Source organism: Metabacillus idriensis, assembly GCF_050483325.1.
Classification (GTDB): Bacteria; Bacillota; Bacilli; order Bacillales; family Bacillaceae; genus Bacillus_P; species Bacillus_P idriensis_A.
The window spans coordinates 1-55470 of the sequence record NZ_JBCMYF010000028.1 but is presented as its reverse complement, the minus strand read 5'-3'; the positions used below and the strand labels follow the sequence as shown (position 1 = coordinate 55470).

68 protein-coding genes and 1 riboswitch are annotated in these 55470 nt (G+C 40.3%); of the genes, 18 read left to right on the top strand and 50 right to left on the bottom strand.

Translation table 11 applies throughout. The annotated features are described in order from the left end of the window. Positions 1-107: 107 nt before the first annotated feature. From ABEQ24_RS15950 to ABEQ24_RS15940, 3 genes are all read right to left on the bottom strand, one after another. The gene (locus ABEQ24_RS15950; protein WP_430007704.1) at positions 108-770 is read right to left on the bottom strand and encodes a C40 family peptidase; all 663 of its coding nucleotides are present in this window, start codon (positions 768-770) and stop codon (positions 108-110) included. A 423-nt stretch (positions 771-1193) separates the two neighbouring features. Then, entirely contained in the window at positions 1194-2393 is a 1200-nt protein-coding gene (locus ABEQ24_RS15945; protein WP_430007703.1) for a phosphoglycerate dehydrogenase, read from the bottom strand. A 65-nt stretch (positions 2394-2458) separates the two neighbouring features. Continuing rightward, a riboswitch (ZMP/ZTP riboswitch) is annotated at positions 2459-2537 on the bottom strand. A gap of 159 nt (positions 2538-2696) precedes the next feature. Then, on the bottom strand, positions 2697-3191 hold the full coding sequence (locus tag ABEQ24_RS15940) for a lactoylglutathione lyase family protein (RefSeq protein WP_430007702.1): 495 nt from the start codon (positions 3189-3191) through the stop codon (positions 2697-2699). Positions 3192-3310: 119 nt separating this feature from the next. Here ABEQ24_RS15940 and ABEQ24_RS15935 point away from each other — a divergent pair, with 119 nt between their 5' ends. Next, entirely contained in the window at positions 3311-3676 is a 366-nt protein-coding gene (locus ABEQ24_RS15935; protein ID WP_430007701.1) for a winged helix-turn-helix transcriptional regulator, read from the top strand. 2 nt (positions 3677-3678) lie between these two features. After that, positions 3679-3840 carry a hypothetical protein gene (locus ABEQ24_RS15930; RefSeq protein ID WP_430007700.1) on the top strand — a complete coding sequence of 54 codons (162 nt, stop codon included), beginning with the start codon at positions 3679-3681 and terminating at the stop codon, positions 3838-3840. 114 nt (positions 3841-3954) lie between these two features. Here ABEQ24_RS15930 and ABEQ24_RS15925 read toward each other — a convergent pair whose 3' ends face one another. Continuing rightward, on the bottom strand, positions 3955-4506 hold the full coding sequence (locus ABEQ24_RS15925; protein ID WP_430007699.1) for a DNA topology modulation protein FlaR: 552 nt from the start codon (positions 4504-4506) through the stop codon (positions 3955-3957). 234 nt (positions 4507-4740) lie between these two features. Between ABEQ24_RS15925 and ABEQ24_RS15920 the strand changes: the two genes are divergently transcribed. Both ABEQ24_RS15920 and ABEQ24_RS15915 read left to right on the top strand, forming a co-directional pair. Continuing rightward, positions 4741-5661, top strand: a complete 921-nt coding sequence (locus tag ABEQ24_RS15920; protein ID WP_430007698.1) for a S66 peptidase family protein — start codon at positions 4741-4743, stop codon at positions 5659-5661. Positions 5662-5703: 42 nt separating this feature from the next. Then, the gene (locus tag ABEQ24_RS15915) at positions 5704-6420 is read left to right on the top strand and encodes a vanadium-dependent haloperoxidase (protein ID WP_430007697.1); all 717 of its coding nucleotides are present in this window, start codon (positions 5704-5706) and stop codon (positions 6418-6420) included. 307 nt (positions 6421-6727) lie between these two features. Here the strand turns inward: ABEQ24_RS15915 and ABEQ24_RS15910 are convergent, their stop codons facing one another. The 6 genes from ABEQ24_RS15910 to ABEQ24_RS15885 all read right to left on the bottom strand — a co-directional run bounded on the left by ABEQ24_RS15910 (position 6728) and on the right by ABEQ24_RS15885 (position 11723). After that, on the bottom strand, positions 6728-7063 hold the full coding sequence (locus ABEQ24_RS15910; RefSeq protein WP_430007696.1) for a hypothetical protein: 336 nt from the start codon (positions 7061-7063) through the stop codon (positions 6728-6730). A gap of 200 nt (positions 7064-7263) precedes the next feature. Then, positions 7264-8253, bottom strand: coding sequence for an ornithine cyclodeaminase family protein (locus tag ABEQ24_RS15905; protein WP_430007695.1), 990 nt, complete (start codon positions 8251-8253; stop codon positions 7264-7266). 29 nt (positions 8254-8282) lie between these two features. Beyond that, positions 8283-9596 (bottom strand): MFS transporter, encoded by a 1314-nt coding sequence (locus tag ABEQ24_RS15900; RefSeq protein WP_430007694.1) that lies wholly within the window; start codon positions 9594-9596, stop codon positions 8283-8285. 33 nt (positions 9597-9629) lie between these two features. Continuing rightward, entirely contained in the window at positions 9630-10310 is a 681-nt protein-coding gene (locus tag ABEQ24_RS15895; RefSeq protein WP_430007693.1) for a FadR/GntR family transcriptional regulator, read from the bottom strand. A gap of 202 nt (positions 10311-10512) precedes the next feature. Then, positions 10513-10998 carry a hypothetical protein gene (locus ABEQ24_RS15890; protein ID WP_430007692.1) on the bottom strand — a complete coding sequence of 162 codons (486 nt, stop codon included), beginning with the start codon at positions 10996-10998 and terminating at the stop codon, positions 10513-10515. Between the two features lie 278 nt (positions 10999-11276). Beyond that, entirely contained in the window at positions 11277-11723 is a 447-nt protein-coding gene (locus ABEQ24_RS15885; RefSeq protein ID WP_430007691.1) for an NUDIX hydrolase, read from the bottom strand. A 248-nt stretch (positions 11724-11971) separates the two neighbouring features. Between ABEQ24_RS15885 and ABEQ24_RS15880 the strand changes: the two genes are divergently transcribed. Both ABEQ24_RS15880 and ABEQ24_RS15875 read left to right on the top strand, forming a co-directional pair. After that, the gene (locus ABEQ24_RS15880) at positions 11972-12736 is read left to right on the top strand and encodes a hypothetical protein (RefSeq protein WP_430007690.1); all 765 of its coding nucleotides are present in this window, start codon (positions 11972-11974) and stop codon (positions 12734-12736) included. Positions 12737-12982: 246 nt separating this feature from the next. Further along, the gene (locus tag ABEQ24_RS15875; RefSeq protein ID WP_430007689.1) at positions 12983-13459 is read left to right on the top strand and encodes a divergent PAP2 family protein; all 477 of its coding nucleotides are present in this window, start codon (positions 12983-12985) and stop codon (positions 13457-13459) included. Positions 13460-13528: 69 nt separating this feature from the next. Here the strand turns inward: ABEQ24_RS15875 and ABEQ24_RS15870 are convergent, their stop codons facing one another. The 9 genes from ABEQ24_RS15870 to ABEQ24_RS15830 all read right to left on the bottom strand — a co-directional run bounded on the left by ABEQ24_RS15870 (position 13529) and on the right by ABEQ24_RS15830 (position 20901). Continuing rightward, positions 13529-13699 (bottom strand): hypothetical protein, encoded by a 171-nt coding sequence (locus tag ABEQ24_RS15870; RefSeq protein WP_430007688.1) that lies wholly within the window; start codon positions 13697-13699, stop codon positions 13529-13531. Beyond that, positions 13683-14309, bottom strand: coding sequence for a superoxide dismutase family protein (locus tag ABEQ24_RS15865; protein ID WP_430007687.1), 627 nt, complete (start codon positions 14307-14309; stop codon positions 13683-13685). The genes ABEQ24_RS15870 and ABEQ24_RS15865 overlap by 17 nt, the downstream gene beginning before the upstream one ends. A gap of 131 nt (positions 14310-14440) precedes the next feature. Further along, on the bottom strand, positions 14441-15361 hold the full coding sequence (gene thrS, locus ABEQ24_RS15860; RefSeq protein WP_430007686.1) for a threonine--tRNA ligase: 921 nt from the start codon (positions 15359-15361) through the stop codon (positions 14441-14443). Between the two features lie 6 nt (positions 15362-15367). Further along, a complete protein-coding gene (locus tag ABEQ24_RS15855; RefSeq protein ID WP_430007685.1) occupies positions 15368-16294 on the bottom strand; it encodes a hypothetical protein in 927 nt (308 codons plus the stop codon). A gap of 801 nt (positions 16295-17095) precedes the next feature. Further along, positions 17096-17716, bottom strand: a complete 621-nt coding sequence (locus ABEQ24_RS15850; protein ID WP_430007684.1) for a hypothetical protein — start codon at positions 17714-17716, stop codon at positions 17096-17098. 79 nt (positions 17717-17795) lie between these two features. Further along, positions 17796-18605: an alpha/beta fold hydrolase gene (locus ABEQ24_RS15845; protein ID WP_430007683.1), complete on the bottom strand. Its 810-nt coding sequence runs from the start codon at positions 18603-18605 to the stop codon at positions 17796-17798. Positions 18606-18648: 43 nt separating this feature from the next. Next, positions 18649-19335, bottom strand: a complete 687-nt coding sequence (locus tag ABEQ24_RS15840; RefSeq protein WP_430007682.1) for a hypothetical protein — start codon at positions 19333-19335, stop codon at positions 18649-18651. A 28-nt stretch (positions 19336-19363) separates the two neighbouring features. Beyond that, positions 19364-20161: a toll/interleukin-1 receptor domain-containing protein gene (locus tag ABEQ24_RS15835; protein ID WP_430007681.1), complete on the bottom strand. Its 798-nt coding sequence runs from the start codon at positions 20159-20161 to the stop codon at positions 19364-19366. A gap of 209 nt (positions 20162-20370) precedes the next feature. Continuing rightward, on the bottom strand, positions 20371-20901 hold the full coding sequence (locus tag ABEQ24_RS15830; RefSeq protein ID WP_430007680.1) for a small multi-drug export protein: 531 nt from the start codon (positions 20899-20901) through the stop codon (positions 20371-20373). Between the two features lie 163 nt (positions 20902-21064). Between ABEQ24_RS15830 and ABEQ24_RS15825 the strand changes: the two genes are divergently transcribed. Next, entirely contained in the window at positions 21065-21625 is a 561-nt protein-coding gene (locus ABEQ24_RS15825; RefSeq protein WP_430007679.1) for a peptidoglycan-binding domain-containing protein, read from the top strand. A gap of 128 nt (positions 21626-21753) precedes the next feature. On the opposite strand, the gene ABEQ24_RS15820 is transcribed toward ABEQ24_RS15825, so the two are convergent. The 4 genes from ABEQ24_RS15820 to ABEQ24_RS15805 form a co-directional block, all read right to left on the bottom strand. Further along, complete coding sequence (locus ABEQ24_RS15820; protein WP_070877768.1) at positions 21754-21954, bottom strand: cold-shock protein; 201 nt, start codon at positions 21952-21954, stop codon at positions 21754-21756. 306 nt (positions 21955-22260) lie between these two features. Continuing rightward, positions 22261-22392, bottom strand: a complete 132-nt coding sequence (locus tag ABEQ24_RS15815) for a YjcZ family sporulation protein (protein ID WP_083328294.1) — start codon at positions 22390-22392, stop codon at positions 22261-22263. A 106-nt stretch (positions 22393-22498) separates the two neighbouring features. Further along, positions 22499-23272, bottom strand: a complete 774-nt coding sequence (locus ABEQ24_RS15810; protein WP_430007678.1) for a GNAT family N-acetyltransferase — start codon at positions 23270-23272, stop codon at positions 22499-22501. Between the two features lies 1 nt (position 23273). Then, positions 23274-23660 (bottom strand): VOC family protein, encoded by a 387-nt coding sequence (locus ABEQ24_RS15805; RefSeq protein WP_430007677.1) that lies wholly within the window; start codon positions 23658-23660, stop codon positions 23274-23276. A gap of 192 nt (positions 23661-23852) precedes the next feature. Between ABEQ24_RS15805 and ABEQ24_RS15800 the strand changes: the two genes are divergently transcribed. After that, complete coding sequence (locus ABEQ24_RS15800) at positions 23853-24662, top strand: DUF4397 domain-containing protein (RefSeq protein ID WP_430007676.1); 810 nt, start codon at positions 23853-23855, stop codon at positions 24660-24662. Beyond that, positions 24631-25248, top strand: coding sequence for a class F sortase (locus ABEQ24_RS15795; RefSeq protein WP_430007675.1), 618 nt, complete (start codon positions 24631-24633; stop codon positions 25246-25248). The genes ABEQ24_RS15800 and ABEQ24_RS15795 overlap by 32 nt, the downstream gene beginning before the upstream one ends. Positions 25249-25363: 115 nt before the next feature. Here the strand turns inward: ABEQ24_RS15795 and msrA are convergent, their stop codons facing one another. Beyond that, positions 25364-26311: a peptide-methionine (S)-S-oxide reductase MsrA gene (msrA, locus tag ABEQ24_RS15790; RefSeq protein WP_430007674.1), complete on the bottom strand. Its 948-nt coding sequence runs from the start codon at positions 26309-26311 to the stop codon at positions 25364-25366. 179 nt (positions 26312-26490) lie between these two features. Here msrA and ABEQ24_RS15785 point away from each other — a divergent pair, with 179 nt between their 5' ends. Both ABEQ24_RS15785 and ABEQ24_RS15780 read left to right on the top strand, forming a co-directional pair. Beyond that, positions 26491-26916 (top strand): MarR family winged helix-turn-helix transcriptional regulator, encoded by a 426-nt coding sequence (locus ABEQ24_RS15785; protein ID WP_430007673.1) that lies wholly within the window; start codon positions 26491-26493, stop codon positions 26914-26916. 69 nt (positions 26917-26985) lie between these two features. After that, on the top strand, positions 26986-27234 hold the full coding sequence (locus tag ABEQ24_RS15780) for a DNA alkylation repair protein (protein ID WP_430007672.1): 249 nt from the start codon (positions 26986-26988) through the stop codon (positions 27232-27234). 189 nt (positions 27235-27423) lie between these two features. On the opposite strand, the gene ABEQ24_RS15775 is transcribed toward ABEQ24_RS15780, so the two are convergent. Further along, a complete protein-coding gene (locus ABEQ24_RS15775; protein WP_430007671.1) occupies positions 27424-28224 on the bottom strand; it encodes an alpha/beta fold hydrolase in 801 nt (266 codons plus the stop codon). 148 nt (positions 28225-28372) lie between these two features. On the opposite strand from ABEQ24_RS15775, the gene ABEQ24_RS15770 reads away from it, so the two are divergent. Together ABEQ24_RS15770 and ABEQ24_RS15765 are read left to right on the top strand one after the other, a co-directional pair. Then, entirely contained in the window at positions 28373-29134 is a 762-nt protein-coding gene (locus tag ABEQ24_RS15770) for a DUF4397 domain-containing protein (protein ID WP_430007670.1), read from the top strand. 170 nt (positions 29135-29304) lie between these two features. Further along, positions 29305-29523 (top strand): hypothetical protein, encoded by a 219-nt coding sequence (locus ABEQ24_RS15765; protein WP_430007669.1) that lies wholly within the window; start codon positions 29305-29307, stop codon positions 29521-29523. Positions 29524-29572: 49 nt separating this feature from the next. On the opposite strand, the gene ypmT is transcribed toward ABEQ24_RS15765, so the two are convergent. The 7 genes from ypmT to ABEQ24_RS15730 all read right to left on the bottom strand — a co-directional run bounded on the left by ypmT (position 29573) and on the right by ABEQ24_RS15730 (position 35569). Next, entirely contained in the window at positions 29573-29770 is a 198-nt protein-coding gene (gene ypmT, locus ABEQ24_RS15760; protein WP_430007668.1) for a protein YpmT, read from the bottom strand. 14 nt (positions 29771-29784) lie between these two features. Further along, positions 29785-30900, bottom strand: coding sequence for a S1C family serine protease (locus tag ABEQ24_RS15755; protein WP_430007667.1), 1116 nt, complete (start codon positions 30898-30900; stop codon positions 29785-29787). Positions 30901-30946: 46 nt separating this feature from the next. After that, complete coding sequence (locus ABEQ24_RS15750) at positions 30947-32095, bottom strand: FxLYD domain-containing protein (protein ID WP_430007666.1); 1149 nt, start codon at positions 32093-32095, stop codon at positions 30947-30949. 297 nt (positions 32096-32392) lie between these two features. Beyond that, positions 32393-32977 (bottom strand): YpmS family protein, encoded by a 585-nt coding sequence (locus ABEQ24_RS15745; protein ID WP_430007665.1) that lies wholly within the window; start codon positions 32975-32977, stop codon positions 32393-32395. 26 nt (positions 32978-33003) lie between these two features. Next, positions 33004-33798, bottom strand: coding sequence for an SGNH/GDSL hydrolase family protein (locus ABEQ24_RS15740; RefSeq protein WP_430007664.1), 795 nt, complete (start codon positions 33796-33798; stop codon positions 33004-33006). A gap of 132 nt (positions 33799-33930) precedes the next feature. Then, the gene (locus tag ABEQ24_RS15735; protein ID WP_430007663.1) at positions 33931-34503 is read right to left on the bottom strand and encodes an SCO family protein; all 573 of its coding nucleotides are present in this window, start codon (positions 34501-34503) and stop codon (positions 33931-33933) included. Positions 34504-34612: 109 nt separating this feature from the next. Then, positions 34613-35569 (bottom strand): nucleoside hydrolase, encoded by a 957-nt coding sequence (locus ABEQ24_RS15730; protein ID WP_430007662.1) that lies wholly within the window; start codon positions 35567-35569, stop codon positions 34613-34615. Positions 35570-35704: 135 nt separating this feature from the next. On the opposite strand from ABEQ24_RS15730, the gene ABEQ24_RS15725 reads away from it, so the two are divergent. Then, positions 35705-36193 carry a PCYCGC motif-containing (lipo)protein gene (locus tag ABEQ24_RS15725; protein ID WP_430007722.1) on the top strand — a complete coding sequence of 163 codons (489 nt, stop codon included), beginning with the start codon at positions 35705-35707 and terminating at the stop codon, positions 36191-36193. Between the two features lie 40 nt (positions 36194-36233). On the opposite strand, the gene ABEQ24_RS15720 is transcribed toward ABEQ24_RS15725, so the two are convergent. The 3 genes from ABEQ24_RS15720 to ilvA all read right to left on the bottom strand — a co-directional run bounded on the left by ABEQ24_RS15720 (position 36234) and on the right by ilvA (position 38874). Then, a complete protein-coding gene (locus tag ABEQ24_RS15720; RefSeq protein WP_430007661.1) occupies positions 36234-37076 on the bottom strand; it encodes a DegV family protein in 843 nt (280 codons plus the stop codon). Between the two features lie 177 nt (positions 37077-37253). Further along, the gene (locus ABEQ24_RS15715) at positions 37254-37505 is read right to left on the bottom strand and encodes a DUF2535 family protein (protein WP_070877898.1); all 252 of its coding nucleotides are present in this window, start codon (positions 37503-37505) and stop codon (positions 37254-37256) included. 100 nt (positions 37506-37605) lie between these two features. Beyond that, entirely contained in the window at positions 37606-38874 is a 1269-nt protein-coding gene (gene ilvA, locus ABEQ24_RS15710) for a threonine ammonia-lyase IlvA (protein WP_430007660.1), read from the bottom strand. A 479-nt stretch (positions 38875-39353) separates the two neighbouring features. Here ilvA and ABEQ24_RS15705 point away from each other — a divergent pair, with 479 nt between their 5' ends. Further along, positions 39354-40496: a sigma 54-interacting transcriptional regulator gene (locus tag ABEQ24_RS15705; RefSeq protein ID WP_430007659.1), complete on the top strand. Its 1143-nt coding sequence runs from the start codon at positions 39354-39356 to the stop codon at positions 40494-40496. Next, positions 40480-41121: a PAQR family membrane homeostasis protein TrhA gene (trhA, locus tag ABEQ24_RS15700; RefSeq protein WP_430007658.1), complete on the top strand. Its 642-nt coding sequence runs from the start codon at positions 40480-40482 to the stop codon at positions 41119-41121. Before ABEQ24_RS15705 ends, trhA begins: the two co-directional genes overlap by 17 nt. A gap of 163 nt (positions 41122-41284) precedes the next feature. Here the strand turns inward: trhA and ABEQ24_RS15695 are convergent, their stop codons facing one another. The 3 genes from ABEQ24_RS15695 to ABEQ24_RS15685 are packed head-to-tail and all read right to left on the bottom strand — an operon-like array spanning position 41285 to position 43325. Further along, positions 41285-41767 carry a dihydrofolate reductase gene (locus ABEQ24_RS15695; RefSeq protein WP_430007657.1) on the bottom strand — a complete coding sequence of 161 codons (483 nt, stop codon included), beginning with the start codon at positions 41765-41767 and terminating at the stop codon, positions 41285-41287. Further along, positions 41764-42558 (bottom strand): thymidylate synthase, encoded by a 795-nt coding sequence (locus ABEQ24_RS15690; protein ID WP_430007656.1) that lies wholly within the window; start codon positions 42556-42558, stop codon positions 41764-41766. Before ABEQ24_RS15690 ends, ABEQ24_RS15695 begins: the two co-directional genes overlap by 4 nt. A gap of 50 nt (positions 42559-42608) precedes the next feature. Beyond that, positions 42609-43325, bottom strand: a complete 717-nt coding sequence (locus tag ABEQ24_RS15685) for an anthrax toxin lethal factor-related metalloendopeptidase (RefSeq protein ID WP_430007655.1) — start codon at positions 43323-43325, stop codon at positions 42609-42611. A 158-nt stretch (positions 43326-43483) separates the two neighbouring features. Between ABEQ24_RS15685 and ABEQ24_RS15680 the strand changes: the two genes are divergently transcribed. Then, positions 43484-43645, top strand: coding sequence for a hypothetical protein (locus ABEQ24_RS15680; RefSeq protein WP_154319186.1), 162 nt, complete (start codon positions 43484-43486; stop codon positions 43643-43645). A gap of 53 nt (positions 43646-43698) precedes the next feature. Here ABEQ24_RS15680 and ABEQ24_RS15675 read toward each other — a convergent pair whose 3' ends face one another. From ABEQ24_RS15675 to ilvD, 7 genes are all read right to left on the bottom strand, one after another. Then, positions 43699-44475, bottom strand: coding sequence for a TerC family protein (locus tag ABEQ24_RS15675; RefSeq protein WP_430007654.1), 777 nt, complete (start codon positions 44473-44475; stop codon positions 43699-43701). A gap of 195 nt (positions 44476-44670) precedes the next feature. Next, positions 44671-45195, bottom strand: coding sequence for a phosphatidylglycerophosphatase A family protein (locus ABEQ24_RS15670; RefSeq protein WP_070877888.1), 525 nt, complete (start codon positions 45193-45195; stop codon positions 44671-44673). A 16-nt stretch (positions 45196-45211) separates the two neighbouring features. Then, positions 45212-45796 carry a YpjP family protein gene (locus tag ABEQ24_RS15665; protein ID WP_430007721.1) on the bottom strand — a complete coding sequence of 195 codons (585 nt, stop codon included), beginning with the start codon at positions 45794-45796 and terminating at the stop codon, positions 45212-45214. 303 nt (positions 45797-46099) lie between these two features. After that, positions 46100-46225, bottom strand: coding sequence for a YuzL family protein (locus ABEQ24_RS15660; protein ID WP_430007653.1), 126 nt, complete (start codon positions 46223-46225; stop codon positions 46100-46102). 27 nt (positions 46226-46252) lie between these two features. Further along, positions 46253-47035: a class I SAM-dependent methyltransferase gene (locus tag ABEQ24_RS15655; RefSeq protein WP_430007652.1), complete on the bottom strand. Its 783-nt coding sequence runs from the start codon at positions 47033-47035 to the stop codon at positions 46253-46255. 212 nt (positions 47036-47247) lie between these two features. Next, positions 47248-47682, bottom strand: coding sequence for a BrxA/BrxB family bacilliredoxin (locus ABEQ24_RS15650; protein WP_430007651.1), 435 nt, complete (start codon positions 47680-47682; stop codon positions 47248-47250). A gap of 72 nt (positions 47683-47754) precedes the next feature. Beyond that, positions 47755-49467, bottom strand: a complete 1713-nt coding sequence (gene ilvD, locus ABEQ24_RS15645) for a dihydroxy-acid dehydratase (RefSeq protein ID WP_430007650.1) — start codon at positions 49465-49467, stop codon at positions 47755-47757. 163 nt (positions 49468-49630) lie between these two features. Here ilvD and ABEQ24_RS15640 point away from each other — a divergent pair, with 163 nt between their 5' ends. Continuing rightward, entirely contained in the window at positions 49631-50332 is a 702-nt protein-coding gene (locus ABEQ24_RS15640; protein ID WP_430007649.1) for a DUF421 domain-containing protein, read from the top strand. A 53-nt stretch (positions 50333-50385) separates the two neighbouring features. Here the strand turns inward: ABEQ24_RS15640 and map are convergent, their stop codons facing one another. From map to ABEQ24_RS15615, 5 genes are all read right to left on the bottom strand, one after another. Continuing rightward, on the bottom strand, positions 50386-51132 hold the full coding sequence (map, locus tag ABEQ24_RS15635; RefSeq protein WP_430007648.1) for a type I methionyl aminopeptidase: 747 nt from the start codon (positions 51130-51132) through the stop codon (positions 50386-50388). 641 nt (positions 51133-51773) lie between these two features. After that, a complete protein-coding gene (locus tag ABEQ24_RS15630; RefSeq protein WP_430007647.1) occupies positions 51774-52895 on the bottom strand; it encodes a conserved virulence factor C family protein in 1122 nt (373 codons plus the stop codon). Positions 52896-52973: 78 nt separating this feature from the next. After that, positions 52974-53624 carry an HD domain-containing protein gene (locus ABEQ24_RS15625; protein ID WP_430007646.1) on the bottom strand — a complete coding sequence of 217 codons (651 nt, stop codon included), beginning with the start codon at positions 53622-53624 and terminating at the stop codon, positions 52974-52976. A gap of 11 nt (positions 53625-53635) precedes the next feature. Next, positions 53636-54481, bottom strand: a complete 846-nt coding sequence (locus tag ABEQ24_RS15620) for a DegV family protein (protein WP_430007645.1) — start codon at positions 54479-54481, stop codon at positions 53636-53638. 63 nt (positions 54482-54544) lie between these two features. Further along, a complete protein-coding gene (locus ABEQ24_RS15615) occupies positions 54545-55408 on the bottom strand; it encodes an amidohydrolase family protein (protein ID WP_430007644.1) in 864 nt (287 codons plus the stop codon). Between the last annotated feature and the right edge of the window lie 62 nt (positions 55409-55470).

Here is a 55470-nt window from a genome sequence, read left to right as displayed (position 1 = left end):
AAAAAGAAAGAAACACATATTTTTTGAGATAGACAAAAAATGCTAACCATCAAATTGATGATTAGCATTTTTGTGGATCTATATATAATTCAATTGCGATAATACTTTTAATATTTTTTAGCCCCTAAGTATCTCTCAGACCAATACGAGTTGTTCATTGAAGTAATCGTGACACCTTTAGAAGAAGAACTATGAATGAATTGATTATTCCCTAAATAGATGCCTGCGTGAGACGCTCCTGTCTTATATGTCTCAAAGAATACTAAATCTCCTGCTTTAGGTGTTGAAACTTTAACTCCCTGCTTGTAAATATCCGCTACTGTTCTAGGAAGCTTTTTACCTGTGCTTTCTTTTACAACATAATTTAAGTATCCGCTGCAGTCAAACCCTTTTGGAGACATTCCGCCCCATTTGTAGGGTACGTTTAGATATTTTTTTGCAGTAGTTCCGATATTGGACTTATTCTGTACAGCTGGCTTGCTTGATTGATTCCCTAGAGCTTTAAATGTATTTTTGCCTGCAATTCCATCTGCTTTTAATCCTTTAGCTTTTTGAAACTTTATAACTGCGTTCTTTGTGATAGGACCATAATATGTAGTTGTTGATTTATAAGTAAAGTATCCCTTGTTTTTCAATGATTGTTGCAATTGTTTTACATCAGAATGCGACATCCCGCTTTTTAACGTCTGATCTCCCAGTGCAGCACTGCCAACTATTGGACTGCTTAATAACGCGCCTGTTAAGACAAACGATGCAATTAATTTTTTCATTCTTTACCCCCGTATTACTAAATTACTATTTTCTTAATACTATCATTGTTATGTAACAACAATATTCGTTTTATATTACAGTTATTTTACAAAATAGTACAAAATATGTTCAGATTATACATTATTCGCTATTCTTGGAACCTAAATCAATCGTAAAAAGGACTCTCCAGATATCCGGAGAGTTCTTTTTAAATCTTGTCTTTCGTACATGCTGTTTTCAATTAAATTGTTGTTATTAATTATTAATATTGTCCGTTGCTTTCCACTCTAGGCATTTACTTTCCACGTGGAGGGTGTGAGCATCCTCGGCATGCCTGCGGGGTCTCCCTTTTCCCTCTATTTCCCACAGGAGTTAAAAGCCTTCCGTAAACATGTAGTCTAGAAGCAACAAAGTTTTTGAAAAGAGCTTTCGTAATACAGCCTTTAAATAAAACGTGCTGTAATCATGCCTTCAATCTTGCTGATGTTTTCCTCCAAAAGAGGAACGATATTGTTCGTTACATTCGTATCAATGTCTATCATTGTATAAGCATATTCTCCGCGGCTTCTGTTTACCATATCTGCGATGTTTAACTCATAGCTTGAGATGGCAGAAGTAAGCTTTCCAACCATGCCGGGAACATTTTGATGGAAAGCTGCCACACGCTGCTTACCTGTATATGGAAGGTAAGCATTTGGAAAATTGACAGAGTTTTTAATGTTTCCTGTCTGCAGGAATTCTCTTATCTGACGCCCAGCCATAATCGCACAATTTTCCTCTGATTCTTTTGTTGAGGCACCTATATGCGGTGTAGACACAGTATTTTTCATTTTCAATACATTTTCATTTGGAAAGTCTGTCATATATTGACCTACTATGCCGCTTTCAAGTGCAGCTTCCATATCCGATTCATTCACAAGTTCCCCCCTTGAGAAATTCAGGATATGAACACCTGGCTTCATCATGCTGAATGTTGCTTGGTTAAACATTCCTCTTGTATCATCCGTTAGCGGTGTATGTACTGTAATATAATCAGCACTTGCAAACAGCTCCTCAATCGTTAGAGCACGCTGAACATTACGCGATAAATTCCATGCGGTATCAACCGAGATAAATGGGTCAAATCCAATCACATCCATGTCTAAAGCAATCGCATCATTCGCTACAAGTGCACCAATTGCACCTAATCCAATGACACCAAGAGTCTTACCCTTGATTTCTTTACCTGCAAATTGCTTTTTTCCTGCTTCCACAAGCTGTGGAACTTGTTCCCCTTTGCCTTCTAAGGTTTTTGTCCATGAAACACCGGCAAACAGGTTTCGGGAAGAAGCCATTAATGAGGCTAAAACCATTTCTTTTACCGCATTAGCATTAGCACCAGGAGTATTAAAAACCACTATTCCACGCTCTGTACATTTATCGACAGGAATATTATTGACACCTGCCCCGGCACGGGCGATTGCTTTTAAATGATTCCCGAATTCCATTGAATGCATATTATAGCTGCGAACCATTATGGCATCAGGATTTTCACAGTCATTATCAACCTTAAAAGTATCCTTATGAAATACATTTAACCCCCCTTCTGCTATGTGATTTAATGTTTTAATTTTTTTCACTTTGTCTAATGTTATTGTGCTCATGTTTATCTCCTTTTTTTCTTATATTTTTTTAAAAAAATACGAAAAGAGGCAAGGGATAAATCCCTTACCTCTGCCCAGGCGAACGGCTGCGACACCATGTGCTCCCCCGCGGTTGTCCGCGTTTCGCCAGTTACACATAGTCTTTTGATTTCTTCCATTCTATCAATTTCTTAAGCGGCCTTCAAGCCAAATATGAAATTATTTATAATTTTCTAAAAAACCAGATTTGCTTATGTTATGGTTCTCCATTCCTTTACCATTTAACATCTTGATGCTGCAAGGTTTAAAGCTCAGGTCTACCTATTAATATGCCCCTTCAGAATACGTCAGCTCATAGCTGTGTGTATAAATCTCAAAAATGTTTCCGAATGGATCTTCCACATAGACCATTTTAAATGGCTTTTCATCTGGATAATACTCTCTGATCGGCATCCGCTGTTTGCCGCCATGTTCTTTGATTTTTTCAACCATGCCTTCAATATCAGGATCCTGGATACAGAAATGAAAGATTCCTGTTTTCCAGTACTCAAAGTTATTCTCGGGTTTCTCGTTATGAGAAAACTCAAACAGTTCAATGCCGATTTTGTCACCAGTCGAAAGATGGGCAATCCGGAATGTGTCCCACTCGTCTCCAAACACATCGCGGCACATTTGGCCAATGGCAGAATCATCGTTTTCTACTTTTGACGGCTCCATTAAGACATACCAGCCAAACACATCTGTATAAAATTTAACTGCCTTGTCCAGGTCCGGAACGGAAAGGCCTATATGAGAAAATGATCTAGGATACGTTAACATTGATAAAACTCCTCCTCGGCTGTAGTATTTAATCACCAGCACATATATTGTAACGAATGATTTTCTATGATGTAAGTATGCACTTTTGTGTCAGATACTATCATAGAGGTAAGAAAGGAATGAAGGTTTCGGTGACAACACCTGTAAATAAAGAAGGTAAACTTAAGTGCTCGATCGAATATACATTAAGCAAAATCGGCGGCAAATGGAAAACCGTTATTCTGTGGCATTTAGGAAAAGATGGCACGCTGCGTTACAATGAGCTCCGCCGATTACTGACCGGTGTCTCTCACAAAGTGATGAGCAGGCAATTAAAAGAACTTGAAGATGATGGATTTATCGAGCGGAAGCAATATAACACGATGCCTCCAAAAGTGGAATATTCGATGAGCAAAAAAGGAAAAACACTCATGCCGGTTCTTGAGCAAATGCATTTGTGGGGAGCAGCAAATTGGGACGAATCTGAAAAATCCGGGGAGGAATGATGATGGCCTGGCTGATCGGTTTATTGGTTGGAGCATTAGGTTTAGCATTTGCAGTTGATGTTAGAAGGAAGAATACGTTCAACAGAAAAACTGTGAGTCACCGTCCAGGAGAAGACAAGAATGTGACCATGGGAGATAACCATTATTCGAGCGGCGGGGAATAAAATTGGAAACCTCATGAATTAATTTCAAAACCACTCCAATTAATTTGGAAACCCCGTGAATTATTTCATAATGCCAATAAACAAATGGAGACCATTTGTTTCCCGGCATTGAAATCATCGGTTCATCTCCTGTCTTTCCAAATTCCGTCGGACTCTGTCCAAGTAATCAGCTGCTTCACGATCAGTAGATATGACTAATAGTTTGTTTTTGTAGTTTCCGTATGATTGAAGGAAATTAGGTTTTCCCACTTCTTCAAAGTACCGGTTCCATTTAAACATGTTTAAAAATATTTTTACCGTTGGTTCATAGTTTGAATTTTCCACTCGAATTTTTTGCAGGAAAAACCGTTTGATAATCCGGTATGTTCTCACAGAATAACGAGGATCTAGTAAGATGATCCAATCTGCTTGATGAAAACTGGCAGAGACCCATTTTTCGCTGTGAACCCCTTCAAGTATCCAATTGCCAGAGGAGATTATAGAATGTAAATAATGATCTCTTTCTGCATCTGTTCTTTTGATATCTCCTGCATGATCCCTCATCCAGACAACGTTATCTAATTGATAATAAGGAATATTTAATATAGTGGATAACTCTCTGGCAAGCGTAGTTTTACCGCTGCCGACGGAGCCTATTAACCGTATTTTAATTGGTTTAGAGTTCAACTTTTTTGTCACCTCGCGTCTAATCTATTTCGCTTTTTGTAAGGAGGTTTCCTTCTATTCATCAGATAACGGTCTACAGCAAGATCTGTTTTTATCAATTAATCGGAGGAATCTTAAAGAAAATCAAGAATTGCCCAATCAGTAGTTTTCTCGAATATGACATATATCCGAGCACCTTTTAATACCTTTTATTATCGTAAATTATAATTGAACCGAAATCAGGGGGAGGAAAAGATGGCAATAAGACCTCCGTTGCTGCAAAGAGGGGATACGATTGGGCTAGTGACGCCTGGCAGCCCCCTTAATACACAACTTATTAATGAAAGAGTTCAATATTTGGAAGATTTAGGATATAATGTTGTTTTCGGCAAACACGTATATTCTTATGAGGGCATCACGGCTGCACCTGCCGAGCAAAGAGCAGCAGATGTCATGGATATGTTCAAAGATCCGAGTGTCAACATGATCCTATCCACACGAGGTGGAACAGGTGTTCAGACCATTCTTCCTTTTCTGGATTTTGATGTCATAAAACAAAACCCAAAAATTATCTCCGGATATAGTGACATAACCGTATTATTAAATAGTTTGTATCTATCAAGTGATTTAATTACGTTCCATAGCCTAATGCTGATTGATTTTAGAATAGAGACACCCGTATATAATTTCAATCAATTCTTTGAGGCAGTTTCCACACTGAATTCTCCAAGAATGATAGAGAACCCGCCAGATCTTCTCCTGAAGAGTTTAGTTCCGGGAAATGTAACGGGTCCAATCGTTGGTGGAAATATGACTTCTTTAGTCAATACCCTTGGTACTCCCTTTGAAATTAATACTCAAGGTAAAATCCTTTTTTTAGAAGACACCCATGCACCTACTACAATGATTTTCCGCTACCTTACTCAATTAATGATGTCAGGTAAATTTCAGGATTGTCTTGGCATTGTTATGGGAGAATGTACAAATTGCCCTGTATCTTATGATACTGATTATGAAGATTTAATTAATTCCCTGTTAGTCCCAATTGGAAAACCGCTGATCACCAACCTGGCTACAGGACATGGGTTTTATAAAGCTGCTATTCCAATAGGTGCAAATGTAAATCTTAACTCCACAGATAATACACTGACTGTGATTGAACCAAGTGTTTCTTAGTAATAGATGCATTACTCTTAAAAACTGGGGGGTGCCAGATAAATGAGAACAACCTACAGAAGATGGTCAGAATATCCTTATCAGGGAGAGCAAACCCCACCTAAAGGTTATCCGGCACCAGCATCATATCCCATGTTTTTTATTATTAGACAAAACAGCAGCGAATTCCTGGATCCCTTTCAGCAGCGTATTACCTGGCAGATTAAAAATCCTATCGGGGTTGATTGGGGAAAAGAACTTTTATTTGTTGAACAAACATTATCTTCCCTGACATCAGAGCAAATACGCATCGCAAATTACTGGGGAACGGTCGAAGCAACTCAGAATATGACTCCTATGATTTTCAATTCAGCCAAAAAATACGGACTCGGATCACCGCAAATTGCCAGAGCACTCGCTTTTTTTCATGCTGCTGTTAATGATGCCTTTGTAATGTCGTGGTATTTTAAATATGCATGGGATGTGGCACGTCCAAATCAATATGGCAGACACCTGCCTGCTGTACTCACTACCCCGCGTTTTCCAGCCTATCCATCTGCTCACGCCGCTGTTGCAGGCTGTGCAGAATCGGTCTTACACTATTTCTTTCCGGGAGAAGCATCAGGAATAACTCGCATAATGGAAGAATGCGCATTATCACGTTTGTATGCCGGTGTACATTTTAAAGCTGATAATGATGAAGGACTTAGATTAGGCAGGCAAATCGGGGATATCGCTGTTAAGGTCATGAAAGCACAGAATCTCGGTGATGTCAGGTAGAAACCTGCTTGAAAGACTCTATATTTTTTATATCTTGAAATTTAAGGCATTGAACTTGTAATGAGTTCAATCAAAATAGTTAAACCAAGTAAAAAAGTTATAAAACAAGCAGAAACTAAAATGAGTCTGTTTCTTTTCTTTCGGTAAACAAATCCCCCTATAAGTAACGCAAGAATCCAAACAGCTATTCCGCCTTCAGAAAATAAGAAACTGGAATTCGCCATCCATAAAACAGTAATGATTAGATAAATAAAGACAATACAAACGGAAATAAGATTCACACAAACCTCCATCATTTCGAATTTTATTACTCGTTATACAGCCATGGAATCGGCGGAGGTGTCCCTGCTTCGGGTAAAAGATAGACAAAAATGAAATAGAAACAGATAAGCACGCCAAACGCAGCAACAAATACAGATACTGCTGGCATATTTCTTTTTGACAATCCATATATGCCGCAAATCAAACTAACAGCGCCAAGAAAAAGTTCAAACAGGGCCACGGGATATACCGAGCACACTTCCATCACTGCAATTCTCAGTGGATTGAAGATTGTGATTAAAAGGATGAATACACTTTGTAAGGCCAATCCCCAAATTGTCATTTTCCCCTTTAAATCAATTTTTCTATTAATAGCGTTCACCTTCCCTAAGACAACCGATCAGCCTATAAAACAATGCAATCTTTTCCTTTATCATAATTAATATTTTATTGTTTTTCAATAAATATTTATTGATAAATACAAAAAGAACGCTTTACTTGAATCATAAGCGTTCAACCTCAAGCAGTGATTATGAACAAAACTCCAGTTTAACTGGAGTTTTTGTTCTGCTTATCTAGTGATTACATTGAAAACTCTTCACCCGCACCCGCTTCAATCGCTTTTTTATACACTTGAACTGCTACCATTGTATCCAGGTAGCCAATGCCGACGGATTTATAAAATGTAATCTCTTCCTCGTTCGTCCGTGCAGCTTTATCTGAACAAATGATTTCTCCTATTTCTCCATAAATCGATGAAGGATTCCAGGATCCATCTCCCATTGGTACAAGAAAATCACCTGTTTCATGAAGGGCTCCTTCAATGGTGTCGACAACGATTTTGCTGCTTTTATTGAGTGTTTGAACATCTACTTCCTGCATGTGCGGCTGATACGAGCCAATCGCATTAATGTGAGTACCCGGTTTTATGTGACTGCCATCAAACAGCGGGGTTTCAGATTTACTGCTGCAGATGATGATGTCCGCTTTTTCTGCAGCTTTGTTTGCATCACTTTGGAACTTGATGTTTCCATTCCAATCAGGATACAGCGCACGAAGTTGTTCAGCTAATTGTTCTGCTTTTTTAATTGTGCGATTATACAGGATGATTTCGTCCAAATTTCTAACAGCCATCATCGCCTGTATTTGTCCCAGTGATTGCGCACCGCACCCCAGAACTGCACAGATTTTGGAGTTTTCACGTGCTAAATACTTTGTGGCCACACCGCTTGATGCTCCTGTCCTGAGTACAGTCAAATAGCTCGCATCCATCATCGCTGCATGTTCTCCATTTTTCGCATCTGTTAATAAGATGATGCTTTGCAGCACTTTTTTTCCTTCTTCGGCATTATTCGGGAAAATACTGACGATCTTAACGGCGGTGTAATCTTCTGCCTCAATATAAGATGGCATATATAGCGTTTCTGCCGACATTTTTTTATGCGGGAGAGACATTCTGATTGGAGCAATTGTTTTACCTTCCCTGCCATAACGAAATGCTTTTTCTACATCATCTATGCAATCTCCCATGGAGTAAAGCTCTTTGATCTTCTGTTCATTTAATAACAGCAATTTTTCCACTCCCTGGTCTGGTAGTTTTCTTACATGGCTTTGCTTTGCGGCCTGCCGTCTTTATCAATCGGTCTAGTTTCCTTAGTAAACGAAACCGCAATCAATGAGATGATGGCCGCACCAATGATATAAAGGGCAACCGGGACAAATGAATTATTATAAGCACTCAGCAATGCAGTGGCAATAAGAGGAGCAGTCCCGCCGGCAATAGCAGCACCTAGCTGATAACCAACTGTTACACCTGTATATCTGACGCTGGTTGAAAAAATTTCTGAAAACATTGTTCCTAATACCGCCGTGATTGGTGCCCAAATAATTCCAAGGCCAATCACAGTTGCGACAGTTAACCAAAGGACAGAATCTAAAGAGAGTAAGTAGAAGTACGGGAATGCGAAAAGGATCATGGCAATTGTTCCGCCTATATAGAGCGGCTTGCGGCCAACCTTATCTGATAATTTCCCCATAAAAGGAATCATGATTGTTGTCACTAAAGTTGCGATTGTTACTGCATTCAATGTAGAGCTTCTTTCAAAACCGAGCGTGCCTGTAGCATATGAAATAATAAATGTTCCAAATATGTAAAATGGAGCTGTTTCAACCACTTTGGCCCCTACTGCTACAAGAACTTCTTTCCAATGATATTTAAATGTGTCAATAAGAGGCACATTAGAAATCTCCCCTGATTCCTTTGCTTCCTTGAATGCCGGAGTTTCATCGATTCCGTTGCGGATCCATAATCCGATGAAGACGAGCAGAGCACTTAGAATAAACGGCACTCTCCAGCCCCAGGCTTCAAATTGTGCATTAGGCAACAGGGTCATGAGTGAAATTGATAAGGTTCCAAGCAGCAGTCCGATTGTTACACCCATTTGCGGGATACTGCCGAAAAATCCGCGTTTTTTAGGCGGAGCATATTCTGTTGCCAGTAATAATGCACCTCCCCACTCTCCGCCTATTCCAAGACCCTGGACTAATCGCAAAGCAATTAAGAGAATCGGAGCCCATATACCGATCATTTCATATGTAGGCAGCAGTCCAATCAGTACAGTAGCGCCTCCCATCAGCGATAGCGTCATGACAAGCGTTTTTTTCCGTCCAATTTTATCGCCGATATGGCTGAAAATGATTCCGCCTAACGGGCGAATGAAGAATGGCAGAGCGAAAGAGGTATAGGCAAGCATTAATCCAACCACAGGATCCTCTGAAGGGAAATACAGTTTACTGAAAATAAGTGCGGCAATTGTTCCATATAAAAAATAATCATACCATTCAATCGAACTTCCTATTAAACTGGCAATCAATGCTTTTGCTGCTATCTTGTTATCCCCTTTATTTTGAGCCATTTTGACACCTCTCCAATTTAAATTAGGTCCCCTTTAAAACAAATCTTTTACTCTTGATTCGACAATATCAATCATTTGGTTTAATGCTGCTCTGGCAAGTTCCGGCTGCTTATTTTTCACATAATAAAAGATATCTTCATGAAATTGATAAGTATCTGCAAAAATGGAATCTGAGTTCTGATTTTTTTTCCAAAACTCATTAAACGATTCATAAACCGTGTCTATCATCTTGTATAAGACAGGATTATGCGATGCTTCATAAAGAGTCTGGTGAAAATCAAAATCTGCCTGAACAGATTCTTCGTTTAAGGTTTTGACATTTTTAAAGATTCTCAGATTTGTCTCCATCCTGATCAGCTGTTCCTCTGTTGCTCTCCTTGCGGCAAGTTCAATTGCCTGTCCTTCAAGCCCCCTCCTTACTTCACATAACTGAAGCAGAAAAGTCAGCTCACTTTCAATAAAAATACGCGTTTGCAGCTGATGGGCATTCGCATCCTTAACAAGGATCCCTTTCCCATTCACAATTTCAACGAATTGATGAGCCTCAAGCTGCCTAAGTGCTTCTCTTATACTTGTCCGGCTAACGCCAAATGTCTCTGCAAGTTCGGCCATTGAGGGCAGTTTATCTCCCTTTTGTAATTTGCTGCTTTGAATCAATCGTTTAATCTCTTCTGCTGCTAATTCATGAACCAATTGTTTCTTAACTAGAGGCATCTTCCTCCTCCCTCTCACATGCTGTATACCTATCATATAGGTATTATACATTTTATTTCAAATTCTCAAAATAGTAAATGTATTTTTAAACTGTTTTTTGAACATAAAATTCATTTTGCATACTGATATGGGAACATAAAACTAAAAAAAGCCGCCTTTCCGGCAGCAGTTAATAATGTATTTAGCGCTTAAACATGATAACTCACCAGCTGCTGTTTTTTAATTTCGAGGTAAAAACCTCATCCTGCCATTTCTGATACCCATAAAGAACAATTGAAAATAAGACAAATAAGAAAAAACGTTCCCAGGGAGTTATATTAACCAGCTTATAGATTCCAAATACTTCTTGAAATATATAATGGATCGGAAAAACAGAAAACATAAAATCTATGACAATGTTAACAGTAAGATACACCAAAAATTTTCCGTATGTAAAATAAAAAACCCATAAAGTGATTACTGGAAAAGCTCCAAATACACCAGAAACAAATAAAGGTTCAAGCCAATGTATTAGTGGATCATTAAGTATCCAATGGTTTTGATTATTTGCTATTACGTTATAGATGATCATTAAATATGAGGCAAAAATGGCTGCGGGCATAAATCTTTTTATCTTTTCCTTCTTTATTAAAAATAAAGTCAGCCACGGAGCAATTAGTACAGTCCATAATATAAAATTGTTTATCAAAGTTTCACCCCCTGATACTCCAGCCTATTCTTGGTATTATTTTCTCGATTCCTTCAATTATTATTCTTCGCTATAACGATATTTCCATTTTTGAAGAATAAGAAAAACGTCCCCTCCTATTGAAGGAACGCAAACATACTTGTCACAATATCGTCTTCTCTATTTAAGATCTTCATACACATCGCTTTTTGGTCATCAACGTTTTAAGCTTGCGGTCTGCCCTCTTTTAACCCGGCAATCAAGAAACCTGCATTCTGCTGAACCTATGTACTCCATATCTAGTTCCCGCCATTCCTTTTTAGGAGTTCCAGTAAATTCTCAGGTACTAAACGCAGGTTACCATCTTCAAACTCACTTAAAGACTTCCAATAAAGCTTAAAAACTGTCCCATTGTCTTCTATGCCTTCAAACGATTCCAGTTCATAGAAAGACGGATCCGTAAATTCTGCATGACAGACCTGCACGATTTCATGTCCCTGTTCTCCGTTATATATAAAAATATTCTCAATGGTTCCAAGATAAGAAACATTAGAAATAGCTGCATGAATTTCTTCTTCAACTTCCCTTGAAAGAGCAGCAGCACTGCTTTCTCCAAATTCTATTCCCCCGCCGATTGGACGATAGTAATTCTCCCCTTTGCTTTCATCAAACCCTTCTGCCACTAAAATCCGGTTATCCTTTTGAAAAGGGCAAATAACTAATGGGCGGATGATTCCCTTTCTCATGCTGTCTCCTCCACATCCAAATTAAATTTTATACGTACTGATCACGACTCTTACTACCAGGGGCAATTCCCTAAGAACTGCCTTGCTTTTCGCTAATAGTGTACTGTCAATGATACACCAAAACACCGATTATTTGTGAATATTATCCAAATCTATTTTCTCTTATCCATTAAATTTCAGCTAATGATGCCATTCACTTTTTTTCCATCAAGAGAGCCTGTAGAATAGAGATGAAAGGACGTGAGAGCATGGCAGTCATTTTGCCTCATATTGAAGATGCCAACTTAACGAATTATATTCCTCCAGCAGGGGAATACGAATTATTTGACGATGACGGCCATTATGAAGAAAAAGTGAAAGAATGGGGCCTCAGAGTAAAAAAAGAGTACTGGTATAAGGACAGAACCCACCAGAGACTTGTCACTATAAAAGGCTACCAAACATTTGGAGACTCTAATTACACAATCATCATTGAGTTCCAGGATGGCAATCTTTCTTGTATTCATCCTGCATACCTAAAAGAAATGCAGTCCTCAAACTTCGGAAAAGAATTGAAGCCTGAGCCTGAAGCTGAAAAGTCTGCGCCAAAACCTGAAGCACCTGCTAAACTGGCGGAACCTGCACCAGAAATAAAAGCTCCTTCTAAACCTGCAAAAGAGAAAAAAGAAAAAACGGCCAAACTTGCACTGCCAGATGACAAAGTTCATTTTACAGGGAAAGTGAAGCAGTTTGCCCTGAGCTGGAATCATTTTAATGAAGAAAACGATGAAGTGGTTGTTCTCGAAGATGTGCGAATTGATGGCGATGAGCCGCTTGAAGTTGGCCTTGCCTGGTGTTCACACAGCAAAACCTTGAAAAAGTTTGAACTGGCTCCAGGAGATGACCTTGATTTTAACGGCAAAATCGTGAAGAAAAGCCTCCCCAAAGGAAAAGATGTCGAAGACGAGGCACTCCTATTAGAGATTTCTGTGCCTTATAAAATCAACAACCCTTCAAAAATTGTGAAAAAGTAGAAGCACACCATTTTCCGGTGTGCTTTTTACCCTGTTCATTGGTTTACTGCTTATTCTTCATTCAGCCGTTTTTCCTCTTTTATACACTGTGTGTTTGATAATTTTTTACTGAGCTCAGCTTAAATAATAATCACGATTTAGAAAATAATAACGTTTAGAATGAGCCGCGAGGGGTATTTATGCTACATCAGAGTTTCCGCAAATACATAGTGCGCACTTACTACTTTTAAGAGGTGAAACAGAGCAATGAAAAAGAAAAAGAAGATGAACAGAGGAATCATTACAGCTATAAGTGCAATTGCAATTGCGCAGGGTCTTAAAATCTTTACATATAAGAGGCTGTCTGGAAAATGGGATATCAAACAGGCAGTGACAACAGGAGGAATGCCAAGCTCGCATTCAGCAGGCGTTGCAGCCCTATCCTCGTATGTAGCAGCGAAAAATGGAACATCTTCCATTGAAACAGCGATTGCCGTAATCTTCGGCATCATCGTGATGTATGATGCACAGGGAATCAGACGCCACACCGGTGAAATTGCCAAACTGATCAACGATATTGACGGCGAAATGGCGGTTATTTCAGAGCACCTCCCAGGTCTCGGTCATATAAAACGGGCAGAAGAATTAAAAGAAGTTCTTGGACATCAGCCTTTAGAAGTAGTCGGCGGAGCCGTATTAGGGGTGTTACTTGGACTGGCAAGCGCTAAGCTTGAAGATGCTTAATCGAAAAGGAACACACCAATTGGAAATATAAATTGGTGTGTTTTTTGAATTAGATAGAAAGCACTAAGTTTATTCACCTGCATATGCGATGTTGTAATCCCTCATCTTCTGAGTAAACAAATGCCAGTTAGCTGTGAAGTGATCATTTTTTACAAACATCATCTGCCTTCCATCTTTAAATCTGATTACAATAGTGGATGGCTTCCCTTCTGAATTCATCTCTTCAGCTTTCTTCCTCACTTTTTATCACACCGCAAGCCTGCCTGTCTCCTGCATCACCCGTTTTCATCGTTTCTTCATCAGGTCCCGCTTTCCCTTCTGATTGATAACGGTCGGGAATATTTGCAGCATTATCCGGATCTGCATGAACAATAATCGCTTTTTCCTGTTCTAATAACTGCTCCATGGTTACCCGGTCAAATGCGGCTGAAAATTCAGCTTTTCCATCCTCATTTACAAATAAGGAAGGCATATCCCCTGCATGTTCTGAGTGGCTGCTTTTTCCAGGGTTATAGTGACCTTTCGCTGTTGTAAATGGACCTCCTTCTGCATCAGGTTCACATACACCCTTTTCATGAATGTGAAAACCGTGATAACCAGGTTCAAGCCCTTTCATTTTCGCTTCTATCATCATGTGATTGTCATGCTCTGTAAACGTTACCGTTCCTACATTTTTATTTTCCGTATCCACCATTTCAGCCATTGCGCCAGATTTCAATTCTTCATTAGCTGTTTCAGCAGCGTCTTGCATATTTGTTTTTTCTGTATCTTCGGCAGTCCCGCCTGAACATCCGATTGTCATTCCTATCACAAAAAGCGGCAGCATCCATTTCCACAATGTGTTTGACATCTGCTCATCCCTCCTTACTTTCTTTGTTCCACTTATTAGGAATGATAAACTTGGTTAAGGAGAAGATGAGAGAATAGTCTGAAAATCATCTGATTTTATCGTTCTTCTTCCGTCTATTGATATAGATCTCTTTACCCGAGCTCCCGCTTAGCAATTTTTTCTAAAATCATGCTCTTAAACTGGTCTATTGCCATAGCTTCTGAACTCTTCCCGCTATGCACTCTTACATTCACTTCATTTTTTTCGATCTCCTGATCACCTATCACAAGAGTATAGGGAACCCTGCTTTTTTGTGCCATTCGGATTTTATTATTCAGTTTCTCGCTGCTTCTGTCTATGTTTACACGAATTCCGCAGTTCTCAAGCTGCTTTTTTAACTTTTCAGCATAATGAAGATGAACTCCTGCCACAGGGACAATCACTGCTTGTATGGGTGCAAGCCATAAGGGAAAGCTTCCGGCAAAATGCTCGATCAAAATTCCGAGAAACCTGTCAAGCGACCCAGAAATGGCCCTGTGAATAACAACAGGTCTTTGCTTGTCATTCTTTTCATCCATGTAGCTTAAATTGAATTTTTCTGGCATTTGAAAATCTAGCTGAACTGTTGCACACTGATGGCTTCTTTTCATGGCATCCTTTATGTGAAAATCTATTTTCGGTCCGTAAAACGCTCCGTCGCCTTCATTTACTTGATAAGGAACATGAAGATCTACAAGCACTTGTTTCAGTGATTGTTCCGCCTTTTCCCAAAGACGGTCTGACCCCATTGAGTTCTGTGGCCTTGTAGATAGTTCAACAGAATAATCAAACCCGAAAGTACGATAAACTTTGTCGATCTGAAAAAGAACGTTTTTCATCTCATCTTCAATCTGATCTGGTCTGACAAACAAGTGCGCATCGTCCTGGCAGAAAGTGCGGACTCTTAAAAGCCCATTTAGAGCACCGCTGTATTCATGCCGGTGAACCTGGCCAAATTCTGCGAGTCTGATTGGAAGGTCCCTGTACGAATACAGCTGGTTTTTATATATCATCATGTGTCCCGGGCAATTCATTGGCTTTTATGCAAACTTCGCTTCATCCACATCAGAAAAATACATATTTTCATGATAGTGATCCCAGTGCCCTGACTGCCTCCACAAGTTTTCATTCATCATCAATGGAGTTTGCACCTCACGATAGCCGGCTTCCACTTGAATCTCGCGGAGAAAATTCTGCAGCTCATTTCTCATCAGCTGTCCGTTTGGCAAAAAAAACGGCATGCCAGGCGCTTCCTCTGAAAACATGAACAGCTTCATTTCTTTTCCAATCTTGCGGTGATCCCGCTTTTTCAGCTCTTCCATCTCTTTAACATGCAGAGCTAATTCTTTTTTACTTGCAAAGGCAATCCCTGAAATCCTCTGCAGGACCTGATTATTCTTATCACCCTTCCAGTAGGAGCCTGAAACAGCAGATAACTTAAAGGCTTTAATGAATTCTGCAGAAGGCAGCTGCGGTCCGCTGTATAAATCAATAAATTCTCCTTGCTTATATATGGAAATCTGGTTATTTTCCCTTTGTTCATGAAGAAGCTCAAGTTTCAGTTCTTCTCCTTTTTCAGATAAAAGTGCAGCTGCATTTTCATATGACAGATTCAGACGTTCGATCTCCAGCTTTTCGGCCAGTATGTTCTCCATTTCCTGCTCAATCCTTGGGAGTTCCTCAGCCCGAATGCTTTCTGGCAGTTGAAATTCATAGGAGAACCCGCTTTTCTGATAAGAGCCATTTCCCAAAATCGCCCCTTTATACAATCTCTTAACCGCATGTGCAAGAACTTGTGCGCAAGTGTGATTCATGAAATCCTGCCGTTCATCCGATTCCATTGTAATAAGCTGCACTTCTTCGATCACATCCACGATATCATTCAAACTTACGACCTTGCCGTTTACCTTTCCTCCTATCACATTTTTACTTTCTAGATTGCTGCTGGCCAAAAATTTGTTTTTCATCTTAAAACACTCCTCATTATAAGAAAATATAAAAAACGCGCTCATCCCTAAAATAGGGACGAGCGCGTTTACCCGTGGTTCCACCCAGCTTTCCATCCTTTTTAAAAAAAAGAAATGGCTCCAGCGCTTTAACGCAGCGTCTGCGGCACGGCATTTCCTCCGTGCAGTTCCAAGGCGGTAAGTTCATTTTCCTGCATCAGGAAGTTCTCAGCAATCCTTCCCTCTCTGTAAACCGGCTAAATGACCCGTGTCCTTATCTGTACTTTTTTATGGAATTAAAAAAACGCGCTCATCCCTAAAATAGGGACGAGCGCGTTTACCCGTGGTTCCACCCAGCTTTCCATCCTTTTAAAAAAGAAATGGCTCCAGCGCTTTAACGCAGCGTCTGCGGCACGGCATTTCCTCCGTGCAGTATCAAGGCGGTAAGTTCATTTTCTGCGTTAGGAAGATCCCAGCAGTCCTTCCCTCTCTGAAAACCGTTTAAAATGACTCATGTCCTTTTCATCACTTTTCAAATAATTATTTCTGAGTTTACAATACATTCCAGCTAATTTCAACTGTTCCTTTTAATTTATTCATAAAAATCTATTTTGTTCCATTTACTAGCATTAAATGGAGGCAATTGGAAAAAAGATAGAATTCATATATTCTGGAAAGTATTTTATCAATTCCGGCTAGTAAAAGAGGCATTCTGGCAAGTAGTTTACCCGGATTGGCAAGTAAATCAAATTTCATTTTATGATCATTCCTAGCGATTCGTATTTTTTTGCACAAAAAAACACCAATCTCAAGATTGATGCTCTAAGAAGCAAAATAAGTTTCGTTATTTTTATAGATTAAGTATCTCTGCAAGCCCCTTGTCTGTTCATAGGCACTTTCTGTATGCAGTTTAGCAGCAGCTCTGTTTCCTTGCTTTTCTGAAACTTCAGCAAGCACGCTTTCTTTCATCCAGCCTTTTGGGAGCTGTTCGGCAAGTCTTTTCGCCACGTCATATTGTCTGGACTCTGCTGCGATTAAAGCTTCATAATAAGTACGGTAAACTGGAGGTTTGATCGAAACGACATGTTTTCTAGCTTCTGAAACATCTTTTCGATAAAGCGCAAAAGTTGTATTCATTAAGGCCTGCCGGTGAGAGTTTTTGTATTTGGCATTAAATTTCGCCAATGCTTCTTCCGCTTCACCTTCCAGGTTATTGGCAATGGCATAATAAAACTGATACAGCGGGTTTTTCTGATGCTTCAGGATGAATTTTTCAGATTTATGAACATCCTTTGAAAAAAGAATCGGACTGATTTGGATATACATATACCAGCTCATTGAAAGGATCAGCAGCAATGCAATCAAATAAAACGGAGCTTGTATAAATCCGAGCAGAAAGCATAACAGAAAAACAAATGAGTAAAAAAGAACGTGCTGTTTCAAAAAATGGTGCCTCCTCTTTATGTACGCTATCCTTATGATACTTACAAAAGAGACATGAATCAACGTGAAAATTCAGAGCCTATTCCAAAAACCTTGCCAGTTCCCGGTTGAATTTTTCAAGTTCATCATAAAACAGGCCGTGTCCGCTGTATTTAAAGGGAATGATTTCTGAGTCTTTTATTCCCTCATTCATAAGCTTCGCAAAAATAAACGGACATACCTGGTCTTTCATTCCGTGGAAAATAGCAGTTGGCACAGAAATTTTTCCTAAATCCGTCCGGAGATCTTCATCCCGAAGAGATAAAGCAGTCAGGGCTGTACCATGGCCCGACCCTTCCAGGCCAAGATCCTGGAACCAATTTTTAAAGCTTTCAGTAATATATTTTGAGAAGAAAATCTGCCCAAAGCCAGATAGCATTTCCGGACGGTCCTTATAGGTTTGATCTATTAATTTATTCACCTCTGATTTGGACATGCCGTACGGATAATCAGGGCGCTTAGTGAACGAAGGCGCCGCAGCTGCAAAAAGCGCAAGTTTCGCTGCTTGGTGTCCTGCATGACGGGCCATGTAACGGATTGCAATTGCTCCACCCATAGAAAATCCCGCAAGTGTGAATTCTTTTAGCTGAAGAGAATCGATCACGATCCGAACATCATCCGCGAGTCTATCATAGGAATAGCCTGTCCACGGCCTGTCTGATTTGCCGAAGCCTCGAATGTCCATGGCGATGCACCTGAATCCAAGGCGGGGCAGCTGGTTGAACTGATACTCAAACATTTTATGATTAACTGGCCAGCCATGAATGAAAAAGATGACACGGCCATCTTTTGGGCCAATGTCCTCCACAAATAAATTTACATCGTCTTCTGCTTTTAAATAATACCCCACGTTTCACTCCCCCTAAAAACTTCCCTGCTTGAAAGCCTGCTTTCTAAGAGTAAAAGCCCTTTTGCTTCTTTTTATTCAGGGCTATATGGCTTGGATAATTTTGCTCTGTCATTGAAATCCAATCTGACACTTCCTTAAGCATGGCCTGCACTTCATCACGGGATAAACCTTCATCCGCTGCCCTGTACCAAATATCTTCCATAATCGAGCTTAAATTCCGGGGATAAGAAACATGATCATGGCGGAGAACATAGCTTAAGATTGGTTCAGCATCCCGCCCTCCCTGCTCGTTTTGAGACATGTGCTTAATAAGCCATCCTTCTTCGTTGCGAAGCAAAGTATACCTGTCAAGATGCCCCCATTTCCGTGTAAAAACATCCAGATAAAAGGTTTCGCCAAGTGTTTGATCCACAGGCTCATCATTTGCATGTGTATCATCCAAATAGTTCAAGAGCTCTTCTACTGGCCGAATATGGTGATAGAATTCCGGATGTTCAGGCTTCAATCCACGAAGCCTGACTGTTTCGCGCTGCAGCTTCGGTTTTGGATCGAGAGTCATATGCAATTTATGGGCTGCTGTCCCCATTTCCGCATATACTTTTTCAATGTTCTCGTATGATTGTTTTTGCCGTTCTTCTCTTGCTAAATTAAGAAAATGCACAATGACATCCAGTTTCTCTTCAATTTGCTTTCTTATTTTTTTCTGCTCTGCACTCAGTTCAACTTTCATCACACTACCTCCAATCAAATCGAAATCCTTACCAGACATCCCTGCTGAATTTCAAATCTATTTTTTCACTTTGATGCAAATAAGGTTCATACTTGGAATCTCCGATTTTTACTGATAGGAAAACGATTTTATTTTCCAGGCTGTACAATTTTATATCTGCCGGCTGAAGCGTATAGGTAAAAGAAGCGCCATTTTCATCTGACAGCCCTATTTTCACCACATCCAGCTGTATATCATGCTCTGCAGGATTCTTTAAGCGCAGTCTGATTTGGAGGCAAAAACTTTCTTTAGGATCAATCCGGATTCCTTCTAAATGGCAGGTAATCAGCTTTCTGTCTCTTTTTTCGTCATCTGCAAGCTGATTGACATTTCGAACAGCCTGCTCGCATATTTTCACCAAAAATGTCCCTGGAGGTTTCTCAAGCTTAAAAACCTCTCGCGCATTCTCTAAAAACTCATACAGACGGTCAAGGTCATTCAGCTTAAACGAAATCTGATTCGGATTGATGGCTCCCTTCATTTCCTTATAATCAAAAGAGGGTGTTAAGATAGATGTGTATTTTTTATTCAAAATCCAGCAGGCGCCCATTTCGTTCAGGCATGCTGGGCTTTTATAATAATGTTCAGACAGCACATAAATGACCCATGAATTGCCGCTTAGTTTTTTGTGAAGATATTCGTATATGTCCTCATCATTTGGTATGTGATAGCCAGGGTATGAACTGCAGACGATATTGGGCACTTTCATCATCGTCAGCAAATTAACCAATTCCCGCACATATGCTTCATCACGGTGGGCATGACTGATAAATATAGTATCGATCAAGAGCAGGGTCTCCTCCCCTCCTAAAAAATCCTTTGTGCAGTCTCCCGAAATTATATTCAAGCCAGCAGATAGATATGAGGGATAATAGGAGATTTTACATGAAAATAGCGTTCTTCTATGAGAAGAACGCTAAGGGACAGGTTTAATTGATCTGATCGATTTCTACAAAAACCGACTGATGGTTTGTTTTATAGACATCAGCCTGCAGCTTATTTTTCAAGGAAATCTTTTAAAAATCCTTCATATTGACCTTCTGCTGTCAGAAAGTCTGCACCAAGCCATGTCCCGATTCCGGCAGCTGCAGACCAGATGACTAAACTGACAAGCATCCACCCGGTAACAACCGTCCGTTTTGAGCCAAAGCTCATGCTTAAAAACGCAGCTAAATGAGAGCCTACCAAAAGCGGTCCTATAATCGTCAGTCCAGGAAGACCGGCACGGCGCCAGATTTTTTTTGCCCGTTTTGACCGCTTTGAATCTTCTGCTTCGAGTGACGCAGCTTCCTCATTCATCACAGTCATTCCTTGCTTTTTCATTTTTCTCTTTTGAAGGAAGTTTTTCACTTTGTCAACGAGCAGAATAAGCAAGATGACAGTAAACGCATTTCCAAGGAAGGCAACGACAGAAACTGCGAGAGGCGAAAGGCCTGCAAGGATACCGATCGGAATCACTCCATAAACTTCGAACAGCGGAATGGCTGCCATAATAAACACAGCTGTATAAGCAATTAATAATTCCATTGATTTCTCCTTTAATCTTTTTTTAAAAGTCATCCCTCTTAATACGATTCAACATGGAAAAAGTTTCAACTATAAAATAGAATGAAAATTTCGACTAAATATGAAACTATTCTCTTCTCCCTTCCGTCACATGCATGTAAACCAAAAGAAAGGGAGAGAAAATATGAAAAAATGGAAAATGGTTTCAGCAGCTGTCTTTACGGCATCCGCATTAATGATGACGGCACCTCAGGCAAGCAGCGCCCATGAACATATCCCTTATATCTTTACTCTGCCTGAGTCCGGTATTGTAAAAGAAGGCACACGTGGTGAAAACGTTAAAATCATTCAGCGCTCCTTAAATGAAGCAGCAGAAGCAGCGTTAACAGTCGATGGTATTTTTGGCCCGAAAACAACGAAAGCCGTCTATTATTATCAGACAGCTAAAAAAGAATTAAAAGCAGACGGAATTTACGGACCGAAAACACATGAGGTTCTATCAGTAGAAATCAACACATTCGGTCTTCCGAATACGATTCTTAAGCCCGGCAGCAGAGGCAGCGACGTTTTAAAACTTCAGCAAGGCTTAAATGACATTGGCTCAGGGCTTGTGGAGGATGGGGTTTATGGACCAAAAACAGAAGGAGCCATCCTTAAATTTCAGCAGCGCTTTCCAGATCTCGCGGATGATGGGATTTACGGTCCTAATACAAGAGATGCGCTTGAGAAGGTTTTGAATGACTAGTTAGAATAACTTGAAAAAGGACTTCACATGTTGAGGTCCTTTTAATTTGTATAAAGGTACCTATGGTTATAAACCTCACATACAAAAAAACAGCCCTGTCATAAGGGCTGCCCGGACAATTATATGGATTATGCTTTGCGAACGTTAGTTGCTTGAAGTCCACGTTGACCTTGCTCAGTTTCAAATGTAACTGATTGGCCTTCTTCTAATGTTTTGTAGCCTTCGCCTTGAATAGCTGAGAAATGAACGAATACATCTTCTCCACCTTCAACTTCGATGAATCCAAAACCTTTTTCTGAGTTAAACCATTTTACTTTACCTTGTTCCATGTTATGTTGCCTCCTAGTGTGTAAACACACAATGTATTACTATTCTTGTTCATGTTCATTTCAATCAAGACGTAAGCTTTTTGAAACTTGTACTGCGAACAAAAATAATTCTCCTTCATCATAACAGTTCGACATGTGAATAGCAATTTTATTTCAAATTTTTCCTATTAAAACACATAATGGGGAATTAATTCCTATATATATACACTTCATTTTCTAATTTTGCACATCTATTATACCAATGTGCATCCTGTACTTTTTCCGCAAAGAAAAAAGCCTCCATTTAAAGAGGCTTCCCGCTTTTAACTAGCAAATATAAGCTGAACCAACAATAATCAACAAAATAAACAAGACAACAATCAATACAAAGCTGCTTCCATACCCGCCGCATTGAACAGGGTAAGAAGGATAAGAACATCCGCAGTCATAACCGTACATGAAAAAACACCTCTTCATTTTGATTTTCTTTACAGTCTTACTTTATGAGGTAGGTGGTTGTCTCGTATGTGCATTCGCCTATTTCCTGAAAAAAGAAAAAAGATCTTTAAATCAAATTCTTAAAAATGTTCTCCTGTTCCAACACTTTTATAAATCCGAGCTTTTCATAAAAAGCTCTGGATGGAGCTTCATTGACCGTAATGAGGTAGGCACAAGCCGCTCCGAGCTGCTTTGCCTCATTCAAAAGACATTTCATAAAAGATGATCCGTATCCCCTGCGCTGATATTCATCCAAAATCGCAACCTCTTCAATTTTTGCAATGTTTGTGACAGGCGAAATGTAAAGCTCCGCGCTGCCGATCGGAACTCCCTCTTCATAACAGACATAAAGCCTTATTTTTTTGGAAAGGTAAAATGGTTTTTTCCGCTTCATTTTATTTTTTGCGAAAGAGGCGCTTATATGTCTGGCATCGTAGAGCTCCATTGCACGGCATGCATCCTGAAGGGCATCACCCTCGCCAAGCTTTGTCATGATTTTGCTGCACGTCTCCACTTGAATTAAATCATGAAAATAATACAAATCCAGGTCGCAAAAGTAGTCTTCTGATGTTAAATAAGACAGCATTTTTTTATCTACTCTTGCATTAAAAGGCAGCTTAACATGGATGAAACTGCGATTTAGAGCATGTCTTGATGCTGCAAGCACTTCTCTTAAAAGAATGGGATGATAAGGAGTCGTCATTTTTGCAAAATGATGACTGTACATCCCTTTCAGCGAATCATCCCTGAAAGCTTTATAAAGCGCAGTATCTTTCACGCGGCAAAATAATTGCAGATACTCTTCTTCTGCTGTATCCAGCTCTTTAGAAAAATTCATCATTTTAGCCATTCATCGGTTCGAAATACTCAATCCACTCACCGTCTGGACCTTTAAAGAAGAGATACTTCGCTCCATTTGGCAAAGTTGTAATTTCATCAAAAATAAATTCTGCTCCAAGTCCCCGCAGTCTTTCTTCTTCGGATTCAATATCGCTTACCTTAAAAGCAACATGATGCACCTTTCCTTCAGCTGGAAGATTTGGATTGTACCCTTCAATCAATTCTACGATTATGGAATGATTCACTCCTAAAAAAGCAAGCTTCAATTTTCCATCTGTATGTAAAAATCGGTCCATCAGTTCAAGCCCTGCAACAGTTTGATAAAACTCAATCGATTTTTCGATATTTGCTACTTGTATCCCAACATGTTCAAATCCTTTAATTGCCATAGTGATCCTCTCCTCGTGAAGTCGTTTATAAGATTATATCAAATTCCTATGACTCTATCAGAAAAGGATGATTTTTCAGAGTAAAAATTCCACAGCACATTCGGCGCATCATAACTGTATACATTTTGTATAACTTTTGTTTATATTCAATGCAAGGACTCATGTCCAACAAATTAAAAGAGGAGTGGAAAAATGAAAAAGATCTTTTCAATGATGGCAGCAATGGTTTTACTTTTGGCATTGGGTACAGGAGTTTATGCAGCAGAGAATGATGCTATGGTAAGAATTGTACATGCTTCTCCAGATGCCCCGGCAGTTGATGTTGTTGTAGACGGAAAAACAGTTGTTGAAGGCGCAGAGTTTAAAGCAGCAACAGATTACATGATGGTTCCTGCAGGCGATCATAAAGTAGAAATCTTTGCAGCAGGCACAGTTGCTGAGGGAGAACCTGTTATCTCAGCAGATTTAACAGTAGAAGCAGGCATGACTTACACAGCTGCTGCCATTAACAAGCTTGATTCACTAGAATTAAAAGTATTAAACGATGACAATATGGTTACAGAAGGAAAAGCGAAAGTGCGTGTTGCCCACTTATCACCTGATGCTCCTGCTGTTGATGTAGCAGTTAAAGGCGGAGATGTTCTTTTCCCTGGTGCAGAATTTAAAGGTGTAACGGATTACATCGAAGTTGACCCTGAATCATATGACTTAGAGGTAAGAGGTGCTGGGACAGAGGATGTTGTTCTTGACCTTGCCGGAACAGAACTGAAAGCTAATATGGCTTATACAGTTATCGCAGTTGGGTTTGCTGGCGGAGAGCCTGCTTTAGAAGTGCTTGTTCTTGCCGATCCTGCAATGATGCCTTCTGAAATGCCTAAAACCGGCATGGGCGGCACATCCGCTGCTGACACCACTGACTATCTTCCAATCGCAGCAGTATCTATTCTTGGATTAGGTGCTCTGATGGTATATGGCTACAAGAAAAAAGCAAGCAGCCATTAAAATCGCTGCCCTGTTCCTGCTTTTGTCCGGATGTGCAGACGATGAGGAAGTCATTCCTGTAAAGATTGAAAAACGAACTGAACAAGCGCCGGCGAAAGCAAGCTTTCAGCCGGACAATGCACAGTCTTCTGAACAAGGAATCATTCCTGTACGAATCGTTGTCCCATCCTTAGACATTGAAGCGAATGTCGAATCTGCCGGTCTGACTAATGACGGGACGATGGAGCTCCCCTCCGATGACAAGCTGACAGCCTGGTATGAAAATGGTGCCCGGCCAGGCGAAAACGGAAACTCGGTCATCGCCGGTCACGTTGACAACAAAACCGGACCCGCTGTTTTCTTCCGCTTAAAAGACATCGAACCCGGTGGAGAAGTCATTGTATACGGCAAAAATGGTGAAGAGTTAACATTTGTTGTACAGGATAAAAAAGCCTACGCGTATGACGATGCTCCACTGCCTTCTATCTTTGGATTCAGTCAGGAGAAGAAGCTGAATTTAATCACTTGTACGGGGACGTTTGACCGAACGGAAAAGACGCATCTTGAGCGGCTGGTAGTCACCGCTAAACTTAAAGAAACATCTTAAAAGACAGCTTCAAGGCTGTCTTTTTTGCGGTCTAAATCATGTACCTGATATTGCCTTTTCGCTCATTCACTTCCTGCCCAAAAAATAAGGACAGCCCGCAGGCTGTCCTTATTTTTTATTGAAACAGAACCAAATATTTTCCGTAACCCTCTTTTTCAAGGTCTTCTTTCGGAACAAACCGCAGCGCTGCAGAGTTAATGCAGTATCTGAGCCCATTTTGTCCTGGACCATCGTTAAAAACGTGTCCGAGATGAGAATCTGCTGATTTGCTTCTGACTTCTGTCCGGATCATGAAATGTGAAAAATCTTTTTTCTCTACAACTTCATGGTCTGTAATCGGCTTGGTGAAACTTGGCCATCCGCAGCCCGCATCGTATTTGTCTGTTGAGCTGAAAAGCGGTTTTCCGGAAACGATATCTACATATATGCCGTCCTGCTCATGGTCATAATATTCATTTTGAAATGGGCGTTCCGTACCGTTGTTTTGAGTGACTTCGTACTGAATCGGTGTTAATTTTTCTTTAAGATCGTTTTTGTCCCAATGATCTTTAATGTAAGCATCACGGCCTGAGCCTTTGCGGTACTGAGTATATCTTACAGGACTTTTTTGGTAGTATTGCTGATGGTAGTCTTCTGCTTCGTAAAACGGTTTGGCAGGCAGGATTTCAGTTACGATCGGCTTTTTGAAGCGGCCGCTTTCTTCAAGCTTTTTCTTGGATTCCTCCGCAAGCTGCTGCTGTTTTTCATTATGAAAGAAGATGGCTGTGCGGTAAGAATCACCGCGATCGTAGAATTGACCGCCGGCATCTGTCGGATCTATCTGCTGCCAGAAAAGATCAAGCAGCCTCTCGTAAGGAAAAATATCCGGATTGAATGCAATTTGAACAGCCTCGTAGTGGCCGGTTGTTTCGCTGCATACTTCTTCATAGGTTGGATTTTCTTTATGGCCGCCTGTGTATCCTGAAGTTACACTAATGATGCCCGGAAGTTCATCAAACGGCTGAACCATGCACCAGAAGCAGCCTCCTGCAAAAGCTGCAAGCTCTGTTTTTTTCTCAGTCATCTTATTTCCTCCTCTGCGTGAATCTATGCTCCAATTATATCATTTTCAGCTATAAATCCCATAATTCTGCTCTCTGACTCAGTTGTTCTTGACAATCTAAGTTTGTTTCATTACATTTAATGAATATTTAAGTAGATGAACAATTCTGTTCTCTATTGGTCTGCCCGGGAGGTTTAATCGTGGAAAATCGTGAACAAATGATGTATGAAATGGAATCTTTAATGAGAAATATCGTTCGGCAGCTCAGAAATGAAATAAACCAGGTTCTCAGCAATGTCCTGTCGCGAAACGAATTTATTGTTCTTAAAAGCTTAAAAGATAACGGACCGCTCAATTCAAGCGTTTTGGCAAAAGAGCTTGATGTTTCAGCAAGTCATATTACTACTGTAACGGATTCTTTGATTGGCAAAGACCTAATTACAAGAAAAAGGTCTCCTAATGACCGCCGCATCACCGTAATCGACCTGACTGATAAAGGCCATCTTGTATTAACCGAATTTGAAAGCAAGAAAACGGAATTTTTTTCAAAGCGTTTTGAATGCTACACAGATAAAGAGCTTTATCAGCTGATCCAGCTTTTCGGAAAGCTCGACCGGTCCAAATAATCAAGAAGCAAATACATAATCCTCCCTTGTTATGGAAAAAATACCCCTATAACGAGAGGAGGTTTCTCTATGACTGCACCTTACCTGTGTCCAAACTGCAAGACGAATCGAACCAGGTTTAACTTAATTGAACAGACGCCAAAGTCCGTCAAACTTGACCCTCAAACCGGAAGCGTTGTTCAGGAATTTTCTCAAGAAGCACTCGACCCTTTTCATTTAGCCTATAAAGGCCCGCATTACAAAGTGCAATGCGGCGCATGCGGATTAATTGAAGATGAACTCACGTTTGTGAAGCTTGCCGAATTGAATCAAAATTAATTGACCATTTTAAAACGCTTAGTGATCCTGGGCGTTTTTGCTTTTTTTACAAACGATTAAGGCAACTTCGATTATTGAGTTCGACTAAGTACTTAAATTATCTGTCTTGGCGCAATCCAAATCTTAAATGCAGGAAAACACAAAAACAGGGACTGAATTGACCATCCATTTAGTCCCTGTTTTAATCAATTATTGCTTGCCGTGTTTTCCGAGAAATTCAAAGATAATCTCCGTTACTTGTTCAGGCTCCTCAAGCATCCCCATATGTCCGCTGTTTTCAAGCACACGTTCTGTAATATGATTTCCCTTATGTAATAACGTTTTTTCAGCTGGGATAATCTGATCATTTCTGCCTGCAATAAGCAGAATGGGCAGATCTTCTTTTTTCAGCACTTCTTGCAGATCCTTCCGATTTTTCATTGCCTCTAAGGCTCCTATTGCTCCGTATTCAGAGGTTTTAAAACCGATTTGTTTTGCTGCTTCCACTTCACCCTTAAATTTCTCTAAGTTCTCAGGCGAAAATAACTTTGGAATTAAATCTTCTATAAATCCTTTTATTCCTTCGTGCTCAATGCGCTTGATTCCCTTTTCGCGATTAGCCTTACCGCCTTCATCATCTTGAAGAGCAGTTGAATGCAAAAGCGAGAATGAGTGGAGCATATCTGAAAACCTGTTTGCAAAAGCAAGGGTTACATAACCTCCGAGTGAGTGGCCGATCATGGTCACTTTGTCAATTTCGAGAACTTGAATTAATTTTGCAAGATCATCTGCCATTTGTTCAATCCTGTAATCACCTTTGGCTGTGCTTGAATGTCCATGACCTCTTAAATCGACAGCGATCACGCGATATTTTTCTGACAGTTCCGGAATCACTTTTTGAAAGTATTCGCGGCTTCCGCAAAACCCGTGCAGCAGAACAATACAATGCCCCGCTCCATCATCTGAATAAGAAAGTGTGACTTCTCCAACGTTTTGATCATAATGCTCCATGATTCATTCCTCCAGATTTAGACCTCAAGAGTAACCTACCCTACTTGCCGTTCCCTAAAACATGGGTCATTTCAATAAAAAAACTTGTGACATCCACCCATTCCCTCTCATATGTTAATGACGAATGAATAGATGGGAGTGCGCGAATATGAATGAGAAGAATAAATATGCTGAAAAAGCCATGATGTACGATATGCTTGCGCAATTTTATAAATACAGCGATCCAGAAAAGCATGTCATATATTATCAGAAACATTTAAATGCCATGCAAAAATGGATCTACAGCATGCAATACCATACAGCACGTTTGCCTCAGGCTCAACTCGAGCCCGGAATGTCGAGAGTCAGAGTAATTCATGCATCTCCAGACGCACCGGCTGTCGATATTTATGTTAACGGGAAACTGACCCTGCAAAATGTGAAATACAAGGAGATCAGCGATTACCTCACATTGCCTGCCGGCCAATACCGGGTCGATTTATATGCTGCCGGAACAACAAACCGCCCTGTCCTGTCTGACATGTATATGCTTCTGCCAGGCATCACATATACGATAGCAGCTGCAGGAAATCTATCTTCTTTAAGACTGAATCCATTTGTTGACAGAACGTTCGTCCCTGCAGGAGAAGCCAGTGTGAAATTTGTCCACTTATCTCCTGATGCTCCTTCGGTTGACATTGCTGTAAAAAATGGCGACGTCCTCTTTAAAGATGTTCCATTTCTTGAAGCGACCAAAAATATTAAAGTGACTCCCGGAAAAATGGATTTGGAAGTGCTTGTGGCCGGAACAGATAATGTCGTTCTGACGGTTCCTAAAGTTCAATTTAAAGCAGATACGGTCTATACGATTTTTGCTGTTGGATTTGCTAATGGAACTCCACAGCTGGAGGTTTTGGCAGCTATTGGATAAAACAGCCGTTTTTTAATAATTTGTAAAATTAATAAGCGAATGTAAAAAGCATGTTCAGTTTTCGTAAAATTGACATTTTCCCTCCAAAAATCGATTATGATGAGTTTGACCAGCAGACATGCAGGTTAAAAAATCTCATTCAGATAGGTTACAAGGGAGGAAAAAAGAAAATGAAAAAAGATATGCTATTAAAAGTCGGGGCTTCTTTATTGGCAATTTCATTAATGACTGCTTGTAACGACACAGAAACGGATGCACCTGAAGAAGACACCACGGAAGAAACAGAAGGTACTGAAGAAGAAACTACTGAAGAGGGTACTGAAGAAGAAACAACAGAAGAAGCACCTGAAGAAGATGGCGCTGAAGAAGAAACTGAAGAAGGTCAATAATAAAAAAGGTATACAAAAAGGAGGCACCCCGCCTCCTCTTTGCAATCTATCAACTGTTTTTCTGTCTTTTCTTTTCATCTTTTAAATGAAGAGAATAGACGGCTGCACTCAGAAATACCGCGCAATAAGAAACATTCATGAACACTTCATCTGTTTTTTCCTCTGCATACGCAAAATATGCAATTCCGCCAAAGTACATGGAAATGAATAAACCTGCTGCACTAAATAGCATAAATACATCTTTCATTCACATCACCTCTTTTAGTTTTTCTTTTCATCGATAATCTTGGCCTGTTCATTTTCATATGCCACTGTATAAGAAGCTCTATATTTCTGCTCAGTTTTTTTGCCGTTTTGTTTTACCTCAGCGATAATGTCTGCATTTACTAGAATTTTTTCCCCGTCTTTTTCTGTTTTGAGATGATTTATTTTAATAGATAATAGATCTTTAAACTGATTTCTGAATGCTTCATATGACATTTCAGACTGCCAGCTGCTCCCTATTAATGAGTAGGCCGTTACATAGTCGTGGAAGTCAAGGCTCTCTATGTAGTAGCTGATTAAGTAATCAGCTGTTTCTAACTTTTTATTTTCACTGATTTTCTCTGAATCGTCAAGACCCAGATTGGCAGGAAGTGATTTCATCGGATTTTGAGACCAGCTTTCTGCGAGCGGGAGGATATCTTCAATTGGTATGCTGAATCCGATCTCTCCTTCTTCCATTCTCGCAGAATTCACTCCGATTACTTGTCCATTATCCCTATCTAAAAGAGGGCCTCCGCTGTTTCCGGGTGCAATAGGAGCAGAAATTTGATAAACTCCAGAATACTTGTAGGGTGGAAGATCAAAATCACGATTTGTGCCGCTGATGATCCCTGTAGTAACAGTATTTTGGAACCCAAGCGGACTTCCAAGCGCCAATATTTCCTGGCCAAGCTCTGCATGATGATTCTTCGATATTTGCAAAGGCTCCTGATTCTTTAATCCCTCTGCTCTCACCAAAGCAACATCTGTCTCAGTGCTGATTCCAATCACTTTCCCGTCAAATCCTTTTGCATCCGTGGTTCTGATTTTAACATCTTTCACACCTGCTGCGACATGTGCGTTTGTGATGATGTCTCCTTTATTATTATAAAGAAACCCTGAGCCGACTGTTCCATCTTCAAGCTCCACCATGACAACCTTTTTTTGGGCTTCTCTGATGATTTCTTTTAAATCTAGTTCAGTCTTCTCCTGATTATCCTTATTTTCATGAAGTATTTCAGACTCAGCAAAAACATCTTCAGCTGCAGAATTTTGGATGTGTATGAAGCCAAAGACTCCTGCTGTGATAATTAGAATAGACAATGTAATGCTGATTAGCCAGTTTTTTTTCATAATCCTGCCTTTCTTTGATACCTTGCAATCTTATTTTTCAAAAAAATCAGCTTTGGTACCATGAAATATTTTCTATCTTAAATGTAACCTCTTCATTTACGCCATATGTGATGTGTTCAAATTCTGCTTCTTTTCCAGGCTTTAATTCATTTGGATAGACGTTTGTTTTGCCTCTTTCAATTTCTTTCCCATCTTTTGCTGAAACGGTGAATTGGACAGTTATAGAATGAATCGCGGATTTAGAAATGTTTTTTATTATCCCCGCGGTTATTGCATCCCCAAATTCATTACCTGTTACCTTCGTTTCTTGTACCTTTACTGTTTCTTCTTTTAGCTTTTTTTCTTCTTTAGCCGCTGTAACTGCTTTCTCAATTCTTTTTTCTTCAGCTTGTTCAAATGCAGATTTCTCAGAAATAATTTTATCTTTAAGGGATAAAAGCTTTTCATTATCCCCATCATACTGCAGGGCTTCATCCACTGTTACTATGGCAGAATTGAATTGCTTCTGGGATAAATCCTCTTCTGCATTCGATGACCCGATCATGACCATTTTAGATTTAATTTGATTTTTAACCATATCCGCTTCAGCAGCGTCAAGTACAGTAATTTCTTTTAGTTTTTCAGCCAGCTGTTCGATTGAATTCAGTTCATTTATTTGTTCTTTGATTTCTCCAACCGTTACATTCATGTCTGCTTTGATGAGTTCAGACTGCACCGCGCTGTAGAGCGGAGATGAATGTCCGCTGATGATTCTCGTTAAAAGATCAATCTCTTTAGAGGCTTTCTCATAGTTGCTATTTTGAATATGCTTTCTTATTTGTTCTAAATCCTGCTGATAACCCTGCATCTGTACAATCAGCTCTTTTTCCTGTTTCAGAACATCGTAATCCCTTCTTATTTGAATGCCCTGTTCAGCAAAGTGAAGGGCTTTCTTGTATTCTCCTGCTATTGCTGCCTGTTCCGTCTTTTTTTGAAGTGTGACTACTTTTTCATTTTTCGCAGCTTCGAGTTCATATGCAGCAAATAATAGACCTGATACCAGAGCAAAGCTTGCTGCTGGGAGTATGTATAATGATCGTTTAGATAAACGATAGAGTTTTCGTTCTTTGTCATCCATAAATACTCTTTTTCCGCAATGCGGACAGTAGTTTGAGAATGGTTCTATCTCTTTTTCACCGCAGTAATGACATTTCATGAAGGCTGCCTCCTTTGCCGGCATGTCCTGACCCGCCTGATTTCGACTAAATCTTTTCCTAGTATACATGCTTCATTTTGATCCTTCTACTCTGAATAAACCTGCTGAAAACACTGAATATAAGACTTATTTCCTATCTATAAAGTGATTGCTCTTGTGAAAAGGTTTGCTTTATAAACGAAGTTCCCATAATCTTTGATTTTTGATGCCGGCTATTTGGGGTACGGTGTCTTTTGAATCATTTTCAGGAAAAAGAAAACACCATATTCACAGAAGAATATGGTGTTTTAAACGTACTCAATTTTGAATATCCATCGGAACATAAAGTTTAAATTTAATATCATCATTTTTCAAATCAAATGATTCCGCTTTTGCGCGCAGATTGTTTTTAAATTTAAGCTCTGTAATTTGAACATCAATGCTTTCATTTTTGGGATCAATGTACACGTATTCCGGCAATGGATAAGTCTTTTTAATATAGCTCATAACATATGGAACCGGTATTGGGAGCCTGCCAATAGACAGCCGCTTCACCTTCAGCAGCATATTGCCGTCTTCTTTCACTTTTGGATCAAATGAAAGAGTAAGATCAACGTCTTTATTGAAGGCTTTTACGGTTCCGTATAAATTCACTTCTTCTTCAAGCTCGACGCGATAATTCAGCTCTTTTGCTTTTGCTTCTTTAACCAGGTAATAATTAATCAGCATATTAAGATCTTTTTTAGAAGAACTCACAGTAAAAGGAATAGTATCTGAGCTTGTCAGCTCCGGAGTCTCCGTTTTTGGCCGTTCAGCAGGCAAAAACGGTGATACGATTAGAAAAAGCAGAAAGATCAGGTTTAAGCTGAGTAAAACAATAAAGGCTATTTTCCATTTTCTCATTCAGTAATCATCCAATCTTTTTAAAGCTAGTCAGAGAGACTTGAATATACCCTGTCTGCTATTAATGAATACCCTGTTTCACTCGGATGAAACTCATCAATATAAAGAAGTTTCCCAACCGATTTAGAAGAAAAAAGGTCTTCCGTCGGAACGAATATGGCGTTGCCGTCCCTCATAATAATACGATTTGAAGCAAGGTTCCATTCTTCCACAATGGTATCAATTTCACTAAGCTCAGGAAGCATAAATTTAAAAGGGTTATATAAGCCTGTATATACGATGACTGCATCAGGATTTGCTGTTCGGACTGTATCCATGATTTTTTTGAACCGTTTTTCAAACAGAGGCTGTTCTTCGCGGTATGGTCCGAGCTCAAGATTCATAATATGATTGCGTGTAACCTTCATAATATCATTTCCGCCGATAGTCATCAAAATGATGTCGGCCTCTCTCAATTTTTCAATGACTTTTTCTTTCCCAAGAACTTTTATTAAATCAGTCGTTTTATGACCTCTTACACCAAAATTGGCCACATCAACAGACGAAATGTTTTCTTCCCGCTGCAGCAGATCGCTGACATCTCCTACATATCCGCCGTTATTATCGGCATCTCCTACACCAGCTGTTAATGAATCTCCTATAGCAACTACATTCAAATTACTGGGAACAAAGTTTTTGGGGATGGGTTCCTTCATCAGATACTCTTTATTAATAACCGGTTTTGAAGCCACATCAGCAGGTTTTCCTGATAAAGCATCACAGCCGGAGAACAGCATCACTAATCCCAAAAACAAAATAAACAGGCTTCGAATCGTCATCATCCCCTTTCATCGTTGTTTTAGCCTATGATTATATCATGTAATTGCGTACAGTTACAGAGAAAAACGAGTGGTAATAATGCTTGATTTTCAACCGTGAAGCATAAAAAAATCCGCAAGCAGCGGATTTTTTCATCATTTAATTTTTTTTACATCTTCAATAATTTCATCATAAGCGACATTTTCTACGCCATCATAGTCTTTCATAACCTTGCCGTTCTGATCAATTAAATAAAACAGTGTGCCGTGAATGACTTGGTCCTGTCCTTCAGGCTTCTGAACGATTGTTTTGAAGCTGCTTTTAGCAAAATTGTCGATTTCCTTCTGAGAATAACCAGTAAGAAAATCCCAATTTTCGAGGGATAAAGGGTATCTGCCTGCAAATTCTTTTAATTTCTCTGGCGTGTCAACCTCGGGGTCTACACTGAAGGATACTAGACGCACATCTAATCCCTCGTCTTTCAGCTGTTTCTGCAATTCTGTCATATGTGCCGTCATTGGCGGGCAAACCGTATCACAGCTTGTAAAAATAAAATTAGCTACCCATACTTCCCCTTTCAGGTCAGATAAACCGACTTTTTTCCCATCCTGGTTTATGTAGGAGAAATCATCAATTTCATAGTTAAGCGCACCTTTAATTCCGTTTGAGCCGCATCCTGTTAAAAGAGTAATAGCAAGTACAACTAATAGTATATAGTGTTTTTTCATTGAAGGTGTCACCTATCCTTTTCATCCATTATGAAAAGTTTAACAAAACATTCAAGGAATGGGAAGTATATGCTTGAATGTGGTTTCACCGTTCGACAGATTGACACATTCACCCGCCTTTCATGACCTTGATAAAATCAGCCAGAAAAGCGTCATAATTAAATTTAACCGCAATCCGGTGAATGGGGTAATCTGCAAGTGTTTTATAAGGTCTGAAGTCTGCTATACTCTGCCCCCTAGCAAATTCAGATTCAAGGATAATTTTCACAGGTTTTTCTACAAATGTGATTTGATTTTCTCTCACTGCAGCCCAAAGAGTCAACAGGTCATGGAGAGGTCCTCCCGCAATTTCCGGCGTATTTTTTTTATAAAAATTTGTATAAAAGTCAATCATCGGTTTAAGAAGTTTTCCCACTTTATCGTTGTTTTCCTGATAAAACTGATCTAAATCGCTAATCACCTCATCAGGTATGATCGCATAATTGGTGACGTTCAGCGGAAAAATGGTGACTCGTTTTGCGATGGTCATCACCAGATTTGCTGCAGCTGGATCGCCGTAAAAATTTGCTTCAGCAACCGGTGATACATTTCCCGGATAAAGAAAGGCCCCTCCCATGACAAAAATCCTTTTCACCTTCACAAGCACTGTCGGAAATAAAACAAACGCAGTGGCAAGAGATGTCAAGCGGCCCACATTTACAATGGTTACATCATAATTGTACTCAATGATAAGGCTGCGGATCAGCTCAAAATTTTCAAAATCACCTTGGGAAGCTTCAATCTCAGGAACAATCGGACCCAGCCCCTGTTCACCATGCACCTCAGGATAGTAAACAGGATTTTCACCAGTAAGCGGTCTTGCTGCCCCGCCGATAATTGGAATATTACTTGTCTTCGTAAGCATTGTAAAATATCGTGCGCTGTTTATGGCTGTCTGCTTGGATACATTTCCATAATCCGCAACAATGCCAATCACTTCTGTTTCATCATCATAATAGCTGTACATCAAAGCAACGATATCATCCACGCCAAAATCACCAAAGAACAGAACCTTTTTAGCAGTCATCCCTACACCCCTTTTTATATCTATATGTAATGGGAATTCATAAATTGTTCAAATGTTGAAGTGCGCAGATATGATAGAGTATGAGTATCTAACTAAAGCAGGTGAATTCCTTTGAAAATCAGCGTTCAATTCGTCATGACAACATTTTTGGCAGGTTCTGTTTTCCTTACAGGATGTCAGGGTCAGGAATCAAGCAGCAGTGAAGAAAAGCACGAACACGGCAGCCACACTTCCTTCAATAATAATGGGGATATTCAGGAAGAAACGAAATCATCATCTGTCCTTCCCTCCTTTCTTGATGAACAGCCTGATGAAATCAAAACTCTGTATAAGGCTGCTGCCGGCCATGAAGAGCTATTAAGCTACATGCCTTGCTACTGCGGGTGCGGAGAATCAGCCGGCCACAAAGATAATGGAAATTGTTTTATTAAAGAACGCAAAGAAAACGGAGCGATCATTTGGGATGATCATGGAACAAAATGCGGGGTGTGCCTTGAAATTGCAGCAAAAGCTATTATCGAACATGAAAAAGGCATGTCAATGAAAGATGTCCGCGATATGATTGATGAACAGTATAAAGAGGGATATGCAAAACCAACAGAAACGAAGGTACCTGAGGTTTAAACAGAAAAAACACATGGATTTCTCCATGCGCATTTCAACCCTATTCAGCAAAATACATAAACCCTATTGCACCTGGACCTGTATGTGTTGATATAACAGGTGTTGTATAGCAAATATCAATCGGGTAATCTGCATTCATTTCAAGCAGGGCATTTTTCAGGTTTGTTGCGAGCGCCAGGGAATCTGCATGCGCGATGCCAACTGCTTTTACTGTTTTGTTTTTTACATCTTCTGCAAACTGTCTGGCCAGAAATTTAACAATTTGCGAGTGGCTGCGCACTTTTGTAACAGGCGTATAGACCCCATCAGCCAGTGACGCAATCGGCTTGATATTAAGAAGGGAACCAATCATCGCTTTTCCTCTGCCAATTCTGCCGCCTTTTACAAGATTATCAAGCGTATCTACCGTAACAAAAAGCTGGCTGTGTTTGCGGATATGTTCAATCCGGTCCAGGATCTCCTGTTTAGAGGCGCCGGCCTGGGCCATTTTGGCGGCTTCAATCACTTGAAAAGCAAGTGCTCTTGAAATAAACATCGAATCGATGACCGTAACATCCCCATCAGTCATGCCCGCTGCACTTTCAGCTGAACGAACGGTGCCGCTCATGCCGCCTGTCATATGTATAGATATGATGCTGCTGCCGTCTGCACCGAGTTCATCATAAACTTCTGCAAACTTGCCTGCAGGCGGCTGCGAGCTTTTTGGAAGCTCGTCCGCATCTTTCATCTTTTTAATGAATTCTTCCGGTTCTATGTCCACACGGTCAAGGTACGATTCATTGTCGATGACGATCGTCAGAGGAACAACTTTAATATCATATTTATTAATCACCTCATGACTAAGATCTCCTGTGGAGTCAGTCACAATTTTAACCTTTGTCAACGGTATCACTTCCCTATTAATCTAATGAACTATCTTGTATTATACCCTCAATTAAAGATGTTTCAATCTTATTTGCCTGCAACTCTTATGGAAAACCCTTTTTCTAGTTTTTTTATTAATGGATATTTTATTCTCAGAAAAAAAAGACCGCCATTGTTTAAGCGGTCTTCCGGCGTGCTATGCGTTATGTTTTAAAATGACTGGCTGATAAATGGCTTCATAATCTGGCCATTTTATTGATTTTTTTAAGTAATCCCTGAACGAATAGACATCATTAGGATGCTTCTGTGAGGTGATTTTTGATAAAAACGTTTGCAGGCGGATTTGAACGAGAAATCGGTATTGATTATCTTCCTCCAATACTGGAATATCTGTGATTTTTACCTTATGTCCATTTAAAAGCTTGAACTCTAGGCTCTTGAATAACAAGTTATCAATCCTCTTTTTCACCCGTTTCTTATATTATAACCCAACCATATGCAGAAGTGTGTCTAATTGTGTCACCCTCGGCTAAAATTTTTATTTATCGTTAGATGAAAAGATGAAATAGACTGCTGTCTTTTTTTACTTCAGTAAAAGGAAACCCTTTTCGCTGCATTCTATTCAGCAGGCCCGTGTAGTCCTCTTTATTTTTAAGCTCAATTCCGACAAATGCAGGACCGCTGTCGCGATTATTCTTTTTCGTATATTCAAATCTGGAAATGTCATCGTTTGGTCCAAGCACTTCATCGAGAAATTCTCTGAGGGCGCCTGCACGCTGCGGAAAATTTACGATAAAATAGTGCTGCAGGCCTTCGTACATCAGCGAACGCTCTTTCATTTCCTGCATCCGGCCTATGTCATTATTTCCTCCGCTCACAATACAGACAATATTTTTACCCTTGATTTCGTCTTTATAAAAATCAAGTGCTGCGATTGGAAGAGCACCTGCAGGCTCCGCGACAATAGCATTCTCATTGTACAGGCTTAATATAGTGGTGCAAACTTTCCCTTCCGGCACAAGGATATGATCATCCACCGTCTCCCTGCAGATTGAAAAATTTTGATCTCCAATCCTCTTCACTGCCGCACCGTCCACAAATTTATCAATATTTTCGAGCTCTACTACTTCGCCAGCTGTAATCGATTCCGCAAACGACGGGGCGCCTTCAGGTTCAACGCCAATGATCTTTGTACCCGGAGAAACTTGTTTAAAATAAGTACCGATGCCTGAGATCAGTCCGCCTCCCCCAATACTTGCAAACACGTAATCAAGCTCTGCATCGCAGTCATTCAAGATTTCAATCGCAATCGTTCCCTGCCCAGCGATAACCTCCAGATCATCAAATGGATGAATAAAGGCTCTTCCCTCGGACTCACTGCATTCTCTTGCCTTTTTGTATGAATCATCAAACGTATCGCCCGTCAGAATGATTTCAACATGCCCCCGTCCAAAAAGCTCGACCTGGGAAACTTTTTGCCTTGGGGTTGTGGATGGCATAAAAATTTTGCCGTGGATATTCAGCTGCTTGCACGAATAGGCCACACCCTGCGCATGATTCCCGGCGCTGGCACAAACAATACCATTAACGGTTTCTTCTTTCGTCAGCTGTTTAATTTTGTTATAGGCGCCTCTCAACTTGAAAGAACGGACAATCTGAAGATCTTCCCTTTTCAGATAAACATTGCAATCATATTTTTCAGAAAGGCGTTCATCTTTTTGAAGAGGTGTATGAATAACAACATCTTTCAACAAATGGTGCGCCTTTAAGATGTCTGCCACATGAAGGGCTGGTTCAAGATTCATCATTTGTTTCATCGGTAAAATCCTTTCTGCATCAATGATTTAATTGGAACATTATATCATGAATATTCGAAATTAAAAGTTATTATTAAAAAATTCTCATAATTTCTTAACATTGGAGGTTATTCCTATAGAATTCGAACTTAAGGCGGAGCGCTTTATGATCAGAAAAGAAGATATAAGCGGTGAGGTAATGAATTCTCCGGGAATATTCTCTGTTTTCATTTTTTTGAGAGTTTATCCTCTGCATTCTTACCCTCCAATACCGTTATTCAGTTTAGCAGGGTACGATTCAGACGTTTCCTTACTCCCAAATCCCGTTACTCGATTTAGCGAGGCATTACGATTACATATGAATCCAGATATTATAAAAAAAGAGCAATCGCCTGTTTAGCGCAGTCAGACAGATAAGCTCTGGCCGACTAAACATCTGTTCTTAAAGCTACAAAATTCACAAAAATGGTTTTAAAAAAAATTATTGGTTCCAATTAGTTGTGTTTGGGTGTTATAATAAACCCAATAAAACATTCAAGGAGCTGAAAATCATCGTAAAACATGTATCTTTTGAGGATATTATTGGTGAGCATCCGCTTATCATTGAAAAAAAATACCTGGCTAAAAAACTCGCAAAAGCAAATTTGCCGATTATTATTGAAGGACCGACCGGAAGCGGTAAACAAATGTTCGCAAACGCCATTCATCATGAGTCTGAACGGTCAGAAAAGCCGTTTGCGGCAATTAACTGCAGTACATATTCAGAAGATGCCCTTGAATATGAGCTTTTTGGCAATAAGGAAGATCATAAGAAAGGATTATTTGAAGAGGCAGATGGCGGAACTGTTTTTCTAAAAGAAATTTCAAGCCTGAGCCTCAAACTTCAGGCGCAGCTGCTTCGGGTCCTGCAGGATAAACAAGTGCAGAAAATTGGCTCATCCAAGCCCGTCATAGTGGACGTCCGGATCATTGCCTCATCCGCTGTACAATTAACCTCTTTAATTGAAGAAGGCAGACTTCGGGAAGACTTCTACTATTATCTTAACGTATTAAGGCTGACATTGCCGTCTTTGAACGAACGCAGCAGCGACGTTCCAATCCTGTCCGCTTCATTTATTAAACAGCGAAACCAGGACATCCGCATGGATAAAAAGGTATTGGACATTCTCACAACCTACAAATGGCCAGGCAATGTGCTTGAACTTAAACATACTATGGATTATTTACTTACAGTCTGTGATGGCCGTTCTATCCAGCTCCACGATCTACCTAAAGAGCCATTTATGATGCAGGAGCCAGCCAAACAGAAAAAAGATCCTAAAAATCAAAAGGATAAGCCGCTGACTCTTATGGACAAACAGGAGTATCTTTTTATTCTGGAATCTATCCGATCAAGCAATGAGGACGGGGAGCCTGCAAGCCGCAGAATGATCTCTGACAGCAGCAAAAATTCGCGTCATCCGTTAACTCCTCAGCAAGTGAGGCACAGACTCGATTTTCTCGAAAAAAATGACTATGTGACAAAAGGCCGGGGACGGGCCGGAACGAAAATAACCATTGAAGGCCTGGATTTTCTTCAGTCCTTAACCGAAAATCTGCAAACCATGCAAAAGGAGGCAGTACAAAATGGAATACTCGATTAAAGAAGAAATTGCAAATGCAATAACCCATGGGATCGGTGTCCTTCTCAGTATACCGGCATTGGTTTATCTGATTATTTTTGCCTCTAAATATGGTGATGCCTGGCATATTGTCAGCTTTTCAATCTTTGGTGCAACAATGATTCTTTTATATCTCTTTTCAACCTTGCTGCATGCCATTCCTCACCGCAAGGCAAAGGATGTTTTTGAAATTCTGGATCATTCCGCCATCTACTTGCTTATTGCAGGCACTTATACACCATTTCTCTTAGTGCCTCTAAGGGGAACACTGGGTTTTACCCTGCTTGGTATTGTTTGGGGACTTGCAATTGCAGGAATCGTGCTGAAAATATTCTTCGTTAAGAGGTTTGTTATTTTATCAACTCTCGCCTATATTCTGATGGGCTGGCTGATTATTATCGCCATTAAACCGCTGTATGCATTTTTAAGTCCTGAGGGATTTGCACTTTTGCTCACTGGAGGACTGCTGTATACGATAGGCGCGATTTTCTATGTATGGCGAAGGATTCCTTATCATCACGCCATATGGCACGGCTTTGTATTAGCCGGCAGTGCAGCCATGTTTTTCTGTGTTCTGTTCTATGTACCGGATGTACCATTTATATAAGAAAAACAAAAAACTCTCAGGAGGCTTGCCCTCCTGAGAGTTTTTTGCGATCAAATCCACAAATTCTTCAGCTGTTTCCTTTTAATCTTTCTCTGTGTAATCTTCTGCACACACTGTTACTTTGCGTTTAAAGATTTAAAGTCCTGCTGTGCGATTGCATCTTCTATTTTTCAAATACGATAAATTCATAGTCATACGGATTTTTTTCATCTTTTGGTCCTTTTTCCTGATGAATGATTTTATATTGCTCTTCTTTAAACTCAGGAAAAAAAGTATCTCCCTCAAACGATTCATCTATTTTCGTTACATACAGTCTGTCCGCTGAATGCAGACATTCTTTAAAAATTTCAGCTCCGCCGATGATAAAGAGATTTTGATCTGCATAAGCTTCATTTACAAGCACTTCATCCATAGAATGAATGACTTTGATTCCCTCTTGTGAATACTGCTCATTTCTAGTAAGGACAATATTCTCTCTGCCCGGCAGAGGTTTTCCGATTGATTCAAACGTTTTTCTTCCCATTAATATCGGATGTCCCATCGTAACCTTCTTGAAATATGCAAGATCTGCCGGAATCCGCCAAGGAAGATCATTGTCGCGCCCGATCAATTGGTTTTTATCCATTGCCACAATCATGGAAATCATACGCTGACCGCTCCCTTAATATGAGGATGAGGATCATAGCCTTCCAAAGTGAAATCTTCATAGGTGAAATCAAAAATGGATTTTACAGCAGGATTCAGTTTCATTTTTGGCAGCTCCCGCACATCGCGTGATAACTGAAGGTCTACCTGCTCAAGATGATTTTTATAAATATGCACATCACCAAATGTATGAACAAACTCACCCGGCTCTAAATCGGTCACATGGGCTACCATCAGCGTCAGCAGAGCATAGGATGCAATGTTGAATGGAACACCAAGAAAAACGTCTGCAGAGCGCTGATAAAGCTGACAGGACAGCTTGCCGTCAGCTACGTAAAATTGAAAAAAACAATGACACGGCGGCAGTGCCATTTTATCGACATCTGCAGGATTCCATGCACTGACAATAAGCCTCCGTGAATCTGGATTGTTTTTGATCTGTTCAATCAGCTTTGCAATTTGGTCAACCGTCTCACCTTCAGCCCCTGCCCATGAGCGCCACTGATGGCCATAAACAGGACCAAGCTCGCCAAATTCATCTGCCCATTCATTCCAAATGCGCACTCCATTTTCCTGAAGGTATTTTACGTTCGTATCTCCACGCAAAAACCAGATTAATTCGTGTATGATTGACTTCAAGTGAAGCTTTTTCGTTGTCAAAAGAGGAAATCCTTCTTTTAAATCAAATCTCATTTGATATCCGAATGTGCTGATTGTTCCAGTTCCTGTCCGGTCTTCTTTCACGGATCCTGTTTCGAGCACATGCTTGCATAAATCCAAATACTGCTTCATTTAAAGACACTTCCTTCGTTTAGATACTAGAGATAATTGTATAGGAAGTTTCACTCGTTTTCTACCGTTTTGTGAAGTTTGGAAATAAATCGATGCGATAGCGGAGCTTTTTCTCGCAGCTCATCTCTTGTTGTTTCATTCAAATAATACATCGCAAAAATCTCTGCAAAATATTCTTCAGGAAAACGTTTAAAGTATGCTTTGCCTGGAAAAAGCATGCCGGCCTCCTGTTTCCATATATTTAAATATAAAGGGCTGTTTCTAATGTTTGCAAACACATTCCGATCAGCGGCGTGAGCAAACTCATGAAGCTCAAGCGAGACCGATCCATGACCCATGCCATATTGACTGTGGCCGATTTTGACAAAGACTCTGTTATCTTCTGTCATTCCGGGAACCTTGTCCCAATCTGATTTCAATGAATAGCCCCGGGGAGTCTGCCCTGATAAATGCCCGAGGCCCTCTTCATCCGTCAGTTTTCCTGTAAAAAATTTAATTGTCACATTATGCTGCAATGCTTTCTCCAAAATAACAGGATGAATTTGATTTAAGTGGTTCACCATATCTTCTGCATCCTGCTCTGAAAAGGGCTGATCCGGCAAATAAACCATTTTGGTAAGCGCTGAGCCGGATGACAGCGATACTTTAGAAGAAAGCGAATGATCTTCAAGAACACTGCCTGAGGGAACTTCTGCAAAAACATATTGATAGATTGAAAACATCGCCGAAAGCAAAATGATAAGGACAAGAAGTTTGATTTTTGTCATATATGTATAACTCCTAGAAGGATTTTCTGACTGTTTTGAACAATATATATATGAAAATAGTAACATATTGATTTTTTGCCGAATAGACATTGGACCCTGTAACTTTTATGCCAACTTCACCATATGATGGAAATTATCATGGAAATTGGGTGAAAAACATGAGGATGTTAATTAACAGGAATATTCCTTATCGACAGCGGCAGCAGCTGACTCAAGAAGTCATTGAAGTTATGACACTTAAAAGCTATATGGTTTTAGACGGACTGACATCTATCGGACTGATCTCCATTTTTTATTTGTATTTTAGGGGAATTCTTTAGAAAAAGAAGACAAATAAAAAAAGCCGCACGGTGCGGCTTTTTGTGCTGGCGGATTAAACGCCAGTGCTGTTGCTGTGACTAGTTTTTTTACGGTAATAGTTTAGAGCAAATGTACCAGCGAACATCACAAGAATGATTATAAAGAATACGGAATGCTCGATATGAATGTGAGCGACACTTAATCCCATTTTCACTGCGATAAGTGCAATTAAGATGTATGCAGTTGTTTCAAGTTCAGGAACCTTGTCAATCAATTTAAGGAAAACACCTGCAACTCCGCGCATCATAAGAACGCCAAGAACTCCTCCAAGAAGAAGAACCCATACCTGTTCACTGACGCCGAATGCTGCAAGAACGCTGTCTACAGAAAATGCAATATCCATTAATTCAACGGCAACAACTGTTCCCCAGAATGTACCGAAAAGACGGATAAGAATGCCTTTTTTGTTAATACCGCCGTGCTCTTCTTCACCTTCTGCATTTTCTTTTGATTTATCCATGAAGTATTTTACAGCAAGCCATGCAAGATATGCTGCACCTAAAATCTTAACCCACCATAGTTTAATTAAGAATACACCGACACCGATTGCGATGAAACGGAAAATGTATGCTCCAAGCAAACCATAGAATAAAGCTTTTTTCCGCTGTTTTTCTGGTAAATGTTTTACCATAACAGCCAGTACAAGAGCATTATCTGCTGATAATAACCCTTCAAGAATAACTAATGTACCAATAAGTCCCCATGAAACCGGATCTGTAAGAACTTGTGCCCACATTTCCCAATTGAAAAATTGTGCGTACGTGTCAAGCATTCCTTGCAAAATTGACATCTACCATTTCCTCCTAAATATTACGTTAACTTTTTCATTATACTGAATAAAAGAATGCTTGTTAAGTATTTTGATGCATCGTCATAAAATATACATCTTTATTCGTTATCCCCCTATGCCTATACGTTTGTGCGGAGGAAAAGTTTCATATGAAAGCAAAAAAAATCGCATGAAATGATTTCATGCAATTGATCTTTATACTGTTGCCTGTGTTTGCCTTCCATCTGCAATATCTCTGGCCCGATGTGCCATCCTGCTTGCAGCGGCTGCTGCAAGGGCTGCAACAAGATCATCAAGAAATGTATTCACGCGATTTCCGCTGTGTTCATCCAGAGCTTTGATGATGCCGAATTTTTCTTTATCCAAATAACCAAAATTGGTCAATCCGATAGAGCCATATACATTAACGATGGAAAGCGGTATGATTTCATCAATGCCATAAAGAGGTTCATCTGTTTCAACAAGATGCTGAAGCGGCTGCGGGAGCAGTTTCTGTTCAGCAAGCTGATCTAGTGCAAGGCCTGTTAAAACGGCATGGACAATCTCCCGCTTATTTAATACCTTCTCTACATTTTCCACACAATCTTCAAGCGTAATATTAGGGATGTACTTTCGCTGAAGGGTCATTACGATATCAGCGATATCCTCTAGTGTAACACCCCTGTCATTCAGCATTTCTTTCGTCGTCTTTACCATCTCATCGATTGTGTATTTGCTCAATGGACATTGCACCCCTTTAATGTGTCATCCAATTCGGCGGCATATTCTGATTCCAATAGATGCTGCCAAGTTCATGATGCTTTTGAAATGAATCATGGAGCGTGTGATAGTGAAAGTTAAACCAATATCCCTGCTTTGGCGGATGATCGCGGCGGACATGAAATCTGACGACATCCTGTCCCGTTTGTTTATTGTATAAGTGAAAAATTTTCTCGCCTTTGCCATCTGCAGGTTTCTTTGAGATTGCCAAATCCCTGATATCTTCATCAGTGTACTCATCAACATATTGTTTAATTGCTTCTTCCATCTTCGGAAGAATGATCTGTCTGAATTCATCCTCTATCACGGTTCCGATTTTGTCTCCGAATTTTTGAAAGGATTGAACTTCGGCAGCTGCTACAAAAGTTGACAGGCAGTTCTCTTTGGACTGTTGCCAGTAAGCGGTTTCATCAGTGAAGAAATGTTTGTCTGAGTTCGTTAATTTAGCGGTTGAATCTTCAGAGGAATGTTCCTCGACTGTGAGGGCAGCTGGAGGAGCAACCATTCCGAAGGTTGCAATCGTAAATAAGATGACAAGCGTTTTCCGCATCCATTTGTTCATCATGTCATGTCTTCCTCCCAGTCTTCCTATTATAATATTATTCTATCATAGATAAATTCTAAATTTATAGAAATTTTTCGCAAAAAAGAAAATCCATTGCCTCAAAAGGGTTTTAAAAATAGATGAAAAAGTTTACACTAAAGGAGATGTTGGAAATAAAATACTTTCACACTACTGGAGTGAATCAAAATGGGTTTTGAATCAGTGTTTATTATTGCATCATTCGTGACTCTGGCATATTTTATTTTCGCAGAAATAACCGATTAAAAAAACTCATGGCGCCCGCCATGAGTTTTTTACTGTTTATTGTTTTTGCTTTTTATTTGCTGAAGACTGCTTGCGGCCAGTTTCACTGACTGTTGTTCCCTGACCTTCAACGAACGGAGAACCAAGCTGTGATTTTGATGGGTCGCTTTTTCGTTTTGACATTAGATGAGCACCTCCTCATCCTATTTTTCACGAATCTGTTATTTCTATCACACCAAAATGGAATTTTGCCGATTTTCGTTTATAAACATGAAAGCCAAGTGCTTCAAATGAGGAACTTTTCCAATGATTTTTTAAAACGACTCTTTTTTTTGCTACGCGTTTAGCTTCCTTCAACGTTTCTGCTGATAAAGGCTCATGCACACTAAGGGATCTTAAGTGCTCTATCCCATGAGATTCTTCTATTTCCTCCTCAAACATTGGATCAAAATAAACGACATCATATGAGTTTGTGTCTAATGAACGCAAGTAGTCTGCATGATTCATTTCCACAACTTGTATTCTGCGCATGCTTTTATCAAATTCAGAAATACCTGTTTCCCATTTGCTCAGGCCTTTTTCCACAAGATATGCTACAAGGTGATTTGCTTCTGCAGCTGTAACTTTCCCTGTCTCACCAGCTGCAAAGCTTGCTATAATACTGTCTGATCCAAGTCCAAGTGTACAATCTAAAAACCGGTCACCTTCTTTTAAATCTGCAGCAAAAATCAAAGGATCGCTCTCCCCTTTTTTCAATCGTTTCAGCCGGAACATGGCTGAATTTGGATGAAAGAAAAAAGGATCCGAGGTTCCTGCCTCATGCAGTTCAAGCCGATTTTGCCCTACTACAAGCACATCCGAATGATATTCATCCTTCATTTTATCAATAGAACGTTTCTTGCGGGCCTTATATTCAGCTTTTAAATCTAAAGAAATTCTCTCTGCGAGTTTAATCATATCTGGATTTGTTCTGCCAGCTGTTGTTACAATCAAAGTCTTTCACTCCGAATCAATATTCAATTATAAGAAAAGCGCAAGCGTCCGTTTAGCGCAGGCATGACAGATAAGGATCCGACAGAAAAGGCGCTTTTGCCGATCCTTTCAGATCTGTTCTGGCCGAGGAGCCTGAGCGATTCCGCTCGTCATCGAAGCGCAAAATTTTATTCTCTTAAAAAAGGATGCCTGCTATGAAGGCATCCTTTCCATTATTTATTAGCTTCAAATGCTTGCAGCAGATTATCCATGATATGTTCAATTGAGCTGCCTTCAATTTCGTGGCGCGGAATAAAATGAACGACATCTTTTCCTTTAAGCAAGGCCATAGAAGGAGATGAAGGTTCATGGCCTTCAAAGTACTCTCTCATTGCAGCTGTAGCTTCTTTATCCTGTCCGGCGAAAACCGTAACCAAATTTGCCGGTGCATGTTCAGCCTGCATAACAGCCTGTGTGGCAGCCGGTCTTGCAAGTCCCGCTGCACATCCGCAGACAGAATTCACAACAACCAATGTTGCTCCTTCTGCAGATTCCATAAATTCTTTTACTTCAGCTTCCGTGGTTAATTCATTAAATCCGGCGTTTGCCAGTTCAGCACGCATTGGCTTCACCATTTGACGCATGTATTCTTCATATGCCATTGACATAGTCATTCCTCCTAAACATCCGCATGTAGTAAAAGAATACTACAGGAGGGATGACAATTCAACAGCCGGGCCTCAGTGTGTTTTCTGAGGTTCTTTTACATCTTCAAATGCATCTGTTACTGCACCTTGAGATGCACAGGAAACTGTTCTTGCATATTTGCCCAGTACTCCGCGCTTGCGAAGCGGCGGGGCAGTCCAAGTAAGTTTTCTTTCTGCCAGTTCTTCGTCAGAGACGTGAAGGCGCAGCTCGCGGTTATCGCTGTCAACTGTAATTAAGTCGCCTGACTTCACAAGAGCAATCGGGCCGCCTGATTGAGCTTCCGGAGTGATGTGACCTACTACTAGGCCATGAGTGCCTCCAGAGAAGCGTCCGTCTGTCAGAAGCGCAACACTCTCTCCTAATCCTTTTCCTACAATGATTGAGGAAAGAGACAGCATCTCAGGCATTCCAGGCCCGCCTTTTGGCCCTTCATAGCGAATGATCAGCACGTCGCCAGCAACAACTTCATTTGTTAAGACAGCTTCTGTTGCTTCCTCTTCTGTATCAAACACTTTAGCAGGACCTGTCATCTTCGTTACTTTCAAACCTGAAACCTTGGCAACGGCTCCGCTTGGAGATAAATTTCCTTTTAAAATAACAAGCGGTCCATCTTTTCGCAACGCCTGTTCAAGCGGATAGATGACTTTTTGCCCTTCTCTCAAGCCTTCCTGCTCTCTAAGATTTTCTTCTATGGTTTTGCCTGTTACCGTTAAACAGTCTCCGTGAAGCAAGCCATGTTCAAGCAGCAGTTTCATTACGGCAGTCACGCCGCCGGCTTCGTGAAGATCCTGCATGACGTATTTTCCGCTTGGCTTAAGATCTGCGATGTGAGGAACGGTTCTTTGAATACGCTCAAAATCCTCAAGTGATAAATCTACATCAATGGAATGGGCAATCGCCATAAGATGGAGAATGGCATTTGTAGATCCGCCAAGAGCCATGACAACTGTGATGGCATTTTCAAATGCTTTTTTCGTCATAATATCTTTCGGATAGATGTCTTGTTCCAGCATGCGGTAAACAGCTTGGCCCGCTTCATAGCAATCATTTTGCTTATATTCCGATTCAGCAGGGTTGGATGAACTCCCAGGGAGACTCATACCCATAGCTTCAATGGCTGATGCCATCGTATTTGCCGTATACATTCCTCCGCAAGACCCTGCTCCAGGACACGCATGACATTCAATCTGGTGCAAACCGTCACTGTCAATATCGCCATTATTGAATTTGCCTACACCTTCAAAGGCTGAAACAATATCTATATCTTTATCGTTTAATCTGCCGGGTTTAATTGTTCCGCCGTATACGAAAACAGCAGGTACCTCTGCACGCGCAATCGCGATCATGCATCCCGGCATGTTTTTATCACAGCCGCCGATTGCAACAAATCCATCTAAATTTTCCGCTCCGACAACTGTTTCAATCGAGTCTGCAATGACTTCACGGCTTGGAAGTGAGTAGCGCATGCCCTCAGTGCCCATTGAAATCCCGTCAGACACGGTAATTGTGCCAAAAATCATTCCCGCACCGCCAGCTGTATTAACACCTTTTTTAGACAGCTCTGCAAGCTTATCAATATGTATATTACAAGGAGTGACCTCGCTCCATGTAGAGGCGATGCCGATCATCGGCTTTTGAAAGTCCTCATCCTGAAGTCCCACCGCACGAAGCATGGCACGGTTAGGCATTCGTTTCATATCGTCGCTGATTACTTTACTTTTGATTCTAAGATCTTTTTTGCTCACTTTCATCACCCCGTTAAATTTGTATTGTTATATACTATAGTCCGAATTCTTTAGTATTTCAACAATATTCGCATAATTTATGAAAATATTATCCTTGAATTTTGTTTAGGTGGTAATCTGACATACTTCTGTTTACTGTGTTCATACTAAAAAAGAGAAGGGGATGATACAAATCGAACTTGTAAAAGATATTGGAATTGTAGTTTTTCGCATAGCAACGATTCTGCCGCTGCTCTTGCTCTTTACACTATTCATGGGAAAAAGATCCATCGGGGAACTTCCGGTTTTTGATTTTTTGGCTATTTTAACATTGGGAGCAGTTGTCGGTGCGGATATAGCTGATCCACATATTGCCCATTTGCCCACGGTTGCAGCAATAGTATTTATAGCTGTACTTCAGAAAAGTATTGCCAAGTGGAAGGTTTCCAATCGAAAAATAGAGCAATTGATAACATTTGAACCTACAGTTATTATCGAGAATGGACTTCTGCTTTCTGAACCAATGAAAAGTATTCAATATACGATTGACAACATTTTAGGGCTTCTCAGAGAACAAGGGATATTTAATTTAACAGAAGTGGAACTTGCCGTTATTGAGGGTAACGGCAAATTGTCAGTATTAAAGAATATGAATTCCTTGTCCGCTTTGCCTGAACCAGCCTTTCCCTTAATTGCAGAAGGAAACGTATTTGATGAGGTATTGGAGTTTTTCGGCGTCAACAGGCAGTGGTTATTGGATGAGCTTAAAAAGCAGCACATCCAATCATTTGAAGACGTGTTTTTTGCATCGATTACTAAAAAGAAAGAAATTCATATATGCACAAAACAGATAAGCTCGATTGAAAATCCTCCACTGCAGATTTAAAAAATTGCAACTAAAAAAGCGATTTCTGTAAATAGAAATCGCCTATTAAACCCTTATTGTTCCGTTAAAATCAGCGGGCCGTCTTTTGTAATCGCAACGGTATGTTCATACTGGGCAGACAGTTTGCCGTCAACAGTGCGTGCTGTCCAGCCGTTCTCATCCATTTTCGAATACCATGTGCCGGCGTTTAACATCGGCTCGATTGTAATGACCATGCCTTCTCTCAGCCTTAGCCCTTTGCCTGGTTTACCGTAATGGAGCACTGTCGGCTCCTCGTGCATAGTTTTCCCTATACCATGACCTGTAAAGTCTCTCACGACAGAAAATGATTCTTCTTCTGCGTAAGACTGTATAGCATGGCCAATATCACCGAGACGGTTGCCGATCACAGCCTGCTCAATCCCTTTGTACATAGCTGTTTTGGTAACATCCATTAATTTTTGCGCATCTTTTGACAATGAGCCTGCAGAATGAGTCCATGCAGAATCAGCCAATCCTCCATTTAAATTCACTACAAAATCAATGGTGACAATGTCCCCGTTTTTTAACGGTTTTTTATTAGGAAATCCATGGCAGATTTCATCATTTACAGATGCACAGGTTGCATATTCATACCCTTTATAGCCTTTTTGCTCTGCTGTTGCTCCATGTTTTTTCAAATACTCATCTACAAAAGCATTAATTTCAAGCGTCGTGACACCTGGCTTAACTAGTTTCGCAACTTCTTTATGACATGCAGCCAGAAGCTTGCCTGCCTCATGCATCCGGTTGATTTCTCGTTCGCTTTTTAAAATGATCATTTTAGTATCTCCTCTTTTGAACCTGCTCTTCCTGCAGTTGATTCCTCTTTTCTTCGTTTTGAATGGAGTTGTGTATTTATACTGGCCATTTGATTCCAGTTTTATTTGATCTGAATGGATTTGTGGAATCATAGGGACTTTTTGTTTTCACTTTAATTCGTTTTGAAAGGATTGGTGGAATCATACAGACTCTTTGTTTCCACCTTTTTTCGATCTGAACAGATTTGTGGAATTATACAGACTCTTTGTTTCCACTTTTATTCGATGAGAACGGTTTTGGGGAATCAAACGGACTCTTTGTTTCCACTTTTATTTGATTTGAACGGATTGGTGGAATCATACAGACTCTTTGTTTCCACCTTTTTTCGATCTGAATGGTTTTGTGGAATCATAGGGACTCTTTGTTTCCACTATAATTCGATTCCAACGGTATTGTGGAATCATAAGGACTCTTTGATTCCACTTTTATTCAATTAGAACGGATTGGTGCACTCATACGCTCACTTTGATTCCAGTTTTCCTCAAACTGAACGGATTTGGGGAGTCATACGGTCCCTTTTTCATTTCAGGATCAGACCAGCTCCATATAAATTTCCACTTACAAAAAGACTAAATCACTTTAGAGATTTAGTCTCTGTTCTTTACTTTCTGCTTTCCGTCATTTGTTTCCAGACAGAGCCTTTTGCTTCTTCTCCGCCTTCTATTCGCTCGATCGCCATTTTGATTTGGAGGCTGACTTCAAATTCAGGGTCATTTTCAGCTTGTTTTAAGGCCTCCAGAGCACTTTCATCGCCAACCTCATAGAGGAACATGGCCGCTCTCCATCTGACAAGCTTGTTTTTATCTTTTAAGGCAAGCGTCATTTCCTTCATGGCACTTGGGTCGCCAATGTCTGAGAGACAATCTCCGGCTGTTCTGCGGACCGTTACGGATTTATCTTTCAACGCTTTGTAAAGATAAGGAAGAACTGCAGGTTCTTCGATCATTCCCAGATAGACAGCAGCAAGCCGGCGTATGGATGCTTTCTCGTCATTCAGCGCTTTATCTAAAACAGGCAAATCCCTTTCTTTCGGGTTCATCTGCTCCAGATGGGCAAAGCGGACTGTCCAATCGGGATCTTCAAGCATTTCCGGTGTCACGTCATAAGATGTCCGGGCAGGAACCGGTTCTGCTTTATCTTTTTGCAGCAGGGCTTCTGTCATTTTGATTAATCGTTCATCACTGTATGCAGCCTGAAGCTCTTCAACGACATCCTTCCCGATTTCATCAAAATCTCCATATCTGACGCCTTGTTCTTTCCACTTTCTTTCAAGAACGACGTTATCTGCATTTTGCTGTGCCTGCAGAACCGCTTTTTGAAAGCGTTCCGGCAGTCCAAATCGTTTTTCAGTCTCCCCGTCTGAGAGCTTCACCTGCATCGGGATTCCGCTGAACAATTGAACGTGCACATTTACTTCACCAAAATGTTCGTTGATTTGAGGATTGTTTTTTGCTCCACTTTCGACACTTTCTCCGAAGGCAGCGCGGACTTTAGGGAGAATTTCCTTCCAGTCAAATTTCGCGTTGCGTTCTACAGCAAGGAAATCAGCCACATGATAAACGCCTTTTACGCCTTCAACTTTCAGGATTTCCTGAATAACCTGCGGCGCGCCCTCTGCTGTTTCTTTTTTATAGTTATTGCTTTTACCGCCTGGAAGCTCTTCGTCTAATATAACTTTCATTGTATTTGGACTTGGAGTCGGTTCAATCGATTTGATATTCAAAGCCATGTCACTCCTTGTTTAATCTCTGCACTTATTCTAACATAGCTGAAAGAGGTCATGCCATTTAGAGAACCCGGCTTATAGTCCTCTGCTCGGTCCTTCCCATTCAAGAAAAAATTGCGATAAGTAGTCGGCCATGAATTGGTGCCGCTGCTGTGCAAGTATTTTTCCTTCTTCGGTGTTCATTAAATCCTTGAGCTTCAACAGTTTTTCATAGAAATGATTGATTGATGTTGATTTAATTGTACGGTATTCTTCGAAGGTCATGCTGTCACGAGTCGGAATGGATGGATCATAAATAAGGTTCCCTTTTGAACCGCCGTAAGAGAAAACTCTTGCTATGCCAATTGCACCCATCGCATCCAGTCTGTCTGCATCTTGTACAATCTGTGCTTCTATTGAAGAAACCGCTCTTCTTTTCCCGCCTTTAAACGAAATGGTCGAGATGATGGTCAGGACTTCCTGAATGGAATCAGAATCCAGGCCTTCTTCTCTTAAAAGATTGGCAACCTCATCCGTTTTCATTCTGATGTCATCGCTCAGCTTATCGTCGATTAAATCGTGCAATAATGCGGAAAGCTCGATAATGGTTAAATCACACGAATATTTTTTGGCGAGATTAAGAGCTGTTCTGCGCACTCTGTCAATATGGAGCCAATCGTGTCCAGTTCCCTCTGTTTCAAGACGGCATTTAACGAATTTTTCTATGTTTTCTGTGATTTGTTTCATATTGGCACTTCCTATTCTTCAAACCACGTCACCCCCACGACATCCTCTCCTGTATGTACTCCAATGGTTGTGCAGAGCGGAACAAGCTTAATATGAATGTATGGAAACTCTTCTTTAAGGACCTCATACAGTTTTGAAGATTTGTCGAGTTTGGAGCTGAATAAAACAGCTATTTCATGAATTCCGTGGTTTTGATTTCCTTTGTTTATTAGATTGATAATATACTGAAACGCTTTTTTCTCTGATCTTACTTTCTCTGCCGTGGAAAGCTTTCCTGATTCTACGCGGATGATGGGCTGGATGTTTAATAGACTTCCGAGATAATATTGTGTCCCCGACATTCTGCCGCTCTTATGAAGCCTTGTTAAATCGCCGATCAGGACATATGTGCGGTGATTTTCACGAAGTGTTTCAAGCTTTGCGGCAATTTCATGCGGTGCAAGCCCGGATTCGTGCATTTTCACCGATGCCTTCACTAATCTTGTTAACGGCTCAGATAATGTCAAAGAGTCAACCACAGTAACAGGAATATCAACTTCAACAGCAGCCTGTACAGCAGAAGTATATGTACCGCTGAGCAGACTGGATAAGTGGATTGAAACGATTTCATCATAGTTCTCTGCAAGCTCCTTATAGAGCTCGACAAATGCGCCTGGAGGCGGCTGTGAGGTGGTAATGGCATTTGATGAATCTTTTAAAAAGGCATAAAGATCGTCTGCCTGAAGATTCACTCCGTCAAGATATTCTTCATCATTTATACAGATGACCATTGGAACCCAGTAGACATCCGGATGATCTTTCATCTCCGCATCAATGCTTGCGGTACTGTCAGTTACCCATGCAACTCTTCTCCTCATATATGACTACCCCTTTGATTAGAATTCAAACTATCCCCGTTTATTTTTATTAAGCACAGGCGTTTAAGAATCCTCTTTTAAAACCATATTTAATTTTGGAAATAATCTCAGTGCATTCTTATAAAAAAAGTTATCGTGCTGCTCAACAGGAATAATGTCTTTATATAAATCAATAAAAGGCTTAACGCCAATTAATGGCCAGTCTGTTCCAAACAAAAGTTTTTCATAGTGTTCACAATAAGACAAAGCATGCAGAAGATGATCAAAAAACCTTGATTGTTTTTTATCTGAAATATCCTTGTCAGTACCGACAATCAGTCCTGACAAGTCTGCAAACATATTGTCATTTTTATTGACAACTTCTGCCCCGTCAAGCACCCATGGGTCCCCCAAATGCGCCATCATAAATTGAATATCGCGGTTTGCGACTGCTACTTCGTCAAGTGTAAGCGGATGACTGTATTTTAAAAGTCCGCGCTCAGAGTATGTATCACCTGTGTGAAAAACAACAGGAAGTCTGTAGGCTTTTGCAAGTTCGTATACAGAGCCGTAAACTTTGTCATAAGCATAAAAAGGATAATACCCCAAATAGATTTTTATTCCTGCAGTCTGCGGATTCTGAAGCGATTTTTCAAGCAATAACAGGTTTTGTTCATTCAATTTATAAGGGTTGATGCCCGGACAATAAAAAAACTCTTTTGGAACCGGTCCATCAAGATCGGTTCCCATAGGTGTTTCAGCATCCGGATCAGGAAATGCCCCGGGTTTAGTTTCTGTCACACCCATGGCTATTGCAGCGACAACACCTTCTGCTTCATATTCTTTTTGCAGGCCGGCAATCGAGTAGTCAACAAATGATAAAGTCTCAGCTGTTTGTTTAAAGCTTTGAATTTTTGAAATATGCATATGAGCATCAATGATTTTCATGAAGAAACCTCCTTGGACTGAATAAAAGAAAAGAAGCCGATATTGAAGTGCACCCCAAATGT

Excerpts from the sequence above, each read along its gene's own strand:
- ABEQ24_RS15650 (WP_430007651.1), bottom strand. The coding sequence starts at position 47,682 with ATGTCAATGGCATATGAAGAATACATGCGTCAAATGGTGAAGCCAATG.
- ABEQ24_RS15895 (WP_430007693.1), bottom strand. The coding sequence starts at position 10,310 with ATGCCTCTAGTTAAGAAACAATTGGTTCATGAATTAGCAGCAGAAGAG.
- ABEQ24_RS15775 (WP_430007671.1), bottom strand. The coding sequence starts at position 28,224 with ATGGAGCATTATGATCAAAACGTTGGAGAAGTCACACTTTCTTATTCA.
- ABEQ24_RS15875 (WP_430007689.1), top strand. The coding sequence starts at position 12,983 with ATGAAAAAGAAAAAGAAGATGAACAGAGGAATCATTACAGCTATAAGT.
- ABEQ24_RS15620 (WP_430007645.1), bottom strand. The coding sequence starts at position 54,481 with ATGAGGAGAAGAGTTGCATGGGTAACTGACAGTACCGCAAGCATTGAT.
- ABEQ24_RS15685 (WP_430007655.1), bottom strand. The coding sequence starts at position 43,325 with ATGACAAAAATCAAACTTCTTGTCCTTATCATTTTGCTTTCGGCGATG.
- ABEQ24_RS15880 (WP_430007690.1), top strand. The coding sequence starts at position 11,972 with ATGGCAGTCATTTTGCCTCATATTGAAGATGCCAACTTAACGAATTAT.
- ilvA (WP_430007660.1), bottom strand. The coding sequence starts at position 38,874 with ATGAAACAAATGATGAATCTTGAACCAGCCCTTCATGTGGCAGACATC.
- map (WP_430007648.1), bottom strand. The coding sequence starts at position 51,132 with ATGATCATTTTAAAAAGCGAACGAGAAATCAACCGGATGCATGAGGCA.
- ABEQ24_RS15755 (WP_430007667.1), bottom strand. The coding sequence starts at position 30,900 with ATGAAAAAAAACTGGCTAATCAGCATTACATTGTCTATTCTAATTATC.
- ABEQ24_RS15840 (WP_430007682.1), bottom strand. The coding sequence starts at position 19,335 with ATGAAAGTTGAACTGAGTGCAGAGCAGAAAAAAATAAGAAAGCAAATT.
- ABEQ24_RS15825 (WP_430007679.1), top strand. The coding sequence starts at position 21,065 with ATGAAAAAATGGAAAATGGTTTCAGCAGCTGTCTTTACGGCATCCGCA.
- ABEQ24_RS15695 (WP_430007657.1), bottom strand. The coding sequence starts at position 41,767 with ATGATTTCCATGATTGTGGCAATGGATAAAAACCAATTGATCGGGCGC.
- trhA (WP_430007658.1), top strand. The coding sequence starts at position 40,480 with ATGGAATACTCGATTAAAGAAGAAATTGCAAATGCAATAACCCATGGG.
- ABEQ24_RS15830 (WP_430007680.1), bottom strand. The coding sequence starts at position 20,901 with ATGGAATTATTAATTGCTTATACAGCTGTGTTTATTATGGCAGCCATT.
- ABEQ24_RS15915 (WP_430007697.1), top strand. The coding sequence starts at position 5,704 with ATGAGAACAACCTACAGAAGATGGTCAGAATATCCTTATCAGGGAGAG.
- ABEQ24_RS15680 (WP_154319186.1), top strand. The coding sequence starts at position 43,484 with ATGAGGATGTTAATTAACAGGAATATTCCTTATCGACAGCGGCAGCAG.
- ABEQ24_RS15750 (WP_430007666.1), bottom strand. The coding sequence starts at position 32,095 with ATGAAATGTCATTACTGCGGTGAAAAAGAGATAGAACCATTCTCAAAC.
- ABEQ24_RS15805 (WP_430007677.1), bottom strand. The coding sequence starts at position 23,660 with ATGGCAATTAAAGGATTTGAACATGTTGGGATACAAGTAGCAAATATC.
- ABEQ24_RS15945 (WP_430007703.1), bottom strand. The coding sequence starts at position 2,393 with ATGAGCACAATAACATTAGACAAAGTGAAAAAAATTAAAACATTAAAT.
- ABEQ24_RS15730 (WP_430007662.1), bottom strand. The coding sequence starts at position 35,569 with ATGACTGCTAAAAAGGTTCTGTTCTTTGGTGATTTTGGCGTGGATGAT.
- ABEQ24_RS15795 (WP_430007675.1), top strand. The coding sequence starts at position 24,631 with ATGGCTACAAGAAAAAAGCAAGCAGCCATTAAAATCGCTGCCCTGTTC.
- ABEQ24_RS15675 (WP_430007654.1), bottom strand. The coding sequence starts at position 44,475 with ATGTCAATTTTGCAAGGAATGCTTGACACGTACGCACAATTTTTCAAT.
- ABEQ24_RS15940 (WP_430007702.1), bottom strand. The coding sequence starts at position 3,191 with ATGTTAACGTATCCTAGATCATTTTCTCATATAGGCCTTTCCGTTCCG.
- ABEQ24_RS15665 (WP_430007721.1), bottom strand. The coding sequence starts at position 45,796 with ATGAACAAATGGATGCGGAAAACGCTTGTCATCTTATTTACGATTGCA.
- ABEQ24_RS15935 (WP_430007701.1), top strand. The coding sequence starts at position 3,311 with ATGAAGGTTTCGGTGACAACACCTGTAAATAAAGAAGGTAAACTTAAG.
- ABEQ24_RS15725 (WP_430007722.1), top strand. The coding sequence starts at position 35,705 with ATGACAACATTTTTGGCAGGTTCTGTTTTCCTTACAGGATGTCAGGGT.
- ABEQ24_RS15735 (WP_430007663.1), bottom strand. The coding sequence starts at position 34,503 with ATGAAAAAACACTATATACTATTAGTTGTACTTGCTATTACTCTTTTA.
- ABEQ24_RS15765 (WP_430007669.1), top strand. The coding sequence starts at position 29,305 with ATGAAAAAAGATATGCTATTAAAAGTCGGGGCTTCTTTATTGGCAATT.
- ABEQ24_RS15865 (WP_430007687.1), bottom strand. The coding sequence starts at position 14,309 with ATGTCAAACACATTGTGGAAATGGATGCTGCCGCTTTTTGTGATAGGA.
- ABEQ24_RS15640 (WP_430007649.1), top strand. The coding sequence starts at position 49,631 with ATGATACAAATCGAACTTGTAAAAGATATTGGAATTGTAGTTTTTCGC.
- thrS (WP_430007686.1), bottom strand. The coding sequence starts at position 15,361 with ATGAATTGCCCGGGACACATGATGATATATAAAAACCAGCTGTATTCG.
- ABEQ24_RS15950 (WP_430007704.1), bottom strand. The coding sequence starts at position 770 with ATGAAAAAATTAATTGCATCGTTTGTCTTAACAGGCGCGTTATTAAGC.
- ABEQ24_RS15770 (WP_430007670.1), top strand. The coding sequence starts at position 28,373 with ATGAATGAGAAGAATAAATATGCTGAAAAAGCCATGATGTACGATATG.
- ypmT (WP_430007668.1), bottom strand. The coding sequence starts at position 29,770 with ATGAAAGATGTATTTATGCTATTTAGTGCAGCAGGTTTATTCATTTCC.
- ABEQ24_RS15815 (WP_083328294.1), bottom strand. The coding sequence starts at position 22,392 with ATGTACGGTTATGACTGCGGATGTTCTTATCCTTCTTACCCTGTTCAA.
- ABEQ24_RS15920 (WP_430007698.1), top strand. The coding sequence starts at position 4,741 with ATGGCAATAAGACCTCCGTTGCTGCAAAGAGGGGATACGATTGGGCTA.
- ABEQ24_RS15810 (WP_430007678.1), bottom strand. The coding sequence starts at position 23,272 with ATGATGAATTTTTCTAAAGAGCTGGATACAGCAGAAGAAGAGTATCTG.
- ABEQ24_RS15745 (WP_430007665.1), bottom strand. The coding sequence starts at position 32,977 with ATGAGAAAATGGAAAATAGCCTTTATTGTTTTACTCAGCTTAAACCTG.
- ABEQ24_RS15855 (WP_430007685.1), bottom strand. The coding sequence starts at position 16,294 with ATGAAAAACAAATTTTTGGCCAGCAGCAATCTAGAAAGTAAAAATGTG.
- ABEQ24_RS15740 (WP_430007664.1), bottom strand. The coding sequence starts at position 33,798 with ATGATGACGATTCGAAGCCTGTTTATTTTGTTTTTGGGATTAGTGATG.
- ABEQ24_RS15690 (WP_430007656.1), bottom strand. The coding sequence starts at position 42,558 with ATGAAGCAGTATTTGGATTTATGCAAGCATGTGCTCGAAACAGGATCC.
- ABEQ24_RS15930 (WP_430007700.1), top strand. The coding sequence starts at position 3,679 with ATGGCCTGGCTGATCGGTTTATTGGTTGGAGCATTAGGTTTAGCATTT.
- ABEQ24_RS15820 (WP_070877768.1), bottom strand. The coding sequence starts at position 21,954 with ATGGAACAAGGTAAAGTAAAATGGTTTAACTCAGAAAAAGGTTTTGGA.
- msrA (WP_430007674.1), bottom strand. The coding sequence starts at position 26,311 with ATGACTGAGAAAAAAACAGAGCTTGCAGCTTTTGCAGGAGGCTGCTTC.
- ABEQ24_RS15615 (WP_430007644.1), bottom strand. The coding sequence starts at position 55,408 with ATGAAAATCATTGATGCTCATATGCATATTTCAAAAATTCAAAGCTTT.
- ABEQ24_RS15625 (WP_430007646.1), bottom strand. The coding sequence starts at position 53,624 with ATGAAACAAATCACAGAAAACATAGAAAAATTCGTTAAATGCCGTCTT.
- ABEQ24_RS15780 (WP_430007672.1), top strand. The coding sequence starts at position 26,986 with ATGACTGCACCTTACCTGTGTCCAAACTGCAAGACGAATCGAACCAGG.
- ABEQ24_RS15900 (WP_430007694.1), bottom strand. The coding sequence starts at position 9,596 with ATGGCTCAAAATAAAGGGGATAACAAGATAGCAGCAAAAGCATTGATT.
- ABEQ24_RS15660 (WP_430007653.1), bottom strand. The coding sequence starts at position 46,225 with ATGTCAAAACGAAAAAGCGACCCATCAAAATCACAGCTTGGTTCTCCG.
- ABEQ24_RS15800 (WP_430007676.1), top strand. The coding sequence starts at position 23,853 with ATGAAAAAGATCTTTTCAATGATGGCAGCAATGGTTTTACTTTTGGCA.
- ABEQ24_RS15885 (WP_430007691.1), bottom strand. The coding sequence starts at position 11,723 with ATGAGAAAGGGAATCATCCGCCCATTAGTTATTTGCCCTTTTCAAAAG.